Annotated in this window: 57 protein-coding genes (2 of these 57 running past the window's edge); 30 read left to right on the top strand and 27 right to left on the bottom strand. The window is 69.8% G+C overall.

The genetic code is table 11. The annotated features are described in order from the left end of the window. On the top strand, positions 1-761 hold the 3' end of the coding sequence (locus CRP45_RS30645; RefSeq protein ID WP_218841204.1) for a vWA domain-containing protein. Its footprint begins 1,069 nt before the window's first position; the window shows 761 of its 1,830 coding nt (coding positions 1,070-1,830); its start codon lies beyond the left edge, outside the window; the stop codon is at positions 759-761. Positions 762-887: 126 nt separating this feature from the next. Beyond that, on the top strand, positions 888-1,466 hold the full coding sequence (locus tag CRP45_RS30640) for a DUF5134 domain-containing protein (RefSeq protein ID WP_067779496.1): 579 nt from the start codon (positions 888-890) through the stop codon (positions 1,464-1,466). Positions 1,467-1,476: 10 nt separating this feature from the next. Here the strand turns inward: CRP45_RS30640 and CRP45_RS30635 are convergent, their stop codons facing one another. The 3 genes from CRP45_RS30635 to CRP45_RS30625 all read right to left on the bottom strand — a co-directional run bounded on the left by CRP45_RS30635 (position 1,477) and on the right by CRP45_RS30625 (position 3,554). Further along, the gene (locus CRP45_RS30635) at positions 1,477-2,151 is read right to left on the bottom strand and encodes a PhzF family phenazine biosynthesis protein (RefSeq protein ID WP_097248147.1); all 675 of its coding nucleotides are present in this window, start codon (positions 2,149-2,151) and stop codon (positions 1,477-1,479) included. 168 nt (positions 2,152-2,319) lie between these two features. Continuing rightward, on the bottom strand, positions 2,320-2,859 hold the full coding sequence (gene ahpD / locus CRP45_RS30630) for an alkylhydroperoxidase, AhpD family (RefSeq protein ID WP_097248104.1): 540 nt from the start codon (positions 2,857-2,859) through the stop codon (positions 2,320-2,322). Between the two features lie 107 nt (positions 2,860-2,966). Further along, the gene (locus tag CRP45_RS30625; protein WP_067779506.1) at positions 2,967-3,554 is read right to left on the bottom strand and encodes a peroxiredoxin; all 588 of its coding nucleotides are present in this window, start codon (positions 3,552-3,554) and stop codon (positions 2,967-2,969) included. 110 nt (positions 3,555-3,664) lie between these two features. Between CRP45_RS30625 and CRP45_RS30620 the strand changes: the two genes are divergently transcribed. From CRP45_RS30620 to CRP45_RS30590, 7 genes are all read left to right on the top strand, one after another. After that, positions 3,665-4,573: a hydrogen peroxide-inducible genes activator gene (locus tag CRP45_RS30620; protein WP_097248103.1), complete on the top strand. Its 909-nt coding sequence runs from the start codon at positions 3,665-3,667 to the stop codon at positions 4,571-4,573. Positions 4,574-4,640: 67 nt separating this feature from the next. Beyond that, a complete protein-coding gene (locus CRP45_RS30615; protein WP_097248102.1) occupies positions 4,641-5,414 on the top strand; it encodes an MBL fold metallo-hydrolase in 774 nt (257 codons plus the stop codon). Positions 5,415-5,469: 55 nt separating this feature from the next. Next, a complete protein-coding gene (locus CRP45_RS30610) occupies positions 5,470-6,030 on the top strand; it encodes a gamma-glutamylcyclotransferase family protein (RefSeq protein ID WP_218841203.1) in 561 nt (186 codons plus the stop codon). 8 nt (positions 6,031-6,038) lie between these two features. Further along, a complete protein-coding gene (locus tag CRP45_RS30605) occupies positions 6,039-6,629 on the top strand; it encodes an LmrA/YxaF family transcription factor (RefSeq protein ID WP_097248100.1) in 591 nt (196 codons plus the stop codon). A gap of 79 nt (positions 6,630-6,708) precedes the next feature. Next, a complete protein-coding gene (locus CRP45_RS30600; protein ID WP_097248099.1) occupies positions 6,709-7,446 on the top strand; it encodes an SDR family NAD(P)-dependent oxidoreductase in 738 nt (245 codons plus the stop codon). Beyond that, a complete protein-coding gene (locus tag CRP45_RS30595; protein ID WP_067779520.1) occupies positions 7,446-7,649 on the top strand; it encodes a tautomerase family protein in 204 nt (67 codons plus the stop codon). Before CRP45_RS30600 ends, CRP45_RS30595 begins: the two co-directional genes overlap by 1 nt. Before the next feature lie 219 nt (positions 7,650-7,868). Continuing rightward, positions 7,869-9,260: a cation:proton antiporter gene (locus tag CRP45_RS30590; RefSeq protein WP_097248098.1), complete on the top strand. Its 1,392-nt coding sequence runs from the start codon at positions 7,869-7,871 to the stop codon at positions 9,258-9,260. Positions 9,261-9,515: 255 nt separating this feature from the next. On the opposite strand, the gene speD is transcribed toward CRP45_RS30590, so the two are convergent. From speD to CRP45_RS30570, 4 genes are all read right to left on the bottom strand, one after another. Next, positions 9,516-10,724 (bottom strand): adenosylmethionine decarboxylase, encoded by a 1,209-nt coding sequence (gene speD / locus CRP45_RS30585; RefSeq protein ID WP_097248097.1) that lies wholly within the window; start codon positions 10,722-10,724, stop codon positions 9,516-9,518. 8 nt (positions 10,725-10,732) lie between these two features. Next, positions 10,733-11,848: a type III PLP-dependent enzyme gene (locus CRP45_RS30580; RefSeq protein ID WP_097248096.1), complete on the bottom strand. Its 1,116-nt coding sequence runs from the start codon at positions 11,846-11,848 to the stop codon at positions 10,733-10,735. A gap of 97 nt (positions 11,849-11,945) precedes the next feature. Then, the gene (locus CRP45_RS30575) at positions 11,946-14,444 is read right to left on the bottom strand and encodes a DEAD/DEAH box helicase (RefSeq protein WP_097248095.1); all 2,499 of its coding nucleotides are present in this window, start codon (positions 14,442-14,444) and stop codon (positions 11,946-11,948) included. A 56-nt stretch (positions 14,445-14,500) separates the two neighbouring features. Continuing rightward, entirely contained in the window at positions 14,501-15,433 is a 933-nt protein-coding gene (locus CRP45_RS30570; protein ID WP_067779533.1) for a PAC2 family protein, read from the bottom strand. Positions 15,434-15,731: 298 nt separating this feature from the next. Between CRP45_RS30570 and CRP45_RS30565 the strand changes: the two genes are divergently transcribed. Continuing rightward, positions 15,732-16,442, top strand: a complete 711-nt coding sequence (locus CRP45_RS30565) for a sensor domain-containing protein (protein WP_245910600.1) — start codon at positions 15,732-15,734, stop codon at positions 16,440-16,442. A gap of 174 nt (positions 16,443-16,616) precedes the next feature. Then, positions 16,617-17,981 carry a DUF4192 domain-containing protein gene (locus CRP45_RS30560; protein WP_097248094.1) on the top strand — a complete coding sequence of 455 codons (1,365 nt, stop codon included), beginning with the start codon at positions 16,617-16,619 and terminating at the stop codon, positions 17,979-17,981. 86 nt (positions 17,982-18,067) lie between these two features. On the opposite strand, the gene galE is transcribed toward CRP45_RS30560, so the two are convergent. Continuing rightward, on the bottom strand, positions 18,068-19,048 hold the full coding sequence (gene galE, locus CRP45_RS30555) for a UDP-glucose 4-epimerase GalE (RefSeq protein ID WP_097248093.1): 981 nt from the start codon (positions 19,046-19,048) through the stop codon (positions 18,068-18,070). A 3-nt stretch (positions 19,049-19,051) separates the two neighbouring features. Further along, entirely contained in the window at positions 19,052-19,741 is a 690-nt protein-coding gene (locus CRP45_RS30550; RefSeq protein WP_067779537.1) for an iron-dependent transcriptional repressor DtxR, read from the bottom strand. A gap of 185 nt (positions 19,742-19,926) precedes the next feature. Between CRP45_RS30550 and CRP45_RS30545 the strand changes: the two genes are divergently transcribed. The 3 genes from CRP45_RS30545 to CRP45_RS30535 all read left to right on the top strand — a co-directional run bounded on the left by CRP45_RS30545 (position 19,927) and on the right by CRP45_RS30535 (position 24,268). Further along, on the top strand, positions 19,927-21,192 hold the full coding sequence (locus tag CRP45_RS30545; protein ID WP_097248092.1) for an acetoin utilization protein AcuC: 1,266 nt from the start codon (positions 19,927-19,929) through the stop codon (positions 21,190-21,192). Beyond that, on the top strand, positions 21,185-23,872 hold the full coding sequence (locus CRP45_RS30540) for a bifunctional acetate--CoA ligase family protein/GNAT family N-acetyltransferase (RefSeq protein WP_067779544.1): 2,688 nt from the start codon (positions 21,185-21,187) through the stop codon (positions 23,870-23,872). Before CRP45_RS30545 ends, CRP45_RS30540 begins: the two co-directional genes overlap by 8 nt. 87 nt (positions 23,873-23,959) lie before the next feature. After that, positions 23,960-24,268, top strand: coding sequence for a DUF4333 domain-containing protein (locus CRP45_RS30535; RefSeq protein ID WP_097248091.1), 309 nt, complete (start codon positions 23,960-23,962; stop codon positions 24,266-24,268). Between the two features lie 137 nt (positions 24,269-24,405). Here CRP45_RS30535 and CRP45_RS30530 read toward each other — a convergent pair whose 3' ends face one another. From CRP45_RS30530 to CRP45_RS30520, 3 genes are all read right to left on the bottom strand, one after another. Continuing rightward, complete coding sequence (locus CRP45_RS30530) at positions 24,406-25,374, bottom strand: sigma-70 family RNA polymerase sigma factor (protein WP_067779550.1); 969 nt, start codon at positions 25,372-25,374, stop codon at positions 24,406-24,408. A 196-nt stretch (positions 25,375-25,570) separates the two neighbouring features. Further along, complete coding sequence (locus CRP45_RS30525; RefSeq protein ID WP_097248090.1) at positions 25,571-27,088, bottom strand: DUF7782 domain-containing protein; 1,518 nt, start codon at positions 27,086-27,088, stop codon at positions 25,571-25,573. Between the two features lie 221 nt (positions 27,089-27,309). Next, positions 27,310-28,050, bottom strand: coding sequence for a VOC family protein (locus CRP45_RS30520; protein WP_097248145.1), 741 nt, complete (start codon positions 28,048-28,050; stop codon positions 27,310-27,312). Between the two features lie 247 nt (positions 28,051-28,297). Between CRP45_RS30520 and CRP45_RS30515 the strand changes: the two genes are divergently transcribed. After that, complete coding sequence (locus tag CRP45_RS30515) at positions 28,298-29,593, top strand: MFS transporter (protein WP_218841208.1); 1,296 nt, start codon at positions 28,298-28,300, stop codon at positions 29,591-29,593. A 7-nt stretch (positions 29,594-29,600) separates the two neighbouring features. On the opposite strand, the gene CRP45_RS30510 is transcribed toward CRP45_RS30515, so the two are convergent. Then, positions 29,601-30,014 carry a DUF3099 domain-containing protein gene (locus tag CRP45_RS30510; RefSeq protein ID WP_097248088.1) on the bottom strand — a complete coding sequence of 138 codons (414 nt, stop codon included), beginning with the start codon at positions 30,012-30,014 and terminating at the stop codon, positions 29,601-29,603. 107 nt (positions 30,015-30,121) lie between these two features. Between CRP45_RS30510 and CRP45_RS30505 the strand changes: the two genes are divergently transcribed. Beyond that, positions 30,122-30,358, top strand: a complete 237-nt coding sequence (locus tag CRP45_RS30505; RefSeq protein ID WP_067780064.1) for a DUF3039 domain-containing protein — start codon at positions 30,122-30,124, stop codon at positions 30,356-30,358. A gap of 24 nt (positions 30,359-30,382) precedes the next feature. On the opposite strand, the gene CRP45_RS30500 is transcribed toward CRP45_RS30505, so the two are convergent. Next, the gene (locus tag CRP45_RS30500; RefSeq protein ID WP_372508110.1) at positions 30,383-31,363 is read right to left on the bottom strand and encodes a YihY/virulence factor BrkB family protein; all 981 of its coding nucleotides are present in this window, start codon (positions 31,361-31,363) and stop codon (positions 30,383-30,385) included. A 294-nt stretch (positions 31,364-31,657) separates the two neighbouring features. On the opposite strand from CRP45_RS30500, the gene CRP45_RS30495 reads away from it, so the two are divergent. Continuing rightward, entirely contained in the window at positions 31,658-33,424 is a 1,767-nt protein-coding gene (locus CRP45_RS30495) for a DEAD/DEAH box helicase (protein WP_067779561.1), read from the top strand. 95 nt (positions 33,425-33,519) lie between these two features. Here the strand turns inward: CRP45_RS30495 and CRP45_RS30490 are convergent, their stop codons facing one another. Both CRP45_RS30490 and CRP45_RS30485 read right to left on the bottom strand, forming a co-directional pair. Beyond that, positions 33,520-34,074, bottom strand: coding sequence for a hypothetical protein (locus CRP45_RS30490; protein ID WP_097248086.1), 555 nt, complete (start codon positions 34,072-34,074; stop codon positions 33,520-33,522). Next, positions 34,074-35,888 (bottom strand): DEAD/DEAH box helicase, encoded by a 1,815-nt coding sequence (locus CRP45_RS30485; RefSeq protein WP_245910598.1) that lies wholly within the window; start codon positions 35,886-35,888, stop codon positions 34,074-34,076. The genes CRP45_RS30490 and CRP45_RS30485 overlap by 1 nt, the downstream gene beginning before the upstream one ends. A 127-nt stretch (positions 35,889-36,015) precedes the next feature. Here CRP45_RS30485 and CRP45_RS30480 point away from each other — a divergent pair, with 127 nt between their 5' ends. Continuing rightward, positions 36,016-36,777 carry a TetR/AcrR family transcriptional regulator gene (locus CRP45_RS30480; protein WP_245910597.1) on the top strand — a complete coding sequence of 254 codons (762 nt, stop codon included), beginning with the start codon at positions 36,016-36,018 and terminating at the stop codon, positions 36,775-36,777. Positions 36,778-36,985: 208 nt separating this feature from the next. Here CRP45_RS30480 and CRP45_RS34825 read toward each other — a convergent pair whose 3' ends face one another. Beyond that, a complete protein-coding gene (locus tag CRP45_RS34825; protein ID WP_029903635.1) occupies positions 36,986-37,180 on the bottom strand; it encodes a DUF7455 domain-containing protein in 195 nt (64 codons plus the stop codon). Positions 37,181-37,454: 274 nt separating this feature from the next. Here CRP45_RS34825 and CRP45_RS30470 point away from each other — a divergent pair, with 274 nt between their 5' ends. Beyond that, positions 37,455-37,814, top strand: a complete 360-nt coding sequence (locus CRP45_RS30470; RefSeq protein ID WP_097248084.1) for a DUF952 domain-containing protein — start codon at positions 37,455-37,457, stop codon at positions 37,812-37,814. Between the two features lie 10 nt (positions 37,815-37,824). Here CRP45_RS30470 and CRP45_RS30465 read toward each other — a convergent pair whose 3' ends face one another. Continuing rightward, positions 37,825-38,472, bottom strand: coding sequence for a response regulator (locus CRP45_RS30465; protein ID WP_097248083.1), 648 nt, complete (start codon positions 38,470-38,472; stop codon positions 37,825-37,827). Then, a complete protein-coding gene (locus CRP45_RS30460) occupies positions 38,469-39,701 on the bottom strand; it encodes a sensor histidine kinase (RefSeq protein ID WP_245910595.1) in 1,233 nt (410 codons plus the stop codon). Before CRP45_RS30460 ends, CRP45_RS30465 begins: the two co-directional genes overlap by 4 nt. A gap of 109 nt (positions 39,702-39,810) precedes the next feature. On the opposite strand from CRP45_RS30460, the gene CRP45_RS30455 reads away from it, so the two are divergent. Genes CRP45_RS30455 through CRP45_RS30445 form a run of 3 tightly spaced genes read left to right on the top strand, consistent with a single transcriptional unit; the run spans position 39,811 to position 42,199 of the window. Continuing rightward, positions 39,811-40,506 carry a GAP family protein gene (locus CRP45_RS30455; RefSeq protein WP_245910593.1) on the top strand — a complete coding sequence of 232 codons (696 nt, stop codon included), beginning with the start codon at positions 39,811-39,813 and terminating at the stop codon, positions 40,504-40,506. 25 nt (positions 40,507-40,531) lie between these two features. Further along, complete coding sequence (locus CRP45_RS30450; RefSeq protein WP_067779578.1) at positions 40,532-41,014, top strand: cation:proton antiporter regulatory subunit; 483 nt, start codon at positions 40,532-40,534, stop codon at positions 41,012-41,014. Positions 41,015-41,017: 3 nt separating this feature from the next. Beyond that, on the top strand, positions 41,018-42,199 hold the full coding sequence (locus CRP45_RS30445; protein WP_097248082.1) for a cation:proton antiporter: 1,182 nt from the start codon (positions 41,018-41,020) through the stop codon (positions 42,197-42,199). 68 nt (positions 42,200-42,267) lie between these two features. Here the strand turns inward: CRP45_RS30445 and CRP45_RS35160 are convergent, their stop codons facing one another. The 3 genes from CRP45_RS35160 to ppgK all read right to left on the bottom strand — a co-directional run bounded on the left by CRP45_RS35160 (position 42,268) and on the right by ppgK (position 45,985). Continuing rightward, the gene (locus CRP45_RS35160; protein WP_097248081.1) at positions 42,268-43,374 is read right to left on the bottom strand and encodes an MHYT domain-containing protein; all 1,107 of its coding nucleotides are present in this window, start codon (positions 43,372-43,374) and stop codon (positions 42,268-42,270) included. 244 nt (positions 43,375-43,618) lie between these two features. Next, positions 43,619-44,992 (bottom strand): RNA polymerase sigma factor, encoded by a 1,374-nt coding sequence (locus tag CRP45_RS30435; protein ID WP_097248080.1) that lies wholly within the window; start codon positions 44,990-44,992, stop codon positions 43,619-43,621. 234 nt (positions 44,993-45,226) lie between these two features. After that, positions 45,227-45,985 (bottom strand): polyphosphate--glucose phosphotransferase, encoded by a 759-nt coding sequence (gene ppgK, locus CRP45_RS30430; protein ID WP_097248079.1) that lies wholly within the window; start codon positions 45,983-45,985, stop codon positions 45,227-45,229. A gap of 171 nt (positions 45,986-46,156) precedes the next feature. On the opposite strand from ppgK, the gene CRP45_RS30425 reads away from it, so the two are divergent. Continuing rightward, positions 46,157-47,065 (top strand): inositol monophosphatase family protein, encoded by a 909-nt coding sequence (locus CRP45_RS30425; protein ID WP_097248078.1) that lies wholly within the window; start codon positions 46,157-46,159, stop codon positions 47,063-47,065. Between the two features lie 53 nt (positions 47,066-47,118). Here CRP45_RS30425 and cei read toward each other — a convergent pair whose 3' ends face one another. Then, positions 47,119-47,796, bottom strand: coding sequence for an envelope integrity protein Cei (gene cei / locus CRP45_RS30420; RefSeq protein ID WP_067780073.1), 678 nt, complete (start codon positions 47,794-47,796; stop codon positions 47,119-47,121). A gap of 377 nt (positions 47,797-48,173) precedes the next feature. On the opposite strand from cei, the gene CRP45_RS30415 reads away from it, so the two are divergent. Further along, positions 48,174-48,476 (top strand): DUF4193 domain-containing protein, encoded by a 303-nt coding sequence (locus CRP45_RS30415; RefSeq protein ID WP_067779587.1) that lies wholly within the window; start codon positions 48,174-48,176, stop codon positions 48,474-48,476. 54 nt (positions 48,477-48,530) lie between these two features. Here CRP45_RS30415 and CRP45_RS30410 read toward each other — a convergent pair whose 3' ends face one another. After that, entirely contained in the window at positions 48,531-49,043 is a 513-nt protein-coding gene (locus CRP45_RS30410) for a DUF3093 domain-containing protein (protein WP_245910592.1), read from the bottom strand. A 62-nt stretch (positions 49,044-49,105) separates the two neighbouring features. Between CRP45_RS30410 and dut the strand changes: the two genes are divergently transcribed. After that, complete coding sequence (gene dut / locus CRP45_RS30405) at positions 49,106-49,606, top strand: dUTP diphosphatase (protein ID WP_067779593.1); 501 nt, start codon at positions 49,106-49,108, stop codon at positions 49,604-49,606. A 7-nt stretch (positions 49,607-49,613) separates the two neighbouring features. After that, positions 49,614-50,468, top strand: a complete 855-nt coding sequence (locus CRP45_RS30400) for a DUF3710 domain-containing protein (RefSeq protein WP_097248076.1) — start codon at positions 49,614-49,616, stop codon at positions 50,466-50,468. A 183-nt stretch (positions 50,469-50,651) separates the two neighbouring features. On the opposite strand, the gene CRP45_RS30395 is transcribed toward CRP45_RS30400, so the two are convergent. Next, positions 50,652-51,371, bottom strand: coding sequence for an alpha/beta fold hydrolase (locus CRP45_RS30395; RefSeq protein ID WP_097248141.1), 720 nt, complete (start codon positions 51,369-51,371; stop codon positions 50,652-50,654). A 126-nt stretch (positions 51,372-51,497) separates the two neighbouring features. Here CRP45_RS30395 and CRP45_RS30390 point away from each other — a divergent pair, with 126 nt between their 5' ends. The 3 genes from CRP45_RS30390 to CRP45_RS30380 all read left to right on the top strand — a co-directional run bounded on the left by CRP45_RS30390 (position 51,498) and on the right by CRP45_RS30380 (position 53,393). Continuing rightward, complete coding sequence (locus tag CRP45_RS30390) at positions 51,498-51,875, top strand: OB-fold nucleic acid binding domain-containing protein (RefSeq protein ID WP_067779602.1); 378 nt, start codon at positions 51,498-51,500, stop codon at positions 51,873-51,875. 5 nt (positions 51,876-51,880) lie between these two features. Next, a complete protein-coding gene (locus CRP45_RS30385; protein WP_097248075.1) occupies positions 51,881-52,621 on the top strand; it encodes a DUF3159 domain-containing protein in 741 nt (246 codons plus the stop codon). A gap of 139 nt (positions 52,622-52,760) precedes the next feature. Further along, on the top strand, positions 52,761-53,393 hold the full coding sequence (locus CRP45_RS30380) for a sigma-70 family RNA polymerase sigma factor (RefSeq protein WP_097248074.1): 633 nt from the start codon (positions 52,761-52,763) through the stop codon (positions 53,391-53,393). 33 nt (positions 53,394-53,426) lie between these two features. Here CRP45_RS30380 and CRP45_RS30375 read toward each other — a convergent pair whose 3' ends face one another. Together CRP45_RS30375 and CRP45_RS30370 are read right to left on the bottom strand one after the other, a co-directional pair. Further along, positions 53,427-54,098, bottom strand: a complete 672-nt coding sequence (locus CRP45_RS30375; protein ID WP_097248073.1) for a potassium channel family protein — start codon at positions 54,096-54,098, stop codon at positions 53,427-53,429. Positions 54,099-54,100: 2 nt separating this feature from the next. Further along, positions 54,101-54,766: a potassium channel family protein gene (locus CRP45_RS30370; RefSeq protein WP_067779607.1), complete on the bottom strand. Its 666-nt coding sequence runs from the start codon at positions 54,764-54,766 to the stop codon at positions 54,101-54,103. Positions 54,767-54,959: 193 nt separating this feature from the next. On the opposite strand from CRP45_RS30370, the gene CRP45_RS30365 reads away from it, so the two are divergent. After that, positions 54,960-56,441 carry the 5' portion of an APC family permease gene (locus CRP45_RS30365; RefSeq protein WP_097248072.1) on the top strand. Its footprint extends 510 nt past the window's final position, so the window shows 1,482 of its 1,992 coding nt (coding positions 1-1,482); the start codon lies at positions 54,960-54,962; the stop codon falls past the right edge of the window.

Here is a 56,441-nt window from a genome sequence, read left to right as displayed (position 1 = left end):
TGCGGCGGTTGCGCAAGCTGGCCACGTTGCGCGGCCGCGGCCGCGGCGACGTGCTCGACGAACCGCTGCCGCACTCCGGCGGCGCGGGACGCTACGTCGACCTGGACGACTACTACCGCAACGCGCTGACCACCGGCCTGGCGTATCACCTGAACAGCGGGCGCGGCTACCTCCCCGCCGCGCTGGAAGAGGCGATTCGCGCCATGGACCAGCCGCCGCTGCCGTGGGACGCGCAGCTGGCGCACTGGTTCGACGAGCACGTCCCCGCGGTCGACAAACGCCGCAGCTACGCCCGCGTCTCCCGCAGGCAGGCGGCTACGCCCGACATCCCACGCCCGGCCTGGGTGCGGCCGGAGGAGAGCACGCGGCTGCCGACCTTCGGCGTCGTCCTCGACACCTCGGGATCGATGGACGCGGCGCTGCTCGGAAAAGGTCTGGGCGCCATCGCTTCCTACGCTCTGGCCAGGGACGTGCCGCGCGCGAGGGTGGTGTACTGCGACGCCGCGGCCTACGACGCGGGCTATCTGCCGGTCGAGGAGATCGCGCGCGGCGTGCGGGTGCGCGGCCGCGGCGGCACCGTCTTGCAGCCCGGTGTTCGGCTGCTCGAACGCGCCGACGACTTTCCCGCCGACGGACCGATTCTGATCATCACCGACGGTGCCTGCGATGTGCTGCGAGTGCGCCGCGAGCACGCCTACCTGGTGCCCGCGGGCGCGTCGCTGCCGTTTCGGCCGAATGGTCCGGTCTTCCGGATGCGCTGAGCCGGGATGTCCGGCGACCGCGTCGGGAGTCCTCGCTCGGAGTAACGAGAAAGGCACCCTAACCCGACGTGGGATGCGAGCATGGAAGGGCAGTCTCACGATCGCCGCGGCGAAAGGTGGTGGGGTGTGGCCGAGTTCGTGCAGGAGTACGCCGCGTTGCGGTGGTCGGTGGTGGCGGCGTTCCTGGTGACGTCCGCGATCGTGACGCTACGACTGGCGAGACCCGTTCGCGGGCACGTGAACTCGGAATCGGATGCCGCGCACCTGGTCATGTGCCTGATCATGCTGGTGATGCTGATCTTTCCGGCCGAGGCGAGTCCGCACGCGGTGCGCGGAGTCCTGATCGCCATGACCGTCGCGTTCGGTGCGTTGCTGGTGAGCCGGATCGTGGAATGGCGCGCGGCGCGCGGCGCGGTGACGGCCGGACAGACTTTCGCGATCGGATACCACGCGCTCGCCGCCGCGGCCATGCTCTACGCGATGTCCGGGCATTCGGCCGCCGATCACGCGGGCCCGCCGCCCTTCGCGGCCTATGCGCTCGCCGCGCTCTTCATCGCCGACGCGCTCGCGGTGCTGTGCCTGCGCGGCGGCGGTTGGCACCGGCTGGCGCATCCGGTCGGCGCGGTCGGGTCGGCGGCCGTCGTGCCGCACGTGGTGATGGATTTCGGGATGGCGTACATGCTCGTCGCCGCCGTAGTCGGGTGAAACCGGGAATCTAGACTTCGACGACGGTGTCGGCCACGACGCGTCCGCCGAGGCGCACCCAGCCGTCGGAATCCCACTCGGTGAACAACTGCGAGCCCTGGCCCTGCGTGATGATCAGGCTGCGGCGCAGCAGCGCGGTGAGCGCGACCGCTGCCGCGCCGGTGGCCTCGTCCTCTTCGATGCCCATGGTGGGGGCGAACATTCGCGCGCGCACCGTGGCACGGTGCTCCTCGGTCCAGCACCACAGGTAGTGCGGTCCGCCGGGGAACTCCTCGGGCCGCACCGTGGCCAGCTCGTCGAGGCTGTCGAGCTGATGGAAGGTGAAGTCCGGCGCCCACTCGCCGCGCGCCTTGATCCAGGTCAGACCGTCGGCCAGTTCGACGGGCACCGGTCCGGCCGGCATGTCGAGCACCCGCACGGGGATGCCCTGTTCGGCGAACCACCACGCGGTGCCGACCGAGGGATGTCCGGCGAACGGGAGTTCGACGGCCGGGGTGTAGATCCGCATGCGGGCTATCTCGTCGACCGGGTCCTCGACGACGACCGTCTCGCTGTACCCGGCCCGCGCCGCGAGGGCCTGCGCGTCTGCCTCACCGACGTCCTTCGCGCGGGCGATGCCCAGCGGATTGCCGAGGCGTCCGGTCGCATCCGTGAATACGCGCACCACCTCGACCCGCGTGCCCATGGCTTCCGGCTCATCCTGTGTGCCCATGCACGCGAGCCTACCGGCTCGCACCGGTGGCTACCGGCGAGCAAACGTAATGCTCGTCACTCTCTCGGAGGGGCGGACGAGGGGGAAAATGCCGAAAGCCCCGTCCGGTCGAAGACGGGGCTTTCGGGTCGTCTCGTGGCGTCAGACCGACGCGGCGGCGAGCGTCTCGGTGGACTGCACGGCCTGGCCGACGCCGGCCACGATGGCGGCGGCGCGCAGCGACTCGAAGATCACCTCGCGGGAGACACCGGCCTCGCGCAGGGTGTGCTCGTGTGCCTCCAGGCAGTGGGCGCAGCCGTTGATCGAGGAGACCGCGAAGGACCACAGCTCGAAATCGGCCTTGTCGACGCCGGGGGCGCCGATGATCTGCATGCGCAGCCCGGCCCGCAGGTCGTCGTAGCGGCCGCCGAGGAACGCCTTGCCCCGGTAGAACACGTTGTTCATGCCCATGATCGAGGCGGCGCCGAGCGCGGCGTTGTACGCCTCCGCCGACAGGATGTCGGCGGCTTCCTCGGCGATCTCGCGCAGCGTGGTCGCCGAGCGGGTCGCGGCCGCCGACGCGAGCAGAGTGCCCCACAGCTGCTGTTCGTTCAGCACGGTGGTGCGCGCGATCGATGACAAGTTGAGCTTGAGGTCCTTGGCGTACTCGGGAAGGGAGTTCTTCAGGTTCTCAATGCTCATTCGACGTTTCCTCTGTGTGTATCGGGCCCGCGGGCGCGGGGATGTTCTCGAAGACGCTCCCCGCCGGAGCGGGGAGCGGGATCTGTTCGGGGAGTGGGTGTTCCGGATCAGACGCTGGCGGTGAGGAGCTCACCGGCGTTGATGGTCGGGTCGCCCTTCTTCCAGTTGCAGGCGCACAGCTCGTCGGACTGCAGCGCGTCGAGCACGCGCAGCACCTCGTCGACGTTGCGGCCGACCGAACCCGCGGTGACCGAGACGAACTGGACCTCGTTGTTCGGGTCGACGATGAAGGTGGCGCGGTCGGCGACGCCGTCGGCGTTGAGCACGCCGGTGGCGGTGACCAGTTCACGCTTGAGGTCCGACAGCATCGGGAACGGGAGGGTCTTCAGATCCTCGTGCTGCGCGCGCCACTGGAAGTGCACGAACTCGTTGTCCACCGAGACGCCGAGCACCTGCGCGTCGCGGTCGGCGAACTCCTCGTTCAGCTTGCCGAACGCGGCGATCTCGGTCGGGCAGACGAAGGTGAAGTCCTTCGGCCAGAAGAAGACGATCCGCCACTTGCCCGCGTGATCGTCGCTGGTGACCTGGGTGAAGTAGTCGTCAGGCTGCTGAGCGTCGACCTTCGACAGATCACCGCCGATGACCGCGGTGAGGTTGTATGCCGGGAACTGGTCGCCGATGGTCAGCAGGGCCATGCTTTGTCTCCTCGTCCTTCGTGGGGTTTTTGGGCGTGCGAAGTTCTTCTGTGATCTTGCACAAAGGGCAGTGAAAGGTAAAGGTGATCAGTCGCACTACACTGATAGGCGTGACTGATCAGACTTATCAGCCGACACTTTCGCAGCTGCGTGCGTTCGTGGCGATCGCGGAATACCGGCATTTCGGCACCGCGGCCGCCCGGCTCAATGTGAGCCAGCCCACGTTATCGCAAGCATTGGCCGCCCTCGAAAACGGACTGGGACTCCAGCTGATCGAGCGCAGCACGCGCCGGGTTCTGGTGACCGCGGCCGGAATGCGGTTGCTGCCGCAGGCGATGGCGACGCTGGAGGCCGCCGACCGCTTCGTCGCCTCGGCCACCGGCGGCGGGCTCGGCGGCACGCTGCGGATGGGAATCATCCCGACCGTCGCGCCCTACGTGCTGCCCGCTCTGCTGCCCGAGCTGCGCAAGCGGCTGCCCGCGCTGGTGCCGCAGGTCGTCGAGGACCAGACCGCGCGTTTGCTGGAGGGGTTGCGCACCGGCGTGCTCGACGTCGCGCTGCTCGCGCTGCCCACCGAGAACTCGGGGCTGGTGGAGATGCCGCTCTACACCGAGGAATTCGTGCTGGTGACCCCGCGCGGGCACGCGCTCGCGGGCCGCAAGGACATCGAGCCCGCGGTGCTCGGCACGCTGCCGCTGCTGCTGCTCGACGAGGGCCACTGCCTGCGCGACCAGACCCTCGACCTGTGCCGCTCGGTCGACGTCCACCCCGGCGCGGTCGGCGACACCCGCGCCGCCTCGCTCGCCACCGTCGTCCAGTGCGTGGCGGGCGGACTCGGCGTCACGCTGATCCCGGAAATGGCCGTCGCCGCCGAAACCGCCAGGGGCACACTGGAAACCGCCCGCTTCGTCGATCCGGCCCCCGGCCGCACCATCGGCCTCGCCTTCCGCGCCTCCAGCGCCCGCAGCGACGACTACGAGTACCTCGCCGCCATCATCCGCGCACACCGGCCGATGTGAGGCATCCGGCCGCGCGGGAGCTTCCTGTGGCATTGACCGCGGGGGCGGCGGCTGGGACGCTCGGCTGGTGCGGATTCACCACCTGAACTGCGGGTCGATGGCGTTGGGCATGGTCGACCATTGCCTGTTGATCGAGACCGATACCGGGCTCGTCCTTGTCGATACCGGATACGGCCTGGAGTGCGTGCGTGATCCGGGCCGGATGATGGGGCCAGCGCGGTTCTCGCTGGGCGCCAAGCTGCTCGAACGGGAGACGGCGGTCCGGCAGGTCCAAGCGCTCGGATACGACCCGGCCGATGTCCGCGACATCGTGCTCACCCATCTGGATCTCGACCACGCGGGCGGGCTTGCCGATTTTCCGGACGCGACCGTGCACGTGCACGGTCCGGAACTGCGCGCGGCGAACTCGTCGAAGGGATTGTTCGACCGGCTGCGCTACCGACCGGCGCAGTGGGCGCACCGGCCCAAGTGGCTGACCAACGAGATCGACGGCGGTGCGGAATGGTTCGGCTTCGACGCGGTCCGCGATCTGCCCGGCCTGCCCGCGGAGATTCTGATCGTCCCGCTGTACGGCCACACCGAGGGGCACGTGGGCGTTGCGGTCGACACCGGCGACGGCTGGCTGCTGCACGCGGGCGACGCGTTCTACGTGGGCAGCGAGATCGATCCTGCGCACCCGCGAACCCCGCTGATCTGGCAGGTGATGGAGTTGCGTTCGCTCGGCTCGAACGACTTCCGGCAGAACCGCGAACGTCTCCTCGAACTCAACCGGGCGCACGGTGGGGAGATCACCGTGTTCTCGTCCCATGATCCGGACGCGTTCGCCCGCCTGGCGCGGTGAAGCCGACACCGGCTCGAAGGGGCACAGTGGTGACAAGCGCGGAGAGGAGTGGTGCGTGGATGTGATCGGCAACGGCCCCGGTGGACGCCTCGCGAGGGTGTCTACGACGGAGCATGCGCTCTTCGTCTACGGCACCCTCCAGTTTCCCGAGGTGCTGCATCAGCTGATCGGACGCTGCCCCGATCTGTCGCCCGCCGAACTGACCGGATGGCGGGCGGCCGCGTTGCCCGGTCGGCTGTATCCGGGCTTGGTTGCGGATGCGCGGGCGACGGTGCGCGGCGCGTTGCTGTCCGGCTTGAGCGCGGGGGAGTGGGCCGTGCTCGATGCCTTCGAGGACGACGAATACGACTTGCGGCCAGTGGATTTCGATGCCACCGTGCGCGCCGATACTGGCGTTCGCTCGTCGCGCCACCGCCCGGAAGATCCCGACCTCACGGCGAGTGCTCGGTACGCGCCCGGCGCGGTGTGGACCTACGTGTGGACCGCCGATGTCACACCGCGTGACTGGCGCGCGGAGGAATTCGCCGCCGAACATCTGAGCGCGTTCGCCACCAGCTGCGCGGGCTGGCGGCAGACGCTCGACCCCGTTGCAATTCCTAGACGACCGGTCGTATAGTTCGTCGCATGGCACGACCGCGACGCAGTGACGACACCCGCCAGCTCCTGGTGGAGGAAGGCGCCGCCGGTTTTCTGGCCAACGGCTACCACGGCACCGGCATCAAGCAGGTGCTCGACGCGGTCGGCGTGCCGAAGGGCTCGTTCTACAACTACTTCGACAGCAAGGAGAGCTTCGGGCAGGCGGTCATCGACTACCACTCCCGCTGCATCCAGCGCAACCTCGCCGAGGCGCTCGGACCCGCACCCGATCCGGTGACCGGTCTGCGGACGTTCTTCGCCAAGCAGATGGACGAGTTCGTCGAAACCGATTTCACCGGTGGGTGTTTGATCGCCAACCTGGGGGGCGAGCTGGAGGGCAGCGAGACGTTGCGCGAATCGCTGTCCGGTGCGTTCCGCGCCTGGCGCGACGGGGTCGCCAAGGCGTTGCTCGAGGCGCAGGAGCGTGATCTGGTGCGCGCCGACATCCCGGCCGAGGAACTCGCCGATCTGCTCATCGAGTCCTGGGAGGGGGCGGTGATCCGGATGAAGATCGACCGCTCGCTTGAGCCGCTGCACAAGTGCCTGCGGCGCCTCCTGGACGACTACTTCCGACCCTGAATTCATGTGCCCGCCATGGGCGGGTCAATTCGTATCCATTCCAAGACGACCGGTCGTATCCAATCAGAAGGGAAACAACATGTCAGGCAAGACGGTCATCGTGACCGGATCCTCCAGCGGGATCGGCCGCGATATCGCCAGGGCACTGGTGGCCCGCGGCGACAACGTGGTGATCAACGGGCGCGACCCGGACAAGCTCGCCGCGGTCGCCGCCGAGCTCGGCGCGCCCGCCCAGGTGGCCGAGGTGGTCGGCGACATCGGCTCGGCCGCAACGGGTTCCGCGCTGGTGCGGACCGCGGTCGAGCGGTTCGGCCGGGTGGACGTCCTCGTGAACAACGCGGGCGTCTTCGGCGCGAAGCCGTTCGTCGACGTCACCGAGGCGGAATTGGACAGCTACCTGAACGGCAACCTGAAGGGCACCTACTTCACCACCCAGGCGGTGGTGCGCAGGCTGCGCGAACAGGGCGGTGGCGGCAGCATCGTGAACATCGGCACCGTCCTGATCGACCACGCGCTCGCCGGTCTGCCCGCCTCCGCGGCGCTGGTCAGCAAGGGCGGCGTGCACGCGCTCACCACCAGCCTCGCGGCCGAACTCGCCGCCGACGGCATCCGGGTGAACCTCGTCGCGCCGGGCATCATCCGCACTCCGCTCTTCGGTGACGGCGACGAAAAGTCCTCGGGTCGTTTGGCTTTGCTCAACCGTATCGGCGAGGTCGCCGAAACCACCGCCGCGGTCCTGTATCTGGCGGACGCGGAATTCACCACCGGCCACATTCTCCCCGTCGACGGCGGGTTCATCTCCGGGAGGGCAGCGTAATGCCGTATGTCGATATCAAGGTCACCGACGAAGGCGTGACCGTCGAACAGAAGACTCGGCTCATCAAGGGCGTCACCGACCTGCTTCAGGACGTGCTCGGCAAGGATCCGGCAACCACCTTCGTAGTGATTCATGAAGTGCCGCTGACCGATTGGGGTGTCGGCGGGATGAACGTGGCCGACTGGCGCGCGCGAAATTCCTGAGCGCGGGCGCCCGGCGGACGCGATCGGTCTGGAACGTGGTTCCGGCCGCGCGCCGCCGGGCGTCGGCGTTTCCCGGTGGCTCGCCGCTGGTCGTCGCGATGGAAAGCGGCCGAAGGACAAGGGATTCCGGTACCGTTTCCGGCACGGCGTTGCGTTCCGGAGAGTCTTCGCGATCTCTGAGTGTCAGTGCACGATCCAGCTCGACGGAGGGGAGCTGCGATGCCATCGCTTCTGGAAATCACCACTCATTTCTTTCTACAGGTCGCCGTCATCCTGGTCACCTATCGCCTGCTCTGGCCGGTGTTCCGCCGGTTGGGGCAGGTGCAGGTGGTGGCCATCATGGTCGCCGGATTCGTTTTGGGGCCTTCGATTCTGGGTCTCGTCTGGCCCGAGGCCCAGGAATGGCTGTTCCCGACCACGCTCGCGGTGGGAGGCGCGAGCATCACGCACCCGAACCTGACCGCGATCTATGTCGTCGGTCAGCTCGGCCTCGTGCTGTACATGTTCCTGGTCGGCGCGTCGTTCAAGGTGGACATCCTGTCCTCGCACCTGCGCAAGGCGGGCGCGACCTCGACCGCGGGCGTTGCGGTGCCGCTGGTGCTCGGCGGTGCGCTCGGCTGGTGGATGGTCGGCAGCGGCGGATACTTCACCGACAAGGTGGAGCATTGGCAGGGCGGGCTTTTCGTCGCCGCGGCCGTGGCCATCACGGCGTTTCCGATGCTGGCGTGGATCATCTACGACTCGGGTCTGCTGAACACCCGCCTCGGCACGATGTCGCTGGCGTGTGCCGCGGTGGACGACGCGTGCGCCTGGATCCTGCTCGCCACCGTCGTCGCCACCACCAAGGACAGCATGAACGGCGCGTTCCTCGCCGTCGGTGGCGGACTTGCCTACCTGCTGTTCATGATGTTCGTCGCGCGGCGCTGGCTGGCCAAGCTCGAGACGTGGCAGCCCAAGCGCGGCGACACCGAACGGGCGGGCGGGCTGCCGATCGCGCAGCTGTCCATCGTGCTGCTGGTCGTGTTGCTCGCCAGCTGGTTCACCGACTGGTGCGGGATCTACTCGGTGTTCGGCGCGTTCGTGGCGGGTGCGGTGATGCCGCGCGGCCAGCTGCTCGACACCATCCGTGAGCGCTTCGAGCCGCTGGTGGCCTACCTGCTGCTGCCCGCGTTCTTCATCTACTCCGGCCTGAACACCGAACTCAGCCTGATCTTCGAACCGGAGGTCCTGCTGGTGACGGCGGTCGTGCTGATCGTCTCGTTCGCGGGCAAGTTCGGCGCCGTCGGACTCGCGGCGCGCTGGCAGGGCATGAGCAAGCGGGAGGCCGCGTCGATGGGCGCGCTGGCCAATGCCCGCGGCCTGATGGAGCTGATCCTGTTGAACATCGGCCTCGGGGCCGGGCTCATCACCGGTGAGCTGTACACGATCCTGGCGCTGATGACGATCATCACCACGTTCATGGCGACACCGGTGCAGCGGATCTTCGAACGCAGCGCGTGGAAGGCCGGTCTGGTCTTCGGTCCGGACGGCGAACAGCCCAGGGCGGCGACGGGGAAGGAGCCGGGCGGCGAGCCGGAGCGTTCCGGCGAACCGGCGCCGGTCGCCACATGAGCGGGCGCTAGGCCGACCAGCGCGGCCGCCGGGTCGATCGGCGCGGCCGCCGGGTCGATCGGCGCGGCCGCCGGGTCGATCGGCGCGGCCGCCGGGTCGATCGGCGCGGCCGCCGGGTCGATCGGCGCGGGCGCGCATGAACCGCGCCGGTCAGGTCTCCGCTCCCCGCGGGTCGCCAGAAAAGAGGAATCGCACCGGCGCCGAGGATGTCGAAACTCCTTGGCGCCGATGCGATTCGGCGATCCGGTCTGGAACCTATTCGGCCGCGCGCAGCGCGTGCGGTTCGATGGCGCCGCGCACCAGCGCGCGACCGTCGATGGTCTCCGCGCGATAGGGCAGGGCCGCCAGGCGGTCGACCATGCCGGGCACCGGGTCCTCGATCGCGTCGACCAGGCCGAACAGGAACGACCACTCGTGCTCGTCGCTGCCGTAGTGCACGACCGTGCCGAACTGCTCGTGGAAGCGCTGCCAAGACCGCTTGAGGGTCTCGTTGCGCCACATGGTCGCGCAGCCCGCCTGCGCGCTGAGCACGCCGCCAGGTGCGAGCAGCGCTCGACATCGGGACAGGAACTCCGACTCGTAGAGGCGGTTGTGCTGCGCGTCCTCGACCCGCTCGTCGGGCAGATCGATCACGATGACGTCGTAGCGGGTGCCCGCCTGCTGGGCGTTGGCCAGGAAATCCCAGCCGTCGGCGTAGTGCACCTTGATCGGGCCCTCGCCCGCGACCGCCGCGGCGAGCTCCTCGGTCGTGTAGCCGTAGGGCAGGTGCTCGGCGCACAGTTCGACCTCGAGCTGATCGATGTCGACGTGGTCGACGTGGGTGGCGCCCGCGGCCACCGACATCTGGCTCGCGACGCCCTCGCCGGAACCGATGATCAGCACCCTGTCCAGCTTCTCGGCCAGCACGAAGGCGGGCACCATCATCGCCTCGTGGTAGGTCAGCTGGGAGAACTCGGTGGACTGGCGGTCGTCGTCGGAGAACAGGCTGATGCCCTGTTCGGTGCGCGCGATGACCATGTGCTGGAACGGCGTATTGGTGTCGACGATCACATCGTGCAGATCCCAGATCCGGGTCAGGCCCGCGCCGACCGGCTCCTCGATCTTCTGCGCGCCGTGGCCCCGCTGGATGACCTTCATGCGAACGTCTTCGGGAGACAGCTTGTCCCGCAACATCTCGACGGCCTTCGTCGCGCCGGCGCCGATGCTGCCGCAGGTGAAGACGTCGACGAAAATGTCGCCGGACTCCGGATAAGTGTGAATCGAGGCGTGGGACTCCGACAACAGCGCGAGGACGGTCACCCCCTGCGGATCGAACTTCTTGTGAACGACATCGCAGATGGTGACGCCCGCCGCGATCAGAGACTCACGCAACGCCGATTCGAGTCGTTCGAGATCGTCGCAGAGATCTGCGTCGACACCACCGAACTCGGCCAGCACATGCCAGCCGGTGAATTCCGCCGTCATAGGCAAACTCACTCTCGCTCAGCGCCCGAGACATGAACGGTCAAGGGCGGAAAACCATTGAAGGACACCGACGAATAGCTCGCGGTATAGGCGCCGGTGTCGAGGATCGTGATGCGATCACCGGCTCGCAACGTGGTCGGCAGAAGGACCCGTGTGCGTTGATACAGTACATCGTCGCCGTCGCAGGTAGGACCGGCGACCACCGCCTCGTCGACGGGGTCTCCGTCGCGTTCGGTGACGAACCGGTAGGCGATGTACTCGTTCTCGGTCTCGGCCATTCCGTTGTAGCGGCCGATGTCGAGATACACCCAGCGCCGTCCGTCCGGCGCGATGCGGACGCCGACGACCTCGGCGTGAATGGTGCCCGCGTTGCCGACCAGCGCGCGACCGGGTTCGACGACCAGTCCGGCGGTCTCGGGCAGGAATTCGGCGGCGGCGGCGTTCACGACCGCGGCGATCTCGCCGAGCGCGGGGGCCGCCTCGGCGTAGGAGATCGGCAGCCCACCGCCGATGTTCACCGAGGTGATGTGAATGTCCTTGGCGGCCAACGCTTCCGCGATCTCACCGGACTGCTGGATGCCGATCCGCCACGCCGCGGGATCCAGTTGCTGGGAGCCGACGTGGAAGTAGGGACCGGCCACGACAAGCCCCAGATCGCGGGCGCGCACCAGCAGGCGCAGCGCCTCGGCGGGCGAGCAGCCGAACTTGGTGCCGAACGGCGTCTGCGAGGCGGGAGTCGAGGCCAGGAAACGGCACTCGACCTCCGAACCCGGGGCGTGCTCCACGATGCGCAGCAGATCGTCCTCGGTGTCGAAGGCGTAGCGGCGCACCCCCGCGGCGTAGGCGCGGGCGATGTCGGCGGCCTTCTTGATCGGGTTGCCGTAGCAGAGTTTCTCCGGCGCCACCCCGAGGCCGAGGCACAGCTCGATCTCCCCGATGCTCGCCACGTCGAATTCCGCGCCCTCGGCATCGAGCAGGGTGATCAACTCCGGCACCGGGCTCGCCTTCACCGCGAAGCGAATGCGGGCCTTGTCGTCCCCGCGGACGGCGACGGCGGCATCGAGCGCACGATAATTTTCGCGAACTCGCTCGGAGTGGATGACAAGGTACGGGGATTCGGGCATAGTTGATCTTTCGCGTGGGCAGCAGCGGAGAGAGTATCAGCGGCCCCTACCCAGATACGAATCCGTCGAAACCCGTATTCGAGCAGGGGCTGCCCGCCTACCCTTCGGACACCGTGACCTCGTCGAACACCACATCGCCCGCGGCGTCGGACGCGGCGAGATCGACCACCGCCTCGATCGACCAGCCGTGGTCGCCCGCGGGGTCGTCGAGGACCTGGCGCACGTGCCAGAAACCGGGTCGCTGCTCGATCTGGAACAGCTGAGGGCCGCGCGCGTCGGGGCCGATGCCGATGCGCTCGTACTCCTCGAAGTAGGGGGCCAGCTCGTTCGCCCAGTCCGGGCCCGTGCCGAGCTCGGCCAGATCGTCCCAGCGCCGCAGCGCGGCCAGTTCGACGCGACGGAACATGGCGTTGCGCACCATCACGCGGAAGGCGCGCTCGTTGGCGGAGATCGGGCGGATGGTCTCCGCGCCGAAGGCCACCTGCTCGGCGTCGTTCTCCGCGCCAGGGCTGGTCAGCTGCTCCCATTCGTCGAGCAGGCTCGAATCCACTTGGCGGACAAGCTCGCCCAGCCACTCGGTGAGGTCGTCGAGGTCCTCGGTGCGCGCCGCGTCGGGCACGGTGCGGCGCAGCGCGCGGTAGGCGTCGGCAAGGTAGCGCAGCACGACGCCCTCCGAGCGGGCCAGCTCGTAGTGCGAGATGAGCTCGGCGAAGGTCATCGAGCGCTCGATCATGTCGCGCACGACCGACTTGGGGGAGGGCGCGAACTCCGAGACCCACGGGTGTCCCGCGCGATAGGTCTCGTAGGCGGGCTCGATCAACTCGGCCAGCGGCTTGGGCCAGCTGACCTCCTCGAGCAGTTCCATGCGCTCGTCGTAGTCGATCCCGTCGGCCTTCATCTCCGCGACGGCCTCGCCGCGCGCCTTGTGCTGCTGGGCCATCAGCAGCTGGCGGGGGTCCTCCAGGGTCGACTCGATGAGCGAGACCACGTCGAGGGTGTAGCCGGGGGAGTCGCGGTCAAGCAGGTCCAGCGCGGCCAGCGCGAAGGGCGAAAGCGGTTGGTCGAGCGCGAAATCGCGTTGCAGGTCGACGGTGAGGCGGGCGTAGCGGCCGGTCGCGTCGGGTTCGGGCAGCTGCTGCACCACCCCGGCGTCGCGCAGCGCGCGGTAGAGGCGGATCGCGCGCAGGATGTGCTTGCGTTGCGCGGGCCGGGGCTCGTGGTTGTCCTCGAGCAGATGGCGCATGGCCTGAAAACAGTTGCCGGGCCGGGCGATCACGTTGAGCAGCATCGCGTTGGTGACGTTGAACCGCGACACCATCGGCTCCGGCTGGGCCGCCACCAAACGGTCGAAGGTCTCCTCGCTCCAGGAGACGAAACCCTCCGGCGGCTTGCGCCGCTGCACCTTGCGCTGCTTCTTGGGATCGTCACCCGCCTTGGCGAGCAACCTGGCGTTCTCCACTTCGTGCTCGGGCGCCTGCACCACAACGGTGCCCATGGTGTCGAAGCCCGCGCGCCCGGCGCGACCCGCGATCTGATGGAACTCGCGGGCCTTGAGCCTGCGGGTGCGCACGCCGTCGAACTTGGTCAGTCCGGTCAGCAGCACCGTCCGGATCGGGACGTTGATGCCGACGCCGAGCGTGTCGGTGCCGCACACCACCTTCAGCAGACCATCCTGCGCCAGCCGTTCCACCAGCCGGCGGTATTTCGGCAGCATGCCCGCGTGGTGCACGCCGATGCCGTGCCGGATCAACCGGGACAGGGTCTTGCCGAAGCCCGCGGCGAAACGGAAGTCGCCGATCGCCGCGGCGATGGCGTCCTTCTCCGCGCGGGTGGCGAAGTTCACGCTGGTCAGCGCCTGCGCCCGCTCCAGCGCCGCGGCCTGGGTGAAGTGCACCACGTAGACCGGAGCCTGGTGGGTGGTGACCAGTTCCTCCAACGTCTCGGTGATGGGCGTGCGCACATACGAAAAGCTCAGCGGCACCGGGCGTTCGGTGCCGGCGACGATCGCGGTGCCGCGCCCGGTGCGGCGCTCCAGATCGCGGGCGAAGAAGTCGACCTCGCCCAGGGTCGCCGACATCAGCAGGAACTGCGCGCGCGGCAGCTCGAGCAGCGGCACCTGCCAGGCCCAGCCGCGGTCCGGGTCGGCGTAGAAGTGGAACTCGTCCATGACGACCTGGCCGACCTCGGCGTCCGCGCCCTCGCGCAGCGCCAGATTGGCCAGGATCTCGGCGGTGGCGCAGATGATCGGCGCGTCGGCGTTGACCGACGCGTCGCCGGTGACCATGCCCACCTTGTCGGCGCCGAACACCTCGCACAGCGCGAAGAACTTCTCGCTGACCAGGGCCTTGATCGGGGCGGTGTAGTAGGTGCGCTGCCCTCGGGTCAGCGCGAACAGATGCGCGCCGACCGCCACCAGCGATTTGCCGGAACCGGTGGGCGTGGCCAGGATGACGTGCGATCCGGACGCCAGCTCCAGCAGCGCCTCGTCCTGCGCGGGATACAGCGGCGTGCCCTGCTCGGCGGCCCACATGCCGAACGACTCGTAGAGCGCGTCGGCGTCGGTTCCTGGAATGTCGAGCAGTTCGGTCAGATCCACTCCGACCAGCTTAGGGCAGGCCTCGCCGAGGTCGTCACCGCGATCGGCGCGCCGCGTCAGGTGTTGTCGCCGTCGTAGCCGCCCTGCTCGGCGAGGAAGCGCTCGAACTCGGCGCCCAGTTCGTCACCGCTGGGCAGCTCGCCGTCACCGGCGAGCAGGCTGGACTGGCGCTCCTGGGAGGTGACGAAGCTGTCGTACTGGCGCTCCAGCGCGTGCACCACCGTCTCGACCTCGGAGTTTCCCGAGATGTGCTCGTTGACCTGCTCGCGCACGCGCGCGGCCGCCTCGCCGAGCGCGGCGAGCGGCAGCTCGAGGCCCGCGTTCTCGGCGACGTTCTCCAGCAGCGTCTGCGCGGCCTCCGGGTACGCCGTCTGGGCGAGATAGTGCGGCACGTGCACCGAGAAACCGACCGACTCGTGCCCGTGCTGGGCCATCCGGAACTCCAGCAGCGACGACGCGCTGCCAGGCACCTGCAATTCCCCCGGCCAGCGCTGGTGATCGGAGATCAGGTCGCGATCCGAGGAATGCGCGGTGACACCCAGCGGGCGGGTGTGCGGAATCGCCATCGGAATCGCGCTCAGGCCGATGCTGCGGCGCACGCCGAGCTGTTCGGCGAGCAGCCGCACCGCGGTGGTGAACTTCTCCCACCGCAGATCCGGTTCCAGACCGGAGAGCAACAGGAACGGGGTGCCCGCGGTGTCGCGCAGCGCCCACAGGTTCAGCTCGGGTTCGGCGTAATCGGCGAAATGATCGGTTTTGAACGTCATCAGCGGACGGCGGGAGCGGTAGTCCAGCAGTTCGTCGACGTCGAACGAGGCGACCAGTTCGCTTTCCAGGCTCTCGCGCAGGTGCGTCGTGGCCAGGCGGACGGCGTGCCCGGCGTCGGTAAAGCCCTCCAGCCCGTGTACGAGGACCGGACCCGCGCCGTCGGCGGACGACAACTGCGGAGCGGGGAACTCCAGCTCGTACATTCGCGACTCGTAGTCCATCGCGTCACTCCTTCCTGCGCGGTCCGCCGCGGCGGCCGATCGAGGGCAGCACCGCGGGGAACCCATGTCCATTGTCCCCCATGGCGATGACGCGCACCGCGCACGGTGCGGACACCGACCCATAGAACGAGCCAACAGCGCCCGAACGCCCGGCATTCCCGACCGGGTAGCTACCTGTATTCCCTCGTCGCGACGGGTGACACCGGTTACGGCGAAATCGGGTCGGATGCGCGCGAGTCGCGCGCGGAAGTCGGCGTGGCGCAGGAAACGCGAACTCCCGTTTGGCACAGTGAGCGGTGTGACTGTGCCGGATTCGAGGGGACGCACGCGGGCGCTCGGCGCCTGCGCTGTCGCCGTGTGCGCGCTGCTGCTCACCGGGTGCGGGTCGACCGTCACCGGGCAGCCCGTCGCGGCGCGGCCGTCGACCGTGCGGCATATCGACGCCGCACTGACCACGCTGCTGCCCGAACCAGCGCAGTTCCCGGCGCGCTACCCCGCGGTGGTGCTGCCCCCGGAAGCGGCGGCCCAGGCGGCGGGGGACCTGAACGGCGTGACCCGCGGCGCGACCGTGCTGCCGGACGGGTGCGCACCCGCCGAACAGCAGTTCGGCCCCGACCACACCGCCATCGCGGTCGGCACCGACGAGGTCTCCCGCGCCACGCTCACCGTCGAGCTCACCCGGACCAGGCAGCCGCTGTCCACGCTGCGCGAACAGGTGCTTCGCTGCGGCGAGGTGCGGGTGGTGGCCAGGGCAGGGGCGACCACGACGGTGTCGACCGAGCTGGATCCGCCGCCGCCCCTAGACGCCGACGACACGCTGGCGCTGCGTCGCACCGTCGCCCCTGACGTCGGCGGCCCCGGGCTGACTCAGACCATGCGGACGTTCATCGGGCAGGTGGGCGATGTGCGAATCGCGGTGACCTACATGACATTCAGCGATGCGCCGCCCGACACCACGGCGCTGGACGAGCTGTTCACGGCGTCGGTGCGGAAGGTGCGCGAGGCGTAGGCGGACTGCCGCCGAACGATCGAGAGTGGCCGTATACCCGCCCGGTCCGACAACCGGCGCCGCCGGATGGGGCGGTCGCCGTGCTTCGTGCACAGGCTGCCGGTTGTCCACAGGGGAGCTGTTCGCGCAGGTCGGACGATCGGCGGCCGGAGGCGCGGTGCGCACGATGGCGGCATGACGACTTCAGCGAATCCGCCGCTCGGCGCGGGCGCCCGGCGCGGCGGCGAGGGCAGCGAACCCGTCGATCCGCCCGGCCGATACCCGGGCGATCCGACGCGTGCCGAGCATCCGCCGGGGCCGCACCGGCGGCCGCCGCGGCAGCGATTGTGTCTGCGGCCATCCACCGTCGGCTCGCGCACCCGCCGGACGGGCAACGACGACGATCCGGCGCCCAGCGCGGTGTTCGCGCAGCCGTCACCGCTGTACCGCGCCGGATACTCGGCAAAACCACTGCGGGTGGACGATCCCGGAGAACTGATCGCCGCGCTGCCCGCCATGGTGGGGTTCTATCCGCATCGCTCGCTCGTCGTCGCGGTGCTCGGCCCCGCGGAACCGGGCGCGAGCCACGGAATCGCCGCGGTGCTGCGGTTCGATCTCGAGCCGGTCGGCCCGCGCCGCGGCCTTGTCGGGTCGTTCGCGGACCTCATCGGGCAGATCTGCGCCGCCGAGCGTGCGACCGAGACGCTGGCGGTGGTCGTCGACGACCGGCTCGGCGGTCCGCTCGGCAAGGCGGGGCGCGGGCGGCGTGGTTCCCCGCCGGAGGCATTGATCGCCGCGCTCGCCAAGAGGCTCGGCGCCGACGGCATCCGGGTCGGCGGCGCGTGGGCGGTGCCAGCGATCGAGGAGGATCGACCGTGGTGGAGCCTGCTGGACGGGTCGGACCGCGGCACGGTGCCCGACCCGAGCGCGTCCACGGTGGCGCTGGCGCACGTGCTGGACGGACGGCCGATCCTCGGCTCCCGCTCGGAGCTCACCGAGCGGGTGGCCGAGGACACGGCGCTGTGCGCGGAGGTCGGCGTCCAGCTCGACAGCGCTGTCGCGGTGGCCAGGGACCGGTTCGCCAGGGCGGTGCGGCACGACGACGTCACCGGCTATCGCAGACGGGCGCTGGAACACGTGCTGTGGCAGGTCGCCAATATCGAATCCGGCGCCGTGCTCGCCGCGCCGGAGATCGCGGAAGTTGTTGCCGCTCTGCGTGATCGGGTGGTGCGCGACGCGATGTTCGCGCTGGCCGCCTCCGACCACGCGGCGGCCGCGGAACGGCTGTGGCTGACCCTCGTGCGCGGTCTGCCGTCCGGGCGGGACCGCGCCGAGGTCGCGGCCCTGCTCGGTTACAGCGCGTACTTCCGGGGCGACGGACCGTTCGCCGGCATCGCCCTGGAGGCGGCGCTGGAGGCCGACCCGGGCAACGCGATGGCGATCCTGCTGGAAACCTCGCTGCGCGCGGGCATGCGCCCGGAACAGCTGCGCAGGCTCGCCCGCAGCGGTTACGACGCCGCCGCGTGGCTGGGCGTCGACCTCGGACCTGTCGTCCGATGAGGCGCGGAACCGGTGGTCCGATGAGGCGCGGTGCGGAGGGTTCGCCGCGGCTTCGGTGCGGTGTGCGGCTTCGGTTCGGGGCGATCCTATTTCGCGCTGTGCGCGCGCTCGCCCAGCGAGCGCAGGAACTCCCAGGCGTCGGCCACGATCTCGTCGAGATCGTTGTGCTCGGGCCGCCAGCCGAGTTCGTCGATCGCCCGTTCGCTGGAGGCGATCAGCGTGGCCGGGTCGCCGGGACGGCGCGGCGCGTCCTGCGCGGCGATGGGCAGGCCCGTGACGCGTTCGCACGCCGAAATCACCTCGCGCACCGAGAATCCCGCGCCGCTGCCGAGGTTGTAGACGCGGTGCGCGCCTGCCTCGGCCGAGCGCAGGGCCAGCAGGTGGGCCTCGGCGAGATCGCGGATGTGGATGTAGTCGCGCACCGCGGTGCCGTCGGGAGTCGGCCAGTCGGTACCGAAGACGGAGATGGCCTTGCGGTGGCCGAGCGCGACCTGCAGCACGAGCGGAATGAGATGCGTTTCGACCACGCGGTTCTCGCCGAGCCCGCCGTAGGCGCCCGCGACGTTGAAGTACCGCAGGCTGGTCGCGGCCAAGCCGTGCGCGATCGAGTAGGAGGTGATCGCGTGATCGATGGCGAGCTTCGACGCGCCGTAGGGGTTGGTCGGCCGGGTCGGCGCGTCCTCGGTGATCGGCACCTGCTCGGGTTCGCCGTACACCGCGGCGGTCGAGGAGAACACCAGGCGCGGCGTGTCCGTCAGCCGCATGGCCTCGAGCAGCTCCAGCGTCTTCACGACGTTGCCGTGCCAGTACTTCTCCGGCTGCTGTACCGATTCGCCGACCAGCGACTGCGCGGCGAAATGCAAGACGCCGTCGAAGGTTTCGCCGCGCAGCAGCGCGGGCGCGGCCTCGGCGACATCGCCCTCGACGAAGCGCGCACCGGTCGGGACGCCGTCGGCGTTACCGGTGGACAGATCGTCGACGACGACCACCTCGTGGCCGTCTTCCAGCAGCACCTGCGCGCAGACGCCCCCGACGTATCCCGCGCCACCCGTGACCAGAAGTTTCACGGATCAGACCAGCTTCACCTGGACGGCGTGGGCCATTTCGTCCGACAGCTCGAAGCCGCGGTCGTGGCCGGGCACGCTGATGACCACGGAACCGGGCTTGGTCTCGACGGTCACGCGCGCGTCGGGCACCACGCCTGCCTCGCGCAGCTGGCCGATGACCTCCGGATCGGTCTGGATGTGCTCGGCGAGGCGGCGCACGACGACCGCGTGCGCCGGGCCGTGCGGCAGATCCGACAGCCGGACAAGGGTCTCCTCGACCGCCACGGGCGCGGTGATGCCCAGCTCGTCGAGGCCGGGAATGGGGTTGCCGTACGGCGAGGTGGTGGGATGGTTGAGCACCTCGACCAGGCGTCGCTCGACGTCCTCGCTCATCACGTGTTCCCAGCGGCAGGCCTCGGCGTGCACGTTCTGCCAGTCCAGGCCGATGATGTCGACCAGAAGCCGTTCGGCGAGCCGGTGCTTGCGCATGACCGCGACGGCCATGCTGCGGCCCTTCTCGGTGAGCTCGAGATGGCGATCGCCCGCGACGAGCAGCAGCCCGTCGCGCTCCATGCGCGCGACCGTCTGGCTCACGGTCGGGCCGCTCTGCTCGAGGCGCTCGGCGATCCGGGCGCGCAGGGGCACCACGCCCTCCTCCTCGAGGTCGTAGATGGTACGGAGGTACATCTCCGTGGTGTCGACCAGATCCTTCACCTGTTACCCCTTCGTCGGCACGAATTCTACCCACGCACGGCGACAACACCGTGCGCCGTGTCGGATCGCGTCCCACCGCAGGAACCGCATCGGCGCACGGCCTGTCGCCGTGTTCGCACTTGCCTCATTTCTACTGCATACAAACACCCGACGGGGCTGCTAGCTTCCCGCGTACCGTTGCGAGCATGGCCACTGCACCCTCGGCGTCGCCCCGCGAACCAGGGGCGCACCGGAGTTCGGGCACCGTCGTGTGGAGTGAACGCTTCCTCGACTACAGCTGGACGCCGGAGCACCCCATGAAACCGGCGCGACTGAAGTTCACCATGGCGTTGGCCGAAAGTCTGGGATTGCTCGACGGTGTCGAGCGGTTGGAGCCCGCCCCCGCGAGCCGCGACGAACTGTTGCGGGTGCACACCGCCGACTACATCGAGGCGGTCGAGCACGCGGTGGCGCCCGCGGGCGAGCCGCTCGCCCCGCCCTACGGCCTGGGATCGCCCGACAATCCGGTGTTCCCGCGCATGCACCAGGCGGCCTCGATCATCGTCGGCGGCACGCTGGCCGCGGCGCGCGAGATCGCCGAGGGCCGGACCCGGCGGGCGGTCAGCATCGGCGGTGGCATGCATCACGCGATGCCCGCGTCCGCATCGGGCTTCTGCGTCTACAACGATGCGGCCGTGGCGATCTCCTGGCTGCTCGACCACGGCTTCGATCGCATCGCCTATCTCGACGTCGACGTGCACCACGGCGACGGTGTGCAGCGCGCCTTCTACGCGGACCCGAGGGTGCTCACCGTCTCGATCCATCAGCACCCGGCGACCCTGTGGCCCAACACCGGCTGGGCCGAGGAGATCGGCACGGGCGCGGCCGAAGGCACCGCGATCAACCTGCCGATGTTGCCCGGGACCCGAGATGCCCAGTGGCTGCGCGGTTTTCACGCGGTGGTGCCCGGCGCGGTCGCCGCGTTCCGTCCGCAGATCGTGGTGAGCCAGTGCGGTGTGGACACCCACCGCGAGGATCCGCTCGCCGACCTGGAACTCACGGTGGACGGACAGCGCGCGGCGTTCCGCGCCATGCGGGATCTCGCCGATCAGTACGCCGAGGGACGCTGGCTCGCCGTCGGCGGCGGTGGATACGGCTTGGTTCGGGTGGTCCCGCGAGCGTGGACACACCTGCTGGCCACCGCGCTCGACCGCGACATCGCGCCGGAAACGCCGGTGCCGCAGGAGTGGATCGATCTGGTGCGCGCAGTGGCGCCGAACACCGAGCCACCGCGCACCATGGGCGAAGGGGGCGACATCACATTTCGTCCGTGGGACGGGCCCGGCGGAACGGTGGAGACTGGGGATGCGCGCGCCGACCGTGCGCAGCGGGCCGTAGACACGGCCGTATTGGCAACGCGCCGAGCATGCTTCGGGTTGCTCGGCTTGGATCCGGAGGACCCCCGTGACTGAGCAGATCCCCGTCCCGGACTCTCCGTCGACGCCCGCGACGCCACCACCGCCGCCGCAACACTGGTTCGCCGACGTGCTCGCCTCCGACGGCGGGGTGGTGCGGCTGCGGCCGGTGACCCCCGAGGACGGCGACCGTTTACAGGAATTCCACGCCGCGCTCTCCGATCGCACCAGGTACCTGCGGTATTTCGGTCCCTACCCGCGCATCTCGCCGAAGGACCTGTACCGGACGACCCATCTCGACTATCACGACCGGGTCGGTCTGGTGGTCGAGCTCGGCGAGCAGATCATCGCGGTGGGCCGCTACGAACTGCTCGACCGCACCGGTCCGCGCGCCGCCGAGGTCGCTTTCGTGGTGGCCGACGGGCACCAGGGGCGCGGCCTCGGCTCCATCCTGCTCGAGCACCTGGCGGGCGCGGCGGCGGAGAACAAGATCGAGACCTTCGTCGCGGAGGTGCTGGCCGAGAACACCGTGATGGTCACCGTCTTCCGCGAGGCCGGGTATCAGGTCGAGCGCAGCAGGGACGGCTCGGTGCTGCACCTGGAGTTCGCCATCGACCCCACCGAAGCGCTGGTGTCCGTGCGGGATTCGCGGGAACGTGCCTCGGAGGCGCGCAGTGTCGGGAATCTGCTCGCGCCGGGTTCGGTCGCGGTGATCGGCGCCACGCCCGCCGCGGGCCGGGTCGGCGGCGTGGTGCTTGCCAACCTGCTGTCGGGCGTGTTCCAGGGGCCGGTGTATCCGGTCAATCCCACCCGGAAGTTCGTGCGCGGCGTGCGCGCCTACGCCACCGTGCGCGAGATTCCCGACGAGGTGGACTTGGCGGTGGTCGCGGTGCCCGCCGCCGCGATCGACTCGGTCCTCGACGACTGTATGGCCAAGGGCGTCAAGGGTTTGGTGGTGTTGACGGCCGGGTTCGGCGAGACCGGTCCGGAAGGCCTCGCCGCCGAGCGCGATCTGGTCGCGGCCGCGCGAGTGCACGGTATGCGGGTGGTCGGTCCGAGCGCGTTGGGCATCGCCAATACCGACCCGGCGGTGTCGCTGAACGCGACGTTGGCGCCGGTGCTGCCCGCGCGCGGGCGGATCGGATTCTTCTGCCAGTCCGGGCCGTTGGGCGCGGCCATCCTCGGCGAGGCGGCCGCGCGGAACCTGGGTCTCTCGACGTTCGTCTCGGCGGGCAACCGCGCCGACGTGTCCGGCAACGATCTGCTCCAGTACTGGGACACCGCGCCCGACACCGACGTGATCCTGCTGTACCTGGAGAGCTTCGGTAACCCGCGCAAGTTCTCCCGGATCGCGCGACGGGTGGCGCGCACCAAACCGATCGTCGCGGTGAGCAGCGGGCGGCAGGCCGGGCGCAGCCAGCCCCCGCGCGATATGGATCGCTCGATCGTGCGAGACCTGTTCGCGCAGGCGGGCATCGTGCAGGTGGACTCGATCTCGGAGTTGTTCGACTGCGCCGCGCTGCTCGGCTATCAGCCGCTGCCCCGCGGGTCGCGCCTCGCGGTGGTCAGCAACAGCACCGCGCTCAGCTGGCTGGCCGTCGACGCGGCCCGCGGTGAGGGCCTCGACGTGGCTGAGCCGGTGAATCTGGGGCCGCAGGCGACGCCGGGCGCGTACCTCGACGCGGTCGTCGCCGCACTGCGGTCCGACGAGACCGATTCCGTCATCGTGGTTTTCGCGCCACCGGTGCCGCTGCCGATGGCCGGGTTCGCCGACGCCATCCGGGCCGCCGCGGCCGCGGTGCCCGAGGCGGACAAACCGATTCTCACCACGTTCATCGCCGAGCAGGGCATTCCGAATCTGCTCGCGGTGCGCGGTCAGGGCGGGATGGCGGTGCACGGATCGATTCCGTCGTATCCGGATCCCGAACGCGCCGCGCGGGCGTTGGCTCGGGTCCGCCGCTACGCGGAGTGGCGGGACAAACCCGCGTCGGTGGTGGTGCGACCGGACGGCATCGATACCGAGCGAGCCAGGGGACTGGTGGCGAAGTGGATGGTCGATTCCGGCGGCCGCTGGCTGACCGATCTGGAGGCCGCCGAGCTGCTCACCTGCTACGGCATCCAGGTCGTCGAGTTCCGCGAGGTGCGCGACGCCGAGGAGGCGGTGGCGGCGGCCGAGGAACTGGGCTATCCGGTGGCGGCGAAGGCCACCGGCGAGATGTGGCGGCGCAGGCCCGATTTGATCGGTGTGCGGCTCGACCTGTGGCGGCCGGAGGCGGTGCGCCAGGCCTACACCGACCTGGTGGAGACCTGCGGTGACCCGGTGCTGCACATCCAGAAGATGGCGACCAAGGGCGTCGGCTGCATCCTGCGCGTGCAGGACGACCCGTCCTTCGGGTCGGTGATCGAGTTCGGTCTGTCCGGCATGATCATCGAAATGCTCGGCGACCGCGCCTATCGCGCGCTCCCGCTGACCAGCGACGAGGCGGCGGCCCTGATCGACGCTCCGCGCGCGGCCCCGCTGCTCTCCGGCACGCCGGCGAGTCCGCGGGTGGACAAGGCCGCGCTCGCCGAACTGGCGCAACGTATTTCGGCGCTGTTCGACGACCTCCCCGAAATGCGCGAGCTGGCCTTCGATCCCGTGCTTGCCTCGCCGACCTCGGCGGAAATCCTCTACGCGCGCGGTCGAATCGGCCCCGAGCCCAGTCGGTTCGACGTCGGCCCGCGGCGGTTGGCATGAGGCCTCTGTCGTCGAGCGGCGTTAACGTCGCTCGGGCGGCACCCGATCTGGTGAAGATCCGAGAGACTCGACCAGAGAGGTGTCGACATGAAAACCACTACCCTCGCCGGGCTTTTCGCCCTTGCGTTCCTGGCAGCGGGATGTTCGGTGGAGGTCGGTTCCTCCACGCCCCAGGTCAAGGAAGGCGAGCTGGAGAAGTCGGTCAAGCAGACCCTGACCGAGGAGGTCGGGCAGGAACCCGACAGCATCGACTGCCCCGATGACCTGGAGGGCAAGGTCGGTACGACCATGCGCTGCACGTTGACCGCGGGCGGCGAGACGCTCGGCCTCACCGTGACGGTGACCTCGGTGGAAGGCGACAAGGTCAACTACGACGTCGCCGTCGATCCGGCCTGACAACGAGTTCGCCGACCGGTTCGCGCGGAATCCGGAGGGGGCGGGTCGCGCGGACACCGGTCGGCGTCTGTGCGGTGACCGCGTAGGTCACCAAGTCGGACGCCGGGGCGCCTCGGAGAACACCCGGCGTCGATGGGTCAGCTGGCGTAGGCCCGCAGGCGGTCGGCCCGCTCGCCCTTGCGCAGCTTCGCCATGACCTCACGCTCGATCTGACGCACCCGCTCGCGGGACAGGCCGAAGAGCTTGCCGATCTGGTCGAGGGTGCGCGGCTGGCCGTCGTCCAAGCCGAAGCGCAGGCGGATGACCTGCTGTTCGCGCTCGTCCAAGGTCGCGAGGACGCTGCGCACGTCGTGGTGCAGCAGTCCCGCGATCACTGCGGACTCGGCGGAGGTGGCCTCGGAGTCCTCGATGAAATCGCCGAGCGGCGCCTCTTCGTCGTTGCCGACCGGCATGTCCAGGCTCACCGGGTCGCGGCTGTGATCGAGCAGATCGGAGATCTTGTCGACCGGGATGCCCGACTCGTTGGCCAGCTCTTCGTCGGTGGCTTCGCGGCCCAGCTGCTGGTGCAACTCCCGCTTGATCCTGGCCAGCTTGTTCACCTGCTCGACGAGGTGGACGGGCAGCCGGATGGTGCGGCTCTGATCGGCCATGCCGCGGGTGATGGCCTGGCGGATCCACCACGTCGCGTAGGTGGAGAACTTGAATCCCTTGGCGTAGTCGAACTTCTCCATCGCCCGGATCAGGCCCAGATTGCCCTCTTGGATGAGATCCAGCAACGGCATGCCGCGACCGGTGTAGCGCTTGGCGAGCGAGACCACGAGGCGAAGGTTGGCTTCGAGCAGGTGCGCCCGTGCGGCCTGGCCGTCGCGCACGATGATGGCGAGATCCTTCTTCCGGCCGGCGGAAAGCCGCTTGCCCGTTTCCAGCAGATGCTGGGCGTAGAGGCCCGCCTCGATGCGCTTGGCCAGCTCGACCTCGTCAGCTGCCGAGAGCAGCGCGGTGCGGCCGATTCCGTTCAGGTACACGCGTACCAAGTCGGCGGCAGGGCTCTGGGCGTCGAGGTCCGATTCGCTGGTGCGCACTCGAGTGGTGGCGGGGCTGGTCATGACTTGCCTCCTGTCGGTGGTGTCTCACTCCGATCAACGGACCCGACAGAGAGAAAGTTCCCCGCTCGCGCCCCGATAAACCGCTTCTGAACTGCGGTTTCGGTCACTTACGTCTGAGAAGTTCCTGAGAACCCCCGCGGGCGGGAACGCCTCCCTGTCCGATGCCTCCGCCGACGCATACCCGGTTGCCCCGTGCTTACACGGGAGCGATCAACCCGTGCCGGACCAAACCGGCGACGACGGTGAGCGCGTCGGCCGCGAACTCCGGCGTCACCTCCTCGGCTCCGTGGGCGAGCGCCAGCAGTTCGACCAGCTCGTACAACGGAAGTCCGTCCGGGCGCATTCCCGCGACCAGCGAGATCGTCGTCTCGTCCACCTCGTGCTGCCAGCGCGGACCGTCGCCCCGGTGCAGCCGCGCGACACGCTCGGCCCAGCCGTCCGGACCGGGCAGGGACACCCGTTCCAGCGCCGTCGTTGGCTCGACCGCGAAACGTGCGGTCCAGGCGTGGTTTTCGTCACTCGCCGCGGCGCGCAGCCAGGCCGACCGTTCGAAATAGGCGCTCGCCTCGGCGCCGAGCGGATCGTCGAAGCCGTGCGTGAGGTCCTCGGCGAGCAACTCGGTGGGACCGTCGATCGCGCGCAGGTAGACGAAGCCGAAACCGATGCCCTCGACGTCGGCGGCGGCGAACGCGTCCAGCCACTGCTCGGCGCGAGCCTGCGACGCTGGATCGCGCGGGTCGAGGCCCGCGTCACGCAGCCAGGTTCCGACGTACAGCGCCGGATCGGCGACATCGCGCTGCACCACCCAGGCGTCGACACCGTGCGCGGGCAGCCACGAGGAGACGCGCTGGCGCCAGTCCTCGCCGTCCACGTGCACCCAGGCCGCCAGCATGGCCGCGGTGCCGCCCGGCGCGAGCAGATCGGGCGCGCGCGAGACGACCAGCCTGCTGGCGCCGTCCAAGGCCAGGCCCGAATCGCGGTAGGTGTGCTCGATACGCGCGGGGCCGACGACGAACGGCGGATTCGCCACCACCTGATCGAACCGTCGCCCGGCCACCGGTTCGAACCAGGAACCCTCCAGCAGTTCGATGTCGAGGCCGTTGAGCGCGGCCGTCGCCTCGGCGAGCCACAGCGCGCGCGGATTCACGTCGGTCGCGGTGACGGTGCGCGCGTAGGAGGCGGCGTGCACCGCCTGCACGCCGCAGCCGGTGCCGAGGTCGAGCACCGATCCGACGGGCCGGGTCGGCGTGGCGCGCAGCAGCGACAGCGAGGCGTGACCTACGCCGAGCACGTGATCCTCGGTGAGGGTTCGCCTGCGCATCGAGTCGTCCAGATCGGACAGGATCCAGCGGTTGCCCTCGCCCGCGTCCAGCGGGCGCAGATCCAATGCCGCGCGGACCTCGTCGCCGTGACGCTCCAGCAGACCCGCCGCGACGGCCCGGTCGACGTCCACCGGCGCCAGCGCGGCCGCCACCTCGCGCTCGGGCAGGGCGTCGCCGAGCAGTAGCAGCCGGATCAGCGTGCCGAGTTCACCGGCCGCCCGCGCCGACCGCCGCACCGGCACCGGCTCGGACCGGCCCAGCGCCGCGTGCGCGTCCGGTCCCAGCGCCGACAGCAGGGTGTCGGCGTCGTAGCCGACGCGGGTCAGCGCCGTCCGCAGCTCCGGGCACAGGGCGGTGAGCAGGGATCCGGTGGTCGTCTGGTTCGTAGGCACACACGTACTCTGCCACCGCTACTCGTGAGCATCCGTAACGCGTTGTCCACGTCACCGAGCGGGCCGTGCCGAGGACGCGTCACCGTGGTGCCGAGGGCACAACGCTGCGGGAGGCGTGCGGAGAATGCGGCACCGCGCAGATGACGCCGAGGACATCACCGCGGAGGCCGCGGGCGGTCACCACAGAGTCGGTGCCGACCAGACAGCACCGCGGCCCCGGATCACACCCCGTTCGGATCGCGTCCGGTGACGCAGTACACGGCGTCGCCCGGATCGGTCAGCACGATCCAGTGCTCGTGGCGGCGCACCACAGTCGCGCCGAGCGATTCGTGCCATGCCGCGGTGGCCTCGATATCGGACGAGGACAGATCGATGTGGGCGCTGGTCGGCCGGTTCTCGCCGAGGCGCTGCAACAGCAACTGGACCGGCATCGGCTCCGCCGGGCGCAGCCGGGAGAACTCGGCGAGTCGGCCCGGCGTGTGCTTCCAGCCGGTGAGGTCGGCCCAGAAGCGCGTCTCCACGTCGTGATCTGCCGCGCCGATGTCCAGGCAGACCTGGTCGAGGCGGCTCAGCGTGCCGTCGGGCGCGCGGAAGGCGGGCGCGGGGTGGCCCTTGGCGCGTCCGCTCGGGGTGAAGCAGAAGATCTGCCCGGCCGGCGAGCGAAGCACCGCGTAGTCGGGGTGGTTGGCGACCAGTTCGGCGTTCAGGTCCAGCGCGACGCGCACGGCGGCGGGGATGTCGTCGACGTCGAAGTCCAGGTGCACGCCGCCGAGGCCGTTCACCGACTGCATCTTGACCCCGGCCGCGGCGAACAGCGCGGGATCCGGCAGCAGCGTGAGGAATTGGTTGTCGTCGCCGCGGCGCGGGGAGAGCTGGGTGCCGGTGATGGTCGACCAGAAGGTCGCGCAGGCGTCGAAACGTTGTGCGGGACGGTCGAGGAACGCCCAGACCCAGCGAATCATGTTGTCTCCTGTGCCGTGCGGGAGGTTCCCGCGACCGCCGACGTGGCCCGGCGCGTGCGCCGAGCAGGTGTTGCGGGACACGGCAAGCGGCGAGTGCGACGCAGGCCACAAGGCCGCCGTGCCCCCGGGACACAGTAAGGGGCGGCCGGGAGACTGTCGAACCGGTTTGGCGGAATCTCGATGTTCTGTGGCATTCGTGCCACTCGTTCGGCGCGCGGCTTTCCGGCAAGCTCGGCGGGTGACCGAACTGCGCACCTCACCCGCCGAGCCAGTCGAGCCCGCCGAGCCCGTCGACAAGGCGGTGCGGCGGCCGCACCCGGCCTGGATCGTCGCGGGGGTCGGCTTCGTCGCGCTGCTCGGCGCGGCCGCGTTCCGTTCTGTGCCCAGTGTGCTGATGGACCCGCTGCACGCGGAGTTCGGGTGGTCGCACGGCACCATCGGTTTCGCGGTCTCGCTGAATCTGCTGCTCTACGGGCTCATCTCGCCGTTCGCCGCAGCGCTGATGGACAAGTTCGGCATTCGCAGGGTGGTGGCCTGCGCGCTGGTGCTCGTCGCGGCGGGCAGCGGACTGACCGTCTTCATGACCCAGGCCTGGCAACTGGTCGCGACCTGGGGTCTGCTGGTCGGCGTCGGTGTCGGCTCGATGTCGATGCCGTTCGTGGCGACCATCACCGGGCGCTGGTTCGTGCGCCATCGCGGCCTGGTGACCGGCGTCCTGACGGCCGCGGGCGCGACCGGACAACTGGTCTTCCTCCCGCTGGTTTCGGCGCTGGCGCACGAGCACGGCTGGCGCCTGCCCGCGCTGGTGGTGGCCGGCGCGGCGCTGGCGGTGGTGCCGCTCGTTCTGCTGTTCGTCCGCGACTTCCCCAGCGACGTAGGCGTTTCCGCGTACGGCGCGGAACCCGGTTCGCCCGCTGGGATGCGCACCACCGCGCAGGGTGGCGCGACGCGGGCGCTCACCGTGCTGGCGCGGATCGCGCGGACGCGCGGATTCTGGTTGCTGGCAGGCGGTTTCGCGGTGTGCGGCGCCTCGACCAACGGTCTGGTCGGCACCCACTTCGTCAGCGCGGCGCACGACCACGGGATGCCGCCGACCACCGCCGCCGGGCTGCTCGCGCTGGTCGGCGTCTTCGACGTGGCGGGCACCATCGCCTCGGGGTGGCTCACCGACCGCGTCGACCCGCGGTATCTGCTGCTGGCGTACTACAGCCTGCGCGGGCTCTCACTGCTGATCCTGCCGTCGTTGTTCGCGCCGCACACCGAGCCGAGCATGTGGGTCTTCGTGATCTTCTACGGCCTGGACTGGATCGCGACCGTCCCGCCGACGGTCGCGCTGTGCCGCGAGCTGTTCGGCGAGGACGGGCCGGTGGCCTTCGGCTGGGTCTTCGCCTCGCACCAGATCGGCTCGGCGATCGCGGCCACCGGCGCGGGCGTCATTCGCGACGTACAGGGCAGCTACGACACGGCCTGGTACGTGGCGGGCGCGTTGTGCGGGCTCGCGGCGCTGATGTCGATCGTCATCCGCAGGCGGGTCGGCGCCTGACAACCACTCACCCGTCGATGGCGTTGTGCGGACGGGATTCGATGGCCTTGCGGGGGCGATCCCAGCGGCTGGGTTCGTCCTTGCGCCGCGGCGGGCGGTCGTTGGCGATGAGCACCGCGATCCACGGCAGCGGAATCGACGCGCCGATGATCAGCAGCGAGATCAGGGCGCTGTCCCACGCGCTGTAGGCGACGGCGGCCAGCACGAGCGCGGGGATACGGAACGCCATCAGGATCGTGTACCTGCGCACCCGCGCGCGATGCTGATCCTCGAGCGACGGGGCGGCCTCGGTGATGAGCACCGGGTGCTTGTCGTCGCTTCCGGGGAAGTACCCGCGCGACGGGGAAGGACCGGATGAGACGTCCGGGCGAACACCGCGGCCGATGTCGTCGGCGTCGGAGGAGTCGCCGTACTGCTGCATACCCTGAGTCTTCCACTCCGGTGTCCCCCGCGCACACACCAGGTCGATTCACCGCGGGCTTCGGGCGCGGGCGACCCGCCGGACCGTCATACGGCATCATGGAATCCGTGAGTACCGACACCCTGGTTCGCCCGGATACGACCACCGACGAGACGACGGGCGACGACACCCCGAAGTTCTTCCACTATGTGAAGAAGGACAAGATCGCCGAGAGCGCCGTCATGGGCACCGTGGTCGTGGCCCTGTGCGGCGAGGTGTTCCCCGTGACCCGCTCGCCGAAGCCCGGTTCGCCGGTCTGCCCGGAGTGCAAGAAGGTCTACGAGTCCCTGCGCAAGGGCGACTGAGTCCCGCGACCTTCGACCGCGCGGTCACCTCGAGCTACGCAGCGCGTCCCGCGCGGCGGAGGTGGTCGCGCGCGCCGACTCCGCGCGACCCGACGCGTCGGCGTCGGTCTCCTCCTCCGGCGTCTCGCCGCGCACCTGGTTGGAGATCCATTCCTTCATCTGCTCGATGCGGGTGGCGCGGGCGGGCCAGAACTCCTGGACCGCGGCGTTGAACTCGGCGCCGAGAATCACCGCGAAGCCGAGGAAGAACGTGAAGAGCAGGAACGCGATCGGCGTCGCCAACGCGCCGTAACTCACGCCGGTCGCGGTGATCCAGGACAGGTAGCGGCGCAGCCCCTCGCTGGCCGCCATGAAGAACACGCCCGCGACGAGCGCCCCGGCGAACAGCCGATGCCAGGGCAGCGTGCGATGCAGCGCCAGCTTGTACAGCGTGGTCAGGCCGACGATGAGCAACAGGCCGACGCCGGGGTAGTAGAAGCTGTCCAGCAGCTGTAGGCCCGGCTCGCGCCACCCGTCCGGCAGCACCCGGCCGATCAGGCTGGGACCGAGCGCGACGAGCGGCAGGATGAACACCGCCGCCACCAGGAACAGCACGTAGAGCAGCAGCGCGAAGATGCGCTGCCACACCGGATGCCGCGCGTCCTGCTGGTCGTGCGCCTCCACAATCGCGTCGACGAAGGTCGCCATCGCCGAGGATCCGGCCCACAGCGAGAGCACGAAGCCGAACGACACCACCGCGCCGCGCCCGCGGCCGAGCACGTCGCCGACGGTCGGTTCGATCAGGTCGGTGACGACGGCCTCGCTGAACAGCTCCCGGCTGAACGTGATGATCTTGGATTCCACGATCTCGACGGTGTCTGGCCCGAACCAGCCGCCGACGTAACCGAGACTGCCGAGCACCCCGAGCAGCAGCGGGGCCAGCGACAGGGTCTGCCAGAACGCGGCGGCCGCGGACTTGGCGAAGATCGAGTCGTCCCACGCCTTCGCCGACACCCGGACCACCAGCCTGCGCGCCTGTCGTCCGGCGTGCCTGACCCGCCGGACGACGACGCCCGCGCCATGCGGCGGCGTGCCCGCGCCGCCGCTGTGGATCGGCTCGGGCCCGCGCGCGGGTGGGGGACTGGCTTCGGTCATGGTGCCTACAGCATCGCGCACCGGACGCGCGCGCACCGGCTCGTCCCCGCATCGTGTCGGCGGGCAACAGGTGAACACGGGGCGGCATGCGGGAATGTGTGACGCGGATCGCGACCGCCGCGTCGGTTTGGCGACACGCCGTCCCCGGCCGCTACTGTCTTCTGCGTGACTGGGTCGGATGGCGCTGCGGCGGGAGATGGAGCGACGCCGGGCGATTCGGGAAAGTCGGCAGCCGGGGGTGGTTCGCTACGTGCGTGGCAGCGGCGCGCGCTCACGAAATACCTGGCAACCAAGCCGCGCGACTTCCTCGCCGTGGCGACGCCGGGCGCCGGTAAGACCACCTTCGCGCTGCGGGTGGCGGCCGAACTGCTCGCCGACCGCACCGTGGACCAGATCACGGTGGTAGCACCGACCGAACACCTCAAGCACCAGTGGGCGGCCTCGGCCGCGCGCAGCGGCATCCAGCTGGATTCCCGGTTCTCCAACGCCACCGGCGGCACCTCCGGCGACTACCACGGCGTGGTCGTCACCTACGCGCAGGTCGCCTCGCATCCGTCCAGGCACCGGGTGCGCACCGAGAACCGCAGGACCCTGGTGATCCTCGACGAGATCCACCACGCGGGCGATGCCAAGAGCTGGGGTGACGCGACCGCGGAGGCGTTCGGCGACGCGACGCGCAGGCTGGCGCTGACCGGTACGCCGTTCCGCTCCGACGACAGCCAGATCCCGTTCGTCGTCTACGAGCCCGACGAATCCGGCTTCCCCAAGTCGCGCGCCGACCACACCTACGGCTACGCCGAGGCGCTGGCCGACGGCGTCGTCCGGCCGGTGGTCTTCCTGGCCTACTCCGGTGACGCGCATTGGCGCGACAGCGCTGGCGAGGAGCACTCGGCCCGGCTCGGCGAGCCGCTCAACGCCGAACAGACCGCGCGCGCCTGGCGCACCGCGCTGGACCCCGCGGGCGACTGGATCTCCGCGGTGCTGCGCGCCGCCGACATCCGGCTGCGCCAGAAGCGCGCCTCGGGCATGCCCGACGCGGGCGGCCTGGTGATCGCCACCGATCAGGACCGGGCCCGCGACTACGCCGAACTGCTCGAACACATTTCGGGCGAGCGGCCCGCGCTGGTGCTCTCCGACGATCCCGCGTCCTCGAACCGGATCGCCGAGTTCAGCAACAACACCCAGCCGTGGATGGTCGCGGTGCGCATGGTGTCCGAGGGCGTCGACGTGCCGCGCCTCGCCGTCGGCGTCTACGCGACAAGCGCTTCGACGCCGCTCTACTTCGCCCAGGCCATCGGCCGATTCGTGCGTGCCCGCCGCCCCGGCGAGACGGCGAGCGTGTTCCTGCCCTCGGTGCCCGTGCTGCTGGATCTGGCCGCGCAGCTGGAGTTGCAGCGCGACCACGTCATCGGCAAGCCGCACCGGGAGAAGAACGGCCTCGACGACGAGCTGCTGACCGACGCGGCCAAGCAGAAGGACGAGCCGGGCGAGGAAGAGAAGAAGTTCGTGGCGCTCGCCGCGGACGCCGAGCTCGATCAGGTGATCTACGACGGCTCCTCGTTCGGCACCGCCACCTTCGCCGGCAGCGACGAGGAGGCCGACTACCTCGGCATTCCCGGCCTGCTCGACGCCGACCAGATGCGCGCGCTGCTGCGCGAGCGCCAAGCGCGGCAGCTGGCCGATCGTGGCGAGCCGAAGATCGTGGAACCCGCGCCGCAGGTCGCGACCGCCGCCGAGCGGGTCGCCACCGCGGACCGGCTCGGTGAACTGCGCAAGGAACTCAACAGCCTGGTGGCCATGCACCACCACCGCACCGGCAAGCCGCACGGGGTGATCCACGGCGAGCTGCGCCGCGAGTGCGGCGGGCCGCCGACCGCGCTGGCCACGGCCGACCAGCTGCACGAGCGCATCGCCGCGCTGCGTCGGAGGTAGCGCCTCCACTTCAGGCGGGCCAGGCCGCAATGGCGCGTCGCGGGCGAGCCGCGGGTGCGCGAACTGGTGGCCACCGCCGCGGCGCGGCCTGACGGTCAGGCTGGGGCCGGTTCGAAGTAGTGGTCGGGGTCGAGGGAATTGATCGGGGTCCAGCGCGGCTGTTCGACGGTGATCTCCGCATCGGCGTGCGCCGCTTCGAAATAACCCTGGATCTCCAGGGCCAGCCGTGGGTGTTCGTCGACTCGCCGCGCTATGTCGTAGAGCGTGGCGAGCACGTGGACGCAGCGGTCGGTGCGCGCCGAGCACGAGCAGTCGACGGCGGCGAGCACCGGGGCGGGCCGCACGTCCGCCGCGACGAGCGCGCGGTGCGTCTCGTCGGTCAGTACCGTCGGGTCCGGGATCACTTCCGCGATGGCGGCCACCGCCTGCCGGGACAGCGGAGCGACCTCGAGGTGCGTCACCGAGGCCTGCCCGCCGCGATGGATGTGCGCGCGCACGACGCGGCCTTCGACGGTGGCCTGGACGCCGTTGTTGCGGGCGATGCTGCGGGCGCGGGGCAGCAGCGGGTCGGGCCGGGTCTGGCGCAGCGGCTCGGCGAGCCGCACCCAATCCATGCCCCAAGCGGTGTAGCCGAATTCGTTGTCCGCCATCAGTTCTCTCGCTTCCGTCGCAGGATCTCGACGAGTTGGTCGTCGTCGAGGCGGGCCAGTGCGGCGATGCCCGCGGAGTCCGACAGGTCGGTCAGCGCGGATTTGCGGTCGTGCATGCCTGCGATGTGCTCCTCGACGGTCGTTCCGGAGGTGAGGGTGGTGATGGTGACCGTGCGGGTCTGGCCGATCCGGTGCGCGCGGTCGGAGGCCTGCGCCTCCACTGCCGGATTCCACCAGCGGTCGAAGTGCACCACGTCGGCGGCGCGGGTCAGGGTGAGGCCGGTGCCCGCCGCCCGCAGGCTCAGCACGAGCACCGGCGGCCCGTCCGCGGACTGGAAGTCCCGCACGATCGCCGCGCGCTGGTCCTGGTTCAGTCCGCCGTGGAAGAACGGTGCGGTCACGCCGAACTGCTCGGCGAGGTGACGGACCAACAACTCACCGGTCTGCCGGTACTGGGTGAAAATCAGGGTGGGCGAGTCTGTTTCGAGATTGGTGGCGACGATGTCGGTGCACAGGTCGAGCTTGCCCGAACGACCGGGCAGCTCGGCCAGATCGCCGGTGATCAGGCCCGGGTGGTTGCACACCTGCTTGAGCGCGGTGAGCGCGGCCAGCACCCGGCTCTGCCGTTGCGCGCCGGAACCGAAGCCGTCGTCGATGGCCCGCTCCAGCAGCTGATCGTAGAGCTTCTCCTGTTCGGCGGTCAGATCGCAGAGCAGATCGGTGTGGATCTTCGCGGGCAGCGCGGCGGCTACCTGAAACTTCTTGCGCGCCAACACGACCGGTTCGATGGTGGCGCGGAGCCGGGCGGCGGCCGCGGCCGAACCCTCCTGGATGGGCCGGACGAAACGGCGGCGGAACTGGCCGCGATGGGCGAACAGGCGCGGGGCGACCAGGTGCAACAACGCCCACAGTTCCTCGAGGTGGTTCTCCACCGGCGTGCCGGTCAGCGCCACCTTGGCGGGGCTGGTGAGGGCGCGGGCGGCCTTGGCGAGCTGGGTGCGCGGGTTCTTCAACGCCTGCGCCTCGTCGAATACCGCTGTCGCCCAGTCCTGTTCGGCGAGGAGGTGGCCGTGCAGCCGCAGCATCGGGTAGCCGACCACCACGATGTCACCCGGTGCCGCGGCGAGTTCCCCACCGCGCCAGCTGATCGGGCGCAGTTCCGGTGCGAAACGGGTGATCTCGTGCGCCCAGTTGCCGACCAGCGACGTGGGGCAGACGACGAGCTGTGCGCCCGCCGCGGCACGCGCGAGCAGAAAACCGATGGCCTGCACCGTCTTTCCGAGGCCCATCTCGTCGGCGAGCACCGCGCCGCCGTAGGCCTCGGTGGTCTCGGTCAGCCAGCCGATCCCACGCGCCTGATAGGGACGCAGGTCGGCGTGCAGGGTGGTCGCCAGGTCGGCGGCCACCGCCTCGGTGTCGAGCAGGGTTCGCAGCGCGCGATCGGCGGACACGATCGCGGTCCCCACGGCGTCCGGTACGGCGTGGGCTGCGATGGGCAGTGCGTCGACTGGTTCGCCTCGCCGCAGGACGGTCCGCCATGCTCGCAGCGACGAGCCCGCGTGGAGCGGCCTTGGTGTGGCGGATGGTTCGGCGGATGCCATCGGGGCCGAGTGCGGTCGATCCGGGGAACCGGCGGCAGGCAACTCGTCGCCCAGCTCGAGAGCGGCGAGTTCCGCGGGCGAGATCAACGCGCAGTCGACATCGACGACTTCGATGGCCCCGCGCGACCCGGTCGGCAGTGCGAGCGCCAACGTCTCCCGGTCGCCGAGATCCGCCGGTGCGCGGCCGGGGCCGTGACCCGTCCAGGTCCACAAGGCGAAGAGGTGACGGTCGGGCAGGTAGGTGGCCTGTGTGCTGGGCAGAGCGAACCCCTAGATCATCGTATGGCGTACGGAGTATCGTGACAACGTACACCGTACCAAGTTTGTTCCGAGGAGTCCCTTGCCCGCGCAGAGCGACGACGACCAGGCGAAACAACTGCTGCACCTGCTGTGGCGGCGGTCGCTGCCGCCGCGCGCGGGCGGGCGCGGGCCGAAGCAGACGGTGAGCGTCGACGCCGTGGTCGCGGCCGCCGTGGCACTGGCCGACCGCGAGGGGTACGAGAAGGTGTCCATCCGCGCGGTCGCGGCCGAACTGGGCCTGCGGCCGATGAGCCTGTACACCTACGTGCCGAGCAAGGAGGCGCTGACCGTGCTGATGGTCGACGCCGTCGCCGCGGAGGACGCGCCCATTCCCGCCGGGCTGCCGGTGCGCGAGCGGATGGCGGACATCGCGCGTCAGGTGCGCGCCGAGGTGCTGGCGCATCCCTGGCTGCTGGAGGTCTCGCCGTGGCGCGCGGTGCTCGGGCCGGGGCGGATGCGGCGCTACGAGCGTCAGCTGGCGGCCATCGAGGGGATCGGGCTCACAGACCTCGCGATGGATCGGGCCATCGCGGTGCTGACCGAGTTCGCGACCGGGAACGCGCGGATCGCGGTGGCCGCCGCCCGCGGCGCCGCGGAGCTGAGCGACGCGCAGTGGTGGGAGCGGTACGGTCCCGAACTGGCCAGGGTCATGCCGCTCGGGGAGTTCCCGCTCGCCGGACGGGTCGGCGCGGCGGTGGGGGAGCGGTATCAGGCGCCTGCCGATCCGGACGGCGCTTTCGAGTTCGGGTTGGCTCGGCTGCTGGATGGCATCCTCGCGGAGCTCGACACCGATGTGACGTAGGCCCCGTCTCGAAGTCCCTCCGCGGCCACGGACACATCCGGCCGGACTTCGAGGCAGGGCCTGGCCCACGTAGGCGAAGCCGAGCCTCGAGCGCTGTGACCTCGAACACAGTGAACTCCGAACACGCCCGCAGCGGGCGACGATTCGTCGCCCGCTGCGGGGAAAGGTCCTGTTGTTCGATGCTGTTGTGTCGGGAAGCGAAAACCGGTCAGAGGGCGGGAGCCGACTCCGTGTCGATCACGGCCTCGAGCTCACGCAGCCGATCCATGTGTTCGTTCGCGTGATGCTGGCAGAAGAGCAACTCTCCACCTGCGGGCAGAACGGCACGCACTCGGGCAGCCGCCCCGCAACGGTCGCAACGATCGACCGCGGTCAGTGGGGTGCTTGTCAGGGTTCCTGGCATGACTCCTCCGTCCTGGCTCCCGGCACTACAGTCCGTTCACCTGGTGTGGGGCTCGTGGTCACTCACCACGAGCTCGCTACCGCTACTTCCCAGCAGTGGTATGACTACTCTGTCAGACGTTCGGGACGGGGGCATTGTTCCCGCAAGTGATTCTGTGTGTTTTCTCTAACACGACCTGGGATTTCGCTGATGGCGAACGCTCCAGGTCGGGGATCGAACCACACTCGATCACCCACGAACTCGTCTATCCAGTTGGTCTGTTGGGAGATTACCCGTGACGTGTGACACTCACACGCTGGTTCACCTTTGTACTTTGCCCGAATGGCGCAACGCACGGCAAACCGGCGAGCATCGACCGCCCTCGTTGGCCGAGGTCGGGTTCGTTCACCTTTCGACGCCGCAGCAAGTCCACCTGCCCGCCAACCGGTTGTACGCGGGACGGCATGACCTGGTGCTGTTGCGCATCGACGCGAAAATGCTCGTGGACCCGGTGAAATGGGAGCCGGGCGTCCAAACGGACCCGGCCTCGATGCTCTTCCCGCACCTGTACGGCCCACTCCCTGTGAGCGTCGTCACATCTGTCGACGAGTATCGGCCAGGGCCGGACGGAACTTTCGCGCCGCTGCCGGAGTGACCGCCGTCACTCAGCGCGCCCGCGCCTGCCGCGCCAGGATGGCCGCCTGAACACGGGACCGCACACCGAGTTTCGTGAGCACCCGCGAGACGTGCGTCTTCACCGTGGTCTCCCCGATGAACAACCGCGCCGCGATCTGCGCGTTCGACAAGCCTTCGCCGAGGCAGTCCAGCACTTCGCGTTCGCGTTCGGTGAGATCGGCGAGTCCGGCTGGCGCGGCGGGTTCGGCGTCGGTTCCGGAAGACGCGAACGCGGCGATCACCGCCCGGGTGACCTCCGGCGCCAGCACGCCGTCTCCCGCAGCGACCGCGCGCACCGCGTCGACGAGTGCTTGTCCCGACGTGGATTTCAGCACGAAGCCGGACGCGCCTGCCCGCAGGGCGCGAAAGACGTACTCGTCCAAGTCGAATGTGGTGAGGATGAGCACCCGCGCCAGCGCGTCGGCGGTGACGCGCTCGGTGGCGGTGATGCCGTCCACGCCGGGCATCCGCACATCCATCAGCACCACGTCGGGTCGCAACGCCTTGGCCTGCGCGACCGCGATGTCGCCGTCGGCGGCCTCGCCGATCACCTCGATGCCCTCGGCGCTGTCCAGGATCATCCGCAACCCGGCGCGGATCGCGCCGTGGTCGTCGGCGATCAGCACGCGAATCGTCATGCCACCTCCGGTGTTCGGCTGCCACCTGGTGACGGTTCGGCCGCCCCGAGCGGAAGTCTGGCGCGCACCGCCCAGCCATCGGCTTCCGGTCCTGCGGTGAAGCTGCCGCCCAGCGCGGCGGCCCGCTCGCGCATGTTCACCAGGCCGCGATGCGCCGCCGCGGAATTCGCGGATCCGGCCGAATTCGCCGGGGTGGGAGCGGGATTGCGCACCGACACGTCGAGTGTCGACCGATCGGCGCGCACCGCGATGTCGACCGGCCGCCCGGGGGCGTGCTTCATCGCGTTCGTCAAGGCCTCCTGGACGATTCGGTAAGCGGCCTGGTCCACCGCGCTGGGCAACGCCGCGCCGTCGAGCGAATCGGCAACGCGCACCGTCGTTCCCGCCGACCGGGCGGCGTCCACCAGGATCGGCAACTGGGCCAGGGTGCGCGGCGCGGCGGGCTCGTCCTCGCCGCCGTCGTCGCGGCGCAGCAGACCGATCATGGTCCGCATCTCTTGGAGCGCGCTGACGCTGTTGGCCCGGATCGAGCCGAGGATCCCGGCCATCGCGGGATCGGTATCCGCGCGGGTCAGCACGCCGAGCGCCGCCTCGGACTGGATCGCGATGGCCGAGAGGTGCCCCGCGATGACGTCGTGCAGGTCGCGCGCCATCGTCTTGCGCTCGTCGGCGATGGCGGCGCGCCGGTCCAGCTCGGCCACCAAGGCCATCGCCTGCACCCGCGCGCGTTCGGCCTCGGCGATCTCCTTGTGTGTCCGCACCGACAGCGCCCACCAGATCGGCGTGCCGACGAACGCGGCCGCCGCGGCGACCGACAGCACCAGCACCCGCCAGTCGCCCGCCGCGACGAACGCCGCGATCGTGATCACCGTCGTCAGCCCGGCGCAGCCGATCGTCACCCAGCGCGAGACCGCGCGGGTGCCGTAGAGGACGGCCGCGTAGATCAGATCCGAGTAGACGATCCACACCGGCACCGTCGGGCCGAGCGCCAGATCGATGCCGACCGGGACCGCGCCCGCCAGCAGCGCCGCCAGCGGCGCGCGCCGCCGCAGCAGCGTCGCGGCGCACAGCAGCGCGAGCACACCGAACCGGGCGCCGAGCGAAGGGGCGACGCTCGCCTGGGTCATCGGATAGAGCCCGGACAGGTACAGGAACGCGCCGAAGGTGAACGCGAAGGCCGCGACCAGCGCGTCCTGCGCGGTCGCCGACAACGCGCGCCACTGCTTCACCGACCCATCACAGCACACCCGCCGACGGTCGCGGGTCCGCCGAAGTGATGACGCGCGATCGATCCGACGGCCGACGCGGCGCACCCCGGTGGGGCGCGAGGCTCGGTGCGTGACACTGTTGCTCGCCCTGATCGGGCTCGCGCTGGTGGACAGCACCAGCATCGGCACCCTGATCGTCCCCGTCTGGCTGCTGCTCGCCCCCGATCGACCGCCCGCCCGGCGACTGCTGATCTACCTCGCCGCCATCGCTTGCTTCTACTTCGCGCTTGGCGTCGCGTTGCTGACCGTGGTCGGCGCCGGGCTCGAGCGGTTCGGTGAGCTGGCGCGCAGCCCGGTCGTGCTGGTGCCGCAGCTGGCGCTCGGGGTCGCGCTGTTCGCCGTCTCGTGGCGCTTCGACTCGAAGAAGCGCCGGGCCAGGGGCGAACCGGACCGGACAGCGGCGTGGCGCACCAGGGCGCTGCGCAGCCAGACCTCCGGCGCGGGTCTCGCGGTACTCGCGGTGAGCGCCGGTGCGCTCGAAGCGTTCTCGATGGTGCCGTATCTGGCCGCCATCGGGTTGCTCGTCGCCGGTGACGTGCCGATCGGAGGTTCGGTGGCGCTGCTGGCCGGGTACTGCGTCGTGATGGTGGTTCCGGCGCTGGCGCTCACCGGCGGGAGGTCGCTGCTGCACACCAGGATCGAACCGTTGCTTGCTCGGCTGGACGCCTTCCTGTCCTGCCACGCCGACAGCGCGACCGGGTGGGCGCTGGCCATCGCGGGCATCGTCTTGGTCCGCGGCGCCATCGGCGGCCTTGCCGCTGGCTGATCCCCGAGAGGGTTACGCTGAACAAGTGAACGTCGACGTCACCGCACTACCCGGCATCGGGGTACGCAAGGACTTCGAGGCCCGGTCGGGCCGCCGGATCGGCGTGGTCGACCACCGGGACGGAAGCATCGATCTGATCGTCTCCAAGCTCGACGACCCCGACGCCTGCGCCGCGCAGGTGCCGTTGACGAGCGACGAGGCGGCCGTGCTCGCCAATCTGCTCGGCGCACCGCAGCTGGTGGCCAAACTCCGCGAGGATCATCGCGACCTGCCCGGCATCACGACCCGGCAGCTGCCGATCGCCGAGGATTCGCCGTACGAGGGCCGCGCCCTCGGCGAGACGGCGATGCGTACCCGCACCAAGGTCTCGATCGTCGCGGTGATGCGCGCCGGTCAGCTGCACCCCTCGCCAGGACCCGATTTCACCTTCGCCGCAGACGATCTGCTCGTGGTCGTCGGAACTCCCGACGGCCTGGACGCCGCCGCGAAGATCCTCTCGCACGGTTGACCCGTGAACACGACCGCGCTCGCCCTGCTCGAGCTCGGAGCGGTGTTTTTCGCTCTCGGCATGCTGGGGCGAGTGGCGGGACGGATCGGCATGTCGCCGATACCGCTGTATCTGCTCGGCGGACTGGCGTTCGGATCGGGCGGGTTCATCGAACTCGCCGAGGCCAACGAGTTCGGCCACGTCGCGGGCGAGATCGGCGTGGTGCTGCTGCTTCTGCTGCTCGGACTGGAATACACCGCCGCCGAGCTGGTCACCGGACTGCGACGGTCGTGGCCCGCGGGCGTGGTCGACATCGTCGTCAACTCGATCCCGGGCGTGGTGGTGGCGCTGCTGCTCGGCTGGGGCCTGCTGGGCGCGCTCACCATGGGTGGGGTCACCTACATCTCGTCCTCGGGCATCGTCGCCAAGGTGCTCAACGATCTCGGCCGGCTCGGTAACCGCGAAACCCCGGTCGTACTCTCGATTCTGGTGTTCGAGGACCTGGCCATGGCGATCTATCTGCCGATCCTCACCACCCTGCTGGCGGGCCTGAGCTTCATCAGCGGACTGCGGGCGCTCGGCATCGCCCTGGTGACGATCACGATCGTGCTGGTGGTGGCGCTGCGCTACGGCCGCTACGTCTCGGCCATCGTGGACAGCTCGGACAACGAGGTGTTCTTGCTCAAATTGCTCGGAGCGGCGCTGCTGGTGGCAGGCGCGGCCTCGGCGCTGAACATCTCGGCGGTGGTCGGGGCGTTCCTGCTCGGCATCGCGATCTCCGGATCGACCGCGCACCAAGCCGCGAAACTGCTGGAGCCGCTGCGGGATCTGTTCGCGGCCATCTTCTTCGTCGCCTTCGGGCTGAGTACCGACCCGCGCGCGATCCCGCCGGTCTTCGGCTGGGCGGTGCTGCTCGCCGTGGTGACGACGGTGACCAAGGTCGCGACCGGCTGGTGGGCCGCGCGCAGGCAGGGCATCCGGCGGATGGGCCGGGCAAGGGCGGGGGCGGCGCTGGTGGCACACGGCGAGTTCTCGATCGTCATCGCGGGTTTGGCGGTGAGCGTCGGCGCGGTCGTCGGTGAACTGGCCGCGCTCGTCTCGGCCTACGTGCTCCTGATGGCGGTGCTCGGCCCGATCGCGGCGCGGGTGGTCGAGCCGCTGGTGGCCTTGGTGAAGCACGAGCCGGGTCCCGCGGTCACCCCCTGATCGGGAACGCCTTGCGCCGGTCGGCCGGGGCGCGACGCGCGTCGGCGGACGACTCCGAAGCGAGGCGCCTACCTCCGGCGCGGAACGTCGTGCGTCGTCGGCCAATACGGTGTCCCCGTCGTAGGCGCTGCGGAGATCGCGGTCGACTGCGGACGGGGTGCGGGCGCGGGTTCCTCGGCGGCCAAATGCAGGGGAGCCGCGTGCGGCGGCAGCGAGGGGACGGGAGCCGCGTGGGGCGGGAGCGAGGGCACGAGATCCTCGGCGGTCGGTCGCACCGTGGACGGAGACAGCGACGCGAGATGCTCCGGGGTGACGTGCACCGCGGCGGGGCGCGGTGGTGGCGGTGCGAGATCGTCGGCCGCCGAGCGCGCGGGGGCCACGTGGGGTTTGGGCAGCGGGGCGAGGTCCTCGGCGGCGGGACGGACGACGGCCGCGCGCAGCGGCGGCAGCTCGACATCGCGCTCGATCGCGGTGAGGCTCACGGCGATCAGCAGCAGCATGGTCACGATGCTGATGCCGACGATCAGCGGCGCGAGCAACTGCATCGCTCCCGTCCCGTCGACCGGCGCACCGTGGCTCGCGCCGTGCGCGTGCATCGACGCCATGCCCGTGTAGTGCATGCCGCACACGGCGAGGCCCATGATCCCCGCCGCGCCGGTGGTGGCGAGAAAACCGTTGACCCGCAACGTGAACCACAGCGCCACCGTCGCCGCGACCACCGCGATGAGCACCGAGAGCGCCACCATCGGCAGCTCGTAGCCGATGGTCGCGTTGGACTTCATCGCGAACATGCCGACGTAGTGCATGGCCGCCACGCCGAGACCCGTGACGGCGCCGCCCGCGAGCAGGGCGACCAGCGTCGGCTGCGGCGTGACCACCACGAACAGCCCGATGCCGACCACCACGATCGCGGTCGCCGCGCTGAGCAAGGTGAGCGGGACGTCGTAGCGGATCTCCGCTCCGGTGATCGAAAAACCGAGCATCGCAATGAAATGCATGACCCAGATGCCGGTGCCGCCGATCGCGAACGCGGCGAGCACCAGCCATCCGGCCCTACCTTGCCCCGCCCTGGCCCGCGCGGCGCACTGCAATCCGAGCAGCGATCCGGTGAAGGACATGATGTAGGCCAGCAGTGGTGTCAACCACCCGTACGTGAAGTGGTGAATGTCGAGCACGTGAACCCCATGGCCGGGCCGAGACCGCCCGGCGATCGAAAACTTGTGCGTCAGACAGTACGGCAGCGCGCGGCGCAAAACCGCGTTCCCCGAAGTGTTTTGGATCACTTTCCGGTTTTGTTCCATCTGGAAAGTGGTATTGGCTCGTGCCCCTACCGCCGCGAACGACAACGGGCCCGCATTCCGGTCGTGCCGCCGAAATGGCAAGTGGCACAAGGAATGCGGGCCCGTGGGTCCGTGCGTATCAGTCCAGGTAGTCGCGCAGCACCTGGGAGCGGCTGGGGTGGCGCAGCTTGCTCATGGTCTTGGACTCGATCTGGCGGATGCGCTCACGCGTGACGCCGTACACCTGGCCGATCTCGTCGAGGGTGCGCGGCTGGCCGTCGGTGAGGCCGAAGCGCAGCCGGACAACGCCCGCCTCGCGCTCGGACAGCGTCTCCAGCACCGACTGCAGCTGATCCTGCAGCAGGGTGAAGCTCACCGCGTCGACCGCGACCACGGCCTCGGAGTCCTCGATGAAGTCGCCGAGCTGGCTGTCGCCCTCGTCGCCGATGGTCTGGTCCAGCGAGATCGGCTCACGCGCGTACTGCTGGATCTCGAGGACCTTCTCCGGCGTGATGTCCATTTCCTTGGCCAGCTCCTCCGGGGTGGGCTCGCGGCCCAGGTCCTGGAGCAGCTCGCGCTGGATGCGGCCGAGCTTGTTGATGACCTCCACCATGTGCACCGGGATGCGGATGGTGCGGGCCTGGTCGGCCATGGCGCGGGTGATGGCCTGCCGGATCCACCAGGTGGCGTACGTGGAGAACTTGTAGCCCTTGGTGTAGTCGAACTTCTCCACCGCGCGGATCAGACCGAGGTTGCCCTCCTGGATCAGGTCCAGGAACGCCATGCCGCGGCCGGTGTAGCGCTTGGCCAGCGAGACGACCAGTCGCAGGTTGGCCTCGAGCAGATGGTTCTTGGCCCGGTTGCCGTCGCGCACGATCCAGTTGTAATCGCGGCGCATCGCGACCGGCAGCTTCTCGCCCGCCTCGGCGAACTCGCGCACCTTCTCCGCCGCGTAGAGGCCTGCCTCGATCCGCTTGGCGAGCTCGACCTCCTCCTCGGCGTTGAGCAGCGCGACCTTGCCGATCTGCTTGAGGTAGGCGCGCACCGAGTCGGCGGAGGCGGTGAGCTCGGCGTCCTTGCGGGCCTGCCGCAGCGCCTCGGACTCCTCCTCGTCCCAGACGAAATCGCCGGAGGCCTTGTCCTTCTCCGACGGCTCCTCGGCGCCCTCGGCTTCCTCGTCCTCGGCGACGTCCTCGGCCGTGTCGTCCGCCAAGTCCGCGTCGTCGGCGAGCTCGCCTTCGTCGACCTCCAGATCGTCCAGATCCTCGAGATCGAGAGCCTCGTCCTCCAACGCCTCCTCGGCGCCGGGCTCGCCGTCGGGGCCCGCCTTCTTGGTGGCGGCCTTCTTCGCGGGCGCCTTCTTGGCCGCGGCCTTCTTCGCGGGCGCCTTCTTGGCCGCGGCCTTCTTGGCCGGTGCCTTCTTGGCGGCAGCCTTGCGGACCGGCCGTGCTGCGGTTACATCTGTGGAGTCGGCGTCGGCCGATTCGGCGGTCTGACGGGTCGTGGCTACCACGTACGCCCTTTCGTGACGGTCTCGTGCGGCGTCACGCCAGAGTGGTGTTCCGGCGGAGCGGTCTGTCGGGTTTCACCGGCGGAGGGCCGGTCGGGTTTCTCCGGCTCACCGCCGGGCATGTTCCATTGTAACGATCCAACCAGGGTACTCACGGCACGATGCCAGTTGTCGCACGCCCGCCTCGCGCGTGTTCCGCGTCGTCGCCGACCCGCCGCTCGCGCGCCGCCGTGCAGGTCACGGGACGACGCCCGAGGCGATCGCCATGGCGGCGCCGACGATGCCCGCGGTGTTGCGCAGCCGGGCGGGGACCACCGGAGTCCGATTGGTCAGCAAGGGAATCCACTGGTCGGAGTCGCGGCTGATGCCACCGCCCGCGACGATCACCTTCGGCCAGAAGAGGTTCTCCAGGCCGATCAGTACGGTGCTGACCTCCGCGGCCCACTGCTCGTAGCTGAGGCCGTTGCGATCCTTGATGGAGGCCGCGGCGCGGTGCTCGGTCTCCATGCCGCCGATCTCGAGGTGGCCGAGTTCGGTGTTGGGCACCAGGGTGCCGTTGTAGAGCAGCGCGGAGCCGATGCCGGTGCCGAAGGTCAGCAGCAGCACCAGCCCGTCGAAATCCCTTGCCGCGCCGTAGCGGTCCTCGGCGAGCCCGGCCGCGTCCGCGTCGTTGAGCACCGTGACCGACCGGCCGCCGAGGGCCGCCGAGAACAGGGTGCGCGTGTCGGTGCCGATCCAGGTCTTGTCGATGTTGGCGGCGGTGCGGGCGACGCCTTCGAGGACCACGGAGGGCAGCGTGATGCCCACCGGGCCGGACCAGTCGGCCTCGGCGACCAGCTTGGACACCGCGTCGGCGACGGCGTGCGGTGTCGACGGGTGCGGGGTCGCGATCTTGATCCGCTCGTGCAACAGCTCGCCGGTGGCCAGATCGACCGCGGCGCCCTTGACGCCGCTGCCGCCGATATCGATACCGAATGCGTGCCCCCGAGCGGACATGGCTAACCCCTCGTTCCCTTAGCTGGCGGTTGTGATGACAGCGCCCGCCGCACCGGGCCCACGCGGCCGCCCGAGGGCGGGTGCGCTGGGGTGCCCGACGACGGCGCTGTGTCGTGCACGACAAGAGTAATGCGCGATCGAGGCTGCGCACGTGGAAGCATCTGTGATGCGATGGATGGCGTGCCGGAATCCAGTACCCCAGTAGCCGAAGAGTCCGCCGCCGAGACCGCAGAGACCGTGTCCGAACTCCGCCGCTTGGCGGTCGAGCTCGCCGAACGAGCCGCGGCCCACGTCCGCGCCCGCCGCCCCGAGGTGTTCGGCGCGGTCGCGATCGACGGCGCCGTGCGTAGCAAAGGCCACGCGACCGATCCGGTGACCGTGGTGGACACCGAGAGCGAGGAATTGATCCGCGCGCTGCTCGCCGAGCGACGGCCGGGCGACCCGATCGTCGGCGAGGAAGGCGGCGGCAGCATGATCGCCGATGGCGACGCGGTGCACTGGGTCGTCGACCCGATCGACGGGACCGTCAACTTCCTCTACGGCGTCCCCGGCTACGCGGTCTCGGTGGCGGCGATGCGCCACGGACGCTCCGTGGCGGGTGCGGTGGTCGACGTCGCGCGTGCGGTGACCTACAGCGCCGGGCTCGGCGCGGGCGCCACCGCGACGGCCGCCGACGGCACGGTCGAACAGTTGCGGTGCAATCCGGTCGAGGACCTCTCGATGTCGTTGGTGGCCACCGGATTCGCCTACGGCACGCACCGGCGCGCACGGCAGGCCGAACTCCTCGCGCGGGTGCTGCCCCGGATCCGCGACATCCGCCGCTTCGGCGCGGCCGCGCTCGACCTGTGCCATGTCGCCGCCGGGCGGGTGGACGCGTACTACGAGCACGGGCTCAACGCCTGGGACTGGGGCGCGGGCGCGCTGATCGCCGCGGAAGCGGGCGCGCGCCTGACCCTTCCGCCCGCGACCGCGTCCGGCGCGGCGGGCGATCTCGTCGTCGCCGCTGCCCCTGGCATCGCACGGGAACTCGGCGAGCTGCTGGCCGAAGTCGGTGCGACGGAGCCGCTCCCGGATCGGTGATCCGAAAGCGGCTCCGTCTGGGTGGGGCTGCTCGGCGTCGACTACGGAACGCGTCAGCAGTGCGCGGCGCGCGCGGCGTCGAGCAGTTCGGAGTCTATCGCCGTGCTGCCGCCGGGCGCCGGGTTCTTCAGCGAACGCAGCACCTCCTCGGCGTCGTTGCTCGGCCGCAGATCACGGAACAGCGAGCCGAGCACCAGGTCCACGCTGTCGTCCTCGCGCTGATCCTCGATCAGCTCGGCGCACGGCGCGACCAATTGCACCGACGCCGCGGCGGGCCTGCCGTTCACGCCGAAGCGGATCTGCCCGGTGCATTCCAGGTCGCCGTTGACGTATATGGAATCGTTGCCGTACTGCGTGCCTGGTGCGCTCGCGAAGCCGAGATCACCGAGCTGCGCCGCGACGTGCGCGGCCTGGCCACGCTGGTTGTTCGCGTTCAGCACGCGCACCTTGCTCGCCGCGAGCGGTGCGGGTTCCACCTGCTCCAGCCGCGACGCGCCGACCCGCTGACCGAGCTTGGGCGCGGGGGCCGCGCCCGGATCGCTGGCGGGACTCGGCGCGTTGCAGGCCATCGCGGTGGTGTCGGTGTCCTGCGTCGTCAGCGCCTTGATCCACACGATCGCGCAGATCAGCGCCATGACGCCGAGCATGATGAGCCAGGGTTGGGGGCGGCGCCGAGCGTAGGGTCGTCCCTGCGAATCCGACGCGCTGCCTTCGGTGATCAGTGAAACCACGAGCCACACTCTACGAAAATGTCGTGAGGCGGGTGCGGAAGGTCTCGGCGAGTTCCAGCGTTGGTGTCGATTCCCCGACAGTTTCGACTCGGCTGTGTTTTGATTGCGACTTTTGTCGCGCGGTCCGCTATTGTCTGGCGGCCCAGATCGAATCACCAGCGGCGAAAACGGTGGGTCGGTCGCGGGAACAAGTAGGGCATGTCCTGCGTTTACCGAGCGCTACCGGGTATGGATCCTAGTGATCCCCCCTGATAGGTGACCGGTGCACGTGTGATGTGCACCACCGGCGGGGCGGTGCGGACGCTCGATTCCAGCGAGGAATCGGTGTGTCGGCAGCCGGTCCGGGATATACGGAGTAAGGACGAGGGGAAGACGACATGGCAACCGACTATGACGCACCGCGGCGCACCGAATCCGACGATGTGTCGGAAGATTCGCTGGAGGAGCTGAAGGCTCGTCGCAACGAGGCGCAGTCCGCCGTCGTGGATATCGACGAATCCGATACCGCGGAGTCGTTCGAGCTTCCCGGCGCGGACCTGTCCGAGGAAGTGCTTTCGGTTCGGGTGATTCCGAAGCAGGCCGACGAGTTCACCTGTTCCAGCTGCTTCCTTGTTCACCACCGCAGCAGGCTGGCCAGCGAGGCAGGCGGTCAGATGATCTGCATGGATTGCGCAGCCTGATACTTCGCGGAATGCGAAATCCGGCCGGATCGCGGGTTCGGCCGAAGGTAACTGTCAGTCCGCGCTCGGCAGCCCGAGCGCGGCAAGGACCTTTTCCGGTCGGCGCGTACTGATCAACCAGTACGGCGTCGGATCATCGGGGTCGTCGAGGACCAACAACACCATCGGACCGATCCAGGGACGGTGTTGCACATACGCGGCGGGATCGAGCTGGCGGCCGAGGGCCGCGCTCTTCGCGGAGGGGGCGACCATCGCCGCACGGGACACGAAATTCACCGGCAGGTGAGCGCGGTCGACGCGCAGTTCCGGTGTTCCCGAGGCGTCGGCGGCCACTTCCACCTTGTGGCGGCTCAACCACAGCAGCACCCACGCCGCGATCGGGAACAGCAGAACGTAGGGCAGCCAGGCCCGGATTCCCGGTGCGCCCATGTGGATTTCGGCGGCGAGCAGCCCGGCGATGCCGAACGCGACCGGCCACCACCACAGCGGCACCCAGAGCCGCTCCTTGTAGGGCTGGCGGGCCTGTTTCTCGTTGTCCGTCACCGAAGGGTTGGGCCTGTCCGACACGACTCAACAGTAGGCCACCGTCCCGCCAGACGAACGCCGAGGTACGCGTAGGCTCGACCAACGTGAGCGCACTTTCACCGATACCCCTGCTGCGGCTGGATCCGGGCATTCCCGTGCCGACGCGCGCCCATGCGGGCGACGCGGGCGTGGACCTGTGCACCACCGAGGACGTCATCCTGGAGCCGGGGGAGCGGGTGCTCGTCGGCACCGGTGTCGCCGTGGCGCTGCCGGTCGGCACGGTCGGGCTGATCCATCCCCGGTCCGGGCTTGCCGCCAAGACCGGGCTGTCGGTGGTGAACACGCCGGGGACCGTGGACGCGGGCTACCGGGGCGAGATCAAGGTGTGCCTGATCAATCACGATCCGCGCACGCGCATCGAGTTGCGCCGGGGCGATCGGATCGCGCAGCTGCTCGTGCAGCGGGTCGAGCTGGTGGACTTCGTCGAGGTCGATCAGCTCGACGACACGACGCGGGGTGCGGGCGGCTACGGGTCCAGCGGCGGTCACGCCAGTCTGGGCGCGGAGACCGACGGGGCGAGCCGGGCGACCGGCGGGGAGGCGTGAGGCGACGATGTTCGGAAAGAGAAAGAAGCGGTCGGACCGGTTCGAGGACCAGTACGACGAATACGGCGCCGAGTACGACGACGTGGATTACGACGCCGAGTACGACGAGCTGTCCTACGACGAATTCGCCGAGGACACCGCCGGTTTCGCGGAACGCCCGGAGGGCGAGCGGACCGGACCCTACGACTACGACGAAGTGGCCGAGCTGCTCGAAGGAGTCGTCGAGCAGCGCCTCGATCTGGGTTCGGTCATCCTGCCGGTGCCGCCGGGCGGCCAGCTACAGGTCGAGATGACCCCCGACGGCACCCCGCAGGCGGTGCACCTGGCCACCGAGCACGGCCGCATCACCGTCGCCGCCTATGCCGCGCCCAAATCGCCGGGACAGTGGCGTGCGGTGGCGGCCGACCTCGCCGACTCGCTGCGCAAGGACGGCGCGCGGGTCGCGGTGGAAACCGGTCCGTGGGGCCGGGAGGTCCTCGCCATCACCGAGGGCGCCGATCTGCGCTTCATCGGCGTCGACGGCTACCGCTGGATGGTGCGCCTGGTCGCGGCGGGCCCGTCGGGCGCGGCGAACGACGGCGCGCCGCTGGTGGCCGCAGCCCGCGCGATCCTCAGCGAAACGGTGATCCGGCGTGGCACCGACCCGCTTCCGGTGCGTGATCCGCTGCCGGTCGTCCTGCCGCAGCAGCTCGCCGAACAGCTGGCCGCCGCGCACCAGGCGCAGATCGAGGCGCAACAGCAGCAGATGGCCGCCCAAGCCGCCGCGGTCCAGAACCCGGTGCCCGCGCAGCCGCAGACGCTGCCGCCCCAGCCGCGCCGCGGCGCGGACGGCTCCGCCATGCAGCAGCTCGGCCTGAACTGATCCGACCGAAGGTGACCCTCAGCCGCCCATGACGACTGAAGGCCACCTTCGGCCGATTCCCCGCGCGCGGGCGTGTCCCGAGCGAAGGTGACATGCGGTCCGGCTGACGGGATCAGGGCCGCCTTCTGTCGGGAGGCTGCTCTCGCTGACCGACACGGCCGCGGACCGCGACCGGATCGACCGTCAGTCGAAGGCGGTGAAGCCGAGGCGGCCGAGGATCGCCGGGTCGGCGCCCAGTTCGTCCAGGGTGGTGCTGAAAAGTCGGGCGCCAGGGATCAGATCGGCCCACTCCTCGGCGACGGCGAGGGGGTGAACCGGGTCGTCGACCGCGGTGACGACCGCGACTGGCACGTCCAGCGTGGCGAGGCGGTCGGTGCTCGGCCACTTGTAATCGGCGGCTTCCTCCAGGGCTTGCGGCAGGTGCGGCCACTGGGAGCGCCAGGACTGGGTCAAGGCGTCGGCGAGCCAGCGCGGGCTGCTCGCGCGCATCCGGGCGATGACCGTCTCCAAGCCGTCGGCGCGCAGCTGCTCGGCGGTCACGGCGGCGCTGAGCGCGGCAGGGCAGCGGGCGGTGTCCGAGCCCGTCCACGCCGGCAGCGCGGCGACGACGCCCACGACGGATTCCGGATGCGCGCCCGCCCACTCCAGTGCGATCGCCGCGCCGAGCGAGATGCCGGCGGCCAGTACCGGGCCGCGCGCGGCGGCCGCGTCCAGCGCGGCGTGGCAGCTCGCCACGACCGCGCGCGGATCCGGCTCGACGGCAATCGATTCGAACCCGCGGGCGACGCTCGCCGGACCGAAGGCGCGCCGGGCGAAATCGGCGTCGGAGCCGGTGCCAGGCAGCGCGACGACGAGCGGAACCGCAGGTCGTGTCGCCGTCGTGACATGTGTGGAGTCGAACACCGGGTCGAGCGTAGCGGGGGTGACCGCGGGCATCTACAGTGGCGGGTGTACGGCCAACAGCCGGTCGTCACCGAACAACCACGATGGCGTGAGACCCGCGCCATCTGTGCAGCAGGAGAGCGTGCAATGCCATCCGCAGCCTCAGGGTATTTTCGACGTCTGGGCCGCAGGCTGACCGAGGACATCGACCGACTCGATGCCGAGGAGCTGGCCGAGACCGCAGAGGCGTCGGGCGCGTGTCGGGCGTCGGAGTGTCGTCGCGGTGACGAAGCGACGATGCTCGGTCGTCTACGAAGTGTGGAGGCCTGCCCCAAAGCGGTGGGCGCCAGCGTTCAGGCAGAATTCTTCGACGGCACCGATGCCATCACCCTGGTGTGGATCGGCCGCCGGCGCATCCCCGGCATCGAACCGGGGCGGCGCATTCTGGTCCGCGGCCGGGTCGGTGACCGAGACGGCCGTAAGGTGATCTTCAACCCCTACTACGAATTACGCGGGAACAGCTGACACGTATGCCTTCGAGCAACGACCACGGCGCCGATCTAGGCACGCCGACCGATATCGAGCGACCGATCGACGCCGCGGCTCGCCGGCGAGTGGACGGCCGTCCTGCCTCGGCCGAAGAGGCCGTGCGTGAGGAAGCCGCCGAACAGACGCTGCTCGAGCAGCTGGGCGGTTTCAGCGGCCTGATCTACTCGACGTTGCCGGTGCTCGTCTTCGTCCCCGTGAACACCCTCGCCGGGCTCACCGCCGCGATCTGGACGGCGCTCGGCGTCGCGGCCGCCGTGCTGGTGTGGCGGCTGGTGCGCCGCGAGCCGCTGCAACCCGCCATCTCCGGCTTCCTCGGCGTCGGCGTCTGCGCGCTGATCGCCTACCGGGTCGGCGAGGCCAAGGGCTTCTTCCTGTTCGGCATCTACACCAGCCTGATCTACGCGGGCGTGTTCCTGGCCTCGATCCTGGTGCGCAGGCCGCTGGTCGGCGTGATCTGGGGCGTGCTCAACGGCCACGGCTCCGGCTGGCGCTCCGATCGCAGGGCAGTGCGCCTCTACGACCTGGCGACCGCCACCTTCGTGGTGGTCTTCGCCGCCAGATATCTGGTCCAGTCCGAGCTCTACGACACCGACCAGACCGGTTGGCTCGCCGTCGCCCGCATCGCGATGGGTTGGCCGCTGACCGCCGTCGCCTTCGCCGTCACCATCTGGGCCGTGCGCCGGGCGGGTCATCTGCCGCGCGCCAAGGCCGAAACCGCCTGATACGGAACAGGGGTGGGGCCTGACCCACCGCCGAGGTGGTGCACTCTCCACCCTGGGGTACCTGGTTGGTGAGCCGAGTTCATCGGACGATCGTTTGCAACACGAGAAACGCAACGATCGTCGAGGAAGGACTCGGACATTGGCTACCGAGCACACGGTTTCGACCACCAAGACCCACGCCCACACCAGCCCCGCGCTGTCGGAGAGCCGCCGGGTGGCGGCCGAACTGGACAAGCTGATCGGCCCCGCCGCCGCGGGCGACAAGCGCGCGGTGTCGGAGATCGTGCGGGTGGTGCACCCGCTGATTCGCCGCTACACCGGCGCCCGCCTGGGCAACACCGCCCACCTGCACGTCACCGCTGACGACGTGGTGCAGGAGATCCTGCTGGCCACCGTCAAGGCCATTCCGCGCTACCAGGATCAGGGCAAGTCGTTCCTGGCCTTCGTCTACGGCATCGCGGCCAACAAGATCGCCGACGCGTTCCGGCGCTCACAGATGCACCCGACCTACCCCGTCGCCGACGTCCCCGACTCCCCTTCGGCGGCCGCGGGCCCGGAGGAATGGGCGCTCGCGCTCGAACGCCGCACGGCCACAAGGGAATTGATGAAGATCTTGGCCCCGGCGCACCGCGAGGTGCTGGTGATGCGGATCGTGCTCGGCTGGTCGGCCGCACAGACCGCGGAGGCCATCGGCACCAGCCCCGGCGTGGTCCGGGTGATGCAGCACCGCGCCCTCAGCAAGCTGCGGGCGCAGCTGCAGCCGGCGTCCTGACCCCGAACCGCGGCAGCAAACCGTATCGGGGTGTTATGGCTTGATGCCGTGGTGGGCCAGCGCCACCCGCAGATCTTCCTCGGCTTCCACCGAGGTCACGAACAGCAGCTCGTCCTCGCCCTCGAAGGGATCGTCGGCCTGCGGCACGATCACCCGGCCGCCGCGCAGAATCGTCACCAGCGCGGCGTCGCGGGGCAGGGTCAGGGTGCGGACGGGCTTGCCCGCCAGCGCGGTGTCGACGGGCAGGGTGATCTCCACCAGGTTCGCCTGCCCTTGACGCAGCGTCATCAGGCGGACCAGGTCACCCACCGAGACCGCCTCCTCGACCAGCGAGGCGAGCAGGCGCGGCGTGGAGACCGCCACGTCGACGCCCCACGACTCGTCGAAGAGCCATTCGTTGCGCGGGTCGTTGACCCTGGCGACCACTCGGCGCACGCCGAACTCGGTCTTGGCGAGCAGGCTGTGCACCAGGTTCGCCTTGTCGTCGCCGGTGGCCGCGATGACCACCTCGTAGGTCTCCAGGCCGGCGTCCTCCAGCAGCGCGAGCTCGCACGCGTCGGCGTGTACCCAGACGGCGTCCGGAATGGCTTCCGCATCGATATGGTCGAGCTGACGCTCGATCAGCATCACTGTGTGTCCGCTGCGTAGTAGTTCGCGGGCAATCGATCGGCCGACGGCGCCTGCCCCGGCGATGGCCACCTTCATGATCAGTCCTCGCTAGCGGGGGGCTTGCCGGCCAGTGCGACGACCTCGCCGACGTTGCCGGAGTTCGCGGCAACGTAGACGATGTCGTCGGCCTGGACGATGGTCTTGCTGTCGGGCAACAGGCCCTGGCCGAACCGGATGATGAACGCCACCCGGACGGAGATCGCGCGCTCCAGATCGCGCACGGTGCGCCCGTACCAGTCCTCGTGCAGCGTCAGCTGCGTCACCGCGACCGTTCCGGTGGGATCGCGCCAGGTCGTCGTGCTGGAATCGCCGACGAGGGTGCGCATGAAACGGTCGGTGGTCCACGGCACCGTGGCGATGGTCGGGATGCCGAGCCGTTCGTAGACCGCGGCGCGCTTGGCGTCGTAGATCCGGGCGACCACGCGCTCGACGCCGAAGGTCTCGCGGGCCACCCTGGCGGAGATGATGTTGGAGTTGTCGCCGGAGGAGACCGCGGCGAACGCCTCGGCTCGCTCGATTCCGGCGCGGGTCAGCACATCTCGGTCGAAACCGACGCCGACAAGGCGCTCGCCGGGGAAGTCCTCACCCAGCCGAAGGAACGCGCTCGGATCCCGGTCGATCACGGTGACCTCGTGGCCAACCCGGACCAGGGCGCGGGCCAGCGACGAGCCGACGCGACCGCATCCCATGATCACTACGTACACCGTGCAACCTCGCTCCTGGACCAATGGCTTTCGGTCTACTTGCCTGTCCGCAGAACCGTACCCGCCGGATGTGTCCATGGCCCACTTTCCCCCTTCGGGGGGCGGGCAAACCTGTTTGTGACCCGTGGGCCTGCGCAGACGCGCAGCGGCACCCCGCGGGCGATCAATGGCCGGGGGATCTATGCTCGCTCCAGTGTCCAAGTTGACGACGGCAGCCAAGCGCATGCTGCTTGGCAGGCCCTTCCGTAGCGATTCGCTGGGGCACACGCTGTTGCCGAAGCGAATCGCGCTTCCGGTGTTCGCTTCCGACGCCATGTCGTCGGTCGCCTACGCGCCGGAGGAGATCTTCCTCGTGCTGTCGGTGGCCGGTATCTCGGCCTACGTGTACGCGCCGTGGGTGGGTCTCGCGGTCGCGTTCGTGATGGCCGTCGTCGTGGCCAGCTACCGCCAGAACGTGCACGCCTACCCGTCCGGCGGCGGCGATTACGAGGTCGCGACCACCAATCTCGGCCCGACCGCCGGGCTAACGGTCGGCAGCGCGCTGCTGGTGGACTACGTGCTCACCGTCGCGGTGTCGATTTCCTCGGCCGCCTCCAACATCGGCTCGGCCATCCCGTTCGTGGCCACCCACAAGGTGCTGTTCGCCGTGGTGGCCATCGCGCTGCTGACCGCGATGAACCTGCGCGGCGTCCGGGAATCGGGCAAGGCGTTCGCGATCCCGACCTACGCGTTCATCTTCGGCATGTTCGTCATGCTCGCCTGGGGGCTGTTCCGCACCGTGGTGCTCGGCGAGGAGCTGCGCGCCGAATCGGCCGGGTTCCAGCTCGAGGCCGAGGACGAGCACCTGTACGGCCTGGCCTTCGCCTTCCTGATCGCGCGCGCGTTCTCCTCCGGCTGCGCGGCGCTGACCGGTGTCGAGGCGATCAGCAACGGTGTGCCCGCGTTCCGCAAGCCGAAGTCGCGCAACGCCGCGACCACGCTGCTGCTGCTCGGCAGCATCGCGATCGTGCTGCTGATGGGCATCATCATCCTGGCGCAGAAGATCGGCATCGTGTACGCCCACGAGACCGAGCACTTGGTCGGCGCGCCGGCGGACTACCACCAGAAGACGTTGATCGCCCAGATCGCCGCGACGGTGTTCCACGGCTTCCCGATCGGGTTCTTCTTCATCACCATCGTCACCGCGCTGATCCTGGTGCTTGCTGCCAACACGGCCTTCAACGGCTTCCCGGTGCTCGGTTCGATTCTGGCGCAGGACCGTTACCTGCCGCGCCAGCTGCACACCCGCGGCGACCGGCTGGCCTTCAGCAACGGCATCCTGTTCCTGTCCGGCGCGGCGATCGCGTTCGTCGTCGTCTTCGGCGCCGAGGTCACCAAGCTCATCCAGCTCTACATCGTCGGCGTGTTCGTCTCGTTCGTGCTCAGCCAGACGGGCATGCTGCGGCACTGGACGAGGCTGCTGCGCACCGAGACCGATCCGTCGCAGCGGGCCAGGATGCAGCGTTCCCGGGTGATCAACGCGATCGGCCTCAGCGCCACCGGCGCGGTGCTGATCATCGTGCTCGTCACGAAGTTCTTCGCGGGCGCCTGGATCGCGATCCTGACCATGGTGGCGATCTTCGTGGTGATGAAGAGCATTCGCCGCCACTACGATTCGGTCGCCAGGGAGCTCGAC

The organism is Nocardia amikacinitolerans, assembly GCF_900215415.1.
Classification (GTDB): Bacteria; Actinomycetota; Actinomycetes; order Mycobacteriales; family Mycobacteriaceae; genus Nocardia; species Nocardia amikacinitolerans.
Note: the sequence above shows the minus strand (reverse complement) of the source record. Positions and strands in the feature narration are given on the sequence as shown.

Bases quoted from the DNA above. Each gene is read 5' to 3' on its own strand.
- CRP45_RS30635 (WP_097248147.1), bottom strand. From the start codon at position 2,151: ATGGGCACGCGGGTCGAGGTGGTGCGCGTATTCACGGATGCGACCGGA.
- ahpD (WP_097248104.1), bottom strand. From the start codon at position 2,859: ATGAGCATTGAGAACCTGAAGAACTCCCTTCCCGAGTACGCCAAGGAC.
- CRP45_RS30625 (WP_067779506.1), bottom strand. From the start codon at position 3,554: ATGGCCCTGCTGACCATCGGCGACCAGTTCCCGGCATACAACCTCACC.
- CRP45_RS30605 (WP_097248100.1), top strand. From the start codon at position 6,039: ATGGCACGACCGCGACGCAGTGACGACACCCGCCAGCTCCTGGTGGAG.
- CRP45_RS30600 (WP_097248099.1), top strand. From the start codon at position 6,709: ATGTCAGGCAAGACGGTCATCGTGACCGGATCCTCCAGCGGGATCGGC.
- CRP45_RS30595 (WP_067779520.1), top strand. From the start codon at position 7,446: ATGCCGTATGTCGATATCAAGGTCACCGACGAAGGCGTGACCGTCGAA.
- CRP45_RS30590 (WP_097248098.1), top strand. From the start codon at position 7,869: ATGCCATCGCTTCTGGAAATCACCACTCATTTCTTTCTACAGGTCGCC.
- speD (WP_097248097.1), bottom strand. From the start codon at position 10,724: ATGACGGCGGAATTCACCGGCTGGCATGTGCTGGCCGAGTTCGGTGGT.
- CRP45_RS30580 (WP_097248096.1), bottom strand. From the start codon at position 11,848: ATGCCCGAATCCCCGTACCTTGTCATCCACTCCGAGCGAGTTCGCGAA.
- CRP45_RS30570 (WP_067779533.1), bottom strand. From the start codon at position 15,433: ATGGACTACGAGTCGCGAATGTACGAGCTGGAGTTCCCCGCTCCGCAG.
- CRP45_RS30560 (WP_097248094.1), top strand. From the start codon at position 16,617: ATGACGACTTCAGCGAATCCGCCGCTCGGCGCGGGCGCCCGGCGCGGC.
- CRP45_RS30545 (WP_097248092.1), top strand. From the start codon at position 19,927: ATGGCCACTGCACCCTCGGCGTCGCCCCGCGAACCAGGGGCGCACCGG.
- CRP45_RS30535 (WP_097248091.1), top strand. From the start codon at position 23,960: ATGAAAACCACTACCCTCGCCGGGCTTTTCGCCCTTGCGTTCCTGGCA.
- CRP45_RS30530 (WP_067779550.1), bottom strand. From the start codon at position 25,374: ATGACCAGCCCCGCCACCACTCGAGTGCGCACCAGCGAATCGGACCTC.
- CRP45_RS30520 (WP_097248145.1), bottom strand. From the start codon at position 28,050: ATGATTCGCTGGGTCTGGGCGTTCCTCGACCGTCCCGCACAACGTTTC.
- CRP45_RS30510 (WP_097248088.1), bottom strand. From the start codon at position 30,014: ATGCAGCAGTACGGCGACTCCTCCGACGCCGACGACATCGGCCGCGGT.
- CRP45_RS30490 (WP_097248086.1), bottom strand. From the start codon at position 34,074: ATGGCGGACAACGAATTCGGCTACACCGCTTGGGGCATGGATTGGGTG.
- CRP45_RS34825 (WP_029903635.1), bottom strand. From the start codon at position 37,180: ATGCCAGGAACCCTGACAAGCACCCCACTGACCGCGGTCGATCGTTGC.
- CRP45_RS30465 (WP_097248083.1), bottom strand. From the start codon at position 38,472: ATGACGATTCGCGTGCTGATCGCCGACGACCACGGCGCGATCCGCGCC.
- ppgK (WP_097248079.1), bottom strand. From the start codon at position 45,985: ATGTCCGCTCGGGGGCACGCATTCGGTATCGATATCGGCGGCAGCGGC.
- CRP45_RS30425 (WP_097248078.1), top strand. From the start codon at position 46,157: ATGGATGGCGTGCCGGAATCCAGTACCCCAGTAGCCGAAGAGTCCGCC.
- CRP45_RS30415 (WP_067779587.1), top strand. From the start codon at position 48,174: ATGGCAACCGACTATGACGCACCGCGGCGCACCGAATCCGACGATGTG.
- CRP45_RS30400 (WP_097248076.1), top strand. From the start codon at position 49,614: ATGTTCGGAAAGAGAAAGAAGCGGTCGGACCGGTTCGAGGACCAGTAC.
- CRP45_RS30390 (WP_067779602.1), top strand. From the start codon at position 51,498: ATGCCATCCGCAGCCTCAGGGTATTTTCGACGTCTGGGCCGCAGGCTG.
- CRP45_RS30385 (WP_097248075.1), top strand. From the start codon at position 51,881: ATGCCTTCGAGCAACGACCACGGCGCCGATCTAGGCACGCCGACCGAT.
- CRP45_RS30375 (WP_097248073.1), bottom strand. From the start codon at position 54,098: ATGAAGGTGGCCATCGCCGGGGCAGGCGCCGTCGGCCGATCGATTGCC.